General features: G+C 58.5%; 51 protein-coding genes and 1 other RNA gene (1 of these 52 only partly in view). 34 read left to right on the top strand and 18 right to left on the bottom strand.

Features of this window, described 5'->3' with window-relative positions:
- Positions 1-9 precede the first annotated feature (9 nt).
- From KT71_RS00525 to KT71_RS00515, 3 genes are all read left to right on the top strand, one after another.
- Complete coding sequence (locus KT71_RS00525) at positions 10-2,874, top strand: TonB-dependent receptor domain-containing protein (RefSeq protein ID WP_023660483.1); 2,865 nt, start codon at positions 10-12, stop codon at positions 2,872-2,874.
- A 503-nt stretch (positions 2,875-3,377) separates the two neighbouring features.
- Positions 3,378-5,210, top strand: coding sequence for a tetratricopeptide repeat protein (locus KT71_RS00520; protein ID WP_023660481.1), 1,833 nt, complete (start codon positions 3,378-3,380; stop codon positions 5,208-5,210).
- Between the two features lie 24 nt (positions 5,211-5,234).
- The gene (locus KT71_RS00515; protein WP_008293478.1) at positions 5,235-6,815 is read left to right on the top strand and encodes a tetratricopeptide repeat-containing sulfotransferase family protein; all 1,581 of its coding nucleotides are present in this window, start codon (positions 5,235-5,237) and stop codon (positions 6,813-6,815) included.
- Between the two features lie 15 nt (positions 6,816-6,830).
- Here the strand turns inward: KT71_RS00515 and KT71_RS00510 are convergent, their stop codons facing one another.
- The 3 genes from KT71_RS00510 to serA form a co-directional block, all read right to left on the bottom strand.
- Entirely contained in the window at positions 6,831-8,006 is a 1,176-nt protein-coding gene (locus KT71_RS00510) for an aspartyl/asparaginyl beta-hydroxylase domain-containing protein (protein WP_008293479.1), read from the bottom strand.
- A 2-nt stretch (positions 8,007-8,008) separates the two neighbouring features.
- Positions 8,009-9,298 (bottom strand): hypothetical protein, encoded by a 1,290-nt coding sequence (locus KT71_RS00505; RefSeq protein ID WP_008293480.1) that lies wholly within the window; start codon positions 9,296-9,298, stop codon positions 8,009-8,011.
- A gap of 107 nt (positions 9,299-9,405) precedes the next feature.
- The gene (serA, locus tag KT71_RS00500) at positions 9,406-10,635 is read right to left on the bottom strand and encodes a phosphoglycerate dehydrogenase (RefSeq protein ID WP_008293481.1); all 1,230 of its coding nucleotides are present in this window, start codon (positions 10,633-10,635) and stop codon (positions 9,406-9,408) included.
- Positions 10,636-10,804: 169 nt separating this feature from the next.
- Here serA and KT71_RS00495 point away from each other — a divergent pair, with 169 nt between their 5' ends.
- Positions 10,805-12,199, top strand: a complete 1,395-nt coding sequence (locus KT71_RS00495; RefSeq protein WP_023660479.1) for an FAD-binding oxidoreductase — start codon at positions 10,805-10,807, stop codon at positions 12,197-12,199.
- Here the strand turns inward: KT71_RS00495 and rpiA are convergent.
- Complete coding sequence (rpiA, locus tag KT71_RS00490; RefSeq protein ID WP_008293483.1) at positions 12,168-12,860, bottom strand: ribose-5-phosphate isomerase RpiA; 693 nt, start codon at positions 12,858-12,860, stop codon at positions 12,168-12,170. The two genes, KT71_RS00495 and rpiA, sit on opposite strands and share 32 nt — an antisense overlap.
- Before the next feature lie 210 nt (positions 12,861-13,070).
- Between rpiA and ilvA the strand changes: the two genes are divergently transcribed.
- Together ilvA and KT71_RS20685 are read left to right on the top strand one after the other, a co-directional pair.
- A complete protein-coding gene (gene ilvA, locus KT71_RS00485; RefSeq protein ID WP_008293484.1) occupies positions 13,071-14,606 on the top strand; it encodes a threonine ammonia-lyase, biosynthetic in 1,536 nt (511 codons plus the stop codon).
- A 214-nt stretch (positions 14,607-14,820) separates the two neighbouring features.
- A complete protein-coding gene (locus KT71_RS20685) occupies positions 14,821-14,967 on the top strand; it encodes a hypothetical protein (RefSeq protein ID WP_154662953.1) in 147 nt (48 codons plus the stop codon).
- 29 nt (positions 14,968-14,996) lie between these two features.
- Here KT71_RS20685 and KT71_RS00480 read toward each other — a convergent pair whose 3' ends face one another.
- From KT71_RS00480 to KT71_RS00470, 4 genes are all read right to left on the bottom strand, one after another.
- A complete protein-coding gene (locus KT71_RS00480) occupies positions 14,997-15,650 on the bottom strand; it encodes a 5-formyltetrahydrofolate cyclo-ligase (protein ID WP_008293485.1) in 654 nt (217 codons plus the stop codon).
- Positions 15,651-15,683: 33 nt separating this feature from the next.
- Positions 15,684-15,863, bottom strand: a non-coding RNA gene (gene ssrS / locus KT71_RS19945) — 6S RNA.
- A gap of 53 nt (positions 15,864-15,916) precedes the next feature.
- Entirely contained in the window at positions 15,917-16,276 is a 360-nt protein-coding gene (locus KT71_RS00475; RefSeq protein ID WP_008293486.1) for a cell division protein ZapA, read from the bottom strand.
- The gene (locus tag KT71_RS00470) at positions 16,273-16,482 is read right to left on the bottom strand and encodes a TIGR02449 family protein (protein WP_008293487.1); all 210 of its coding nucleotides are present in this window, start codon (positions 16,480-16,482) and stop codon (positions 16,273-16,275) included. The genes KT71_RS00475 and KT71_RS00470 overlap by 4 nt, the downstream gene beginning before the upstream one ends.
- A gap of 92 nt (positions 16,483-16,574) precedes the next feature.
- Between KT71_RS00470 and KT71_RS00465 the strand changes: the two genes are divergently transcribed.
- The 5 genes from KT71_RS00465 to gcvH all read left to right on the top strand — a co-directional run bounded on the left by KT71_RS00465 (position 16,575) and on the right by gcvH (position 21,501).
- Positions 16,575-17,180: a UPF0149 family protein gene (locus KT71_RS00465; RefSeq protein ID WP_040362074.1), complete on the top strand. Its 606-nt coding sequence runs from the start codon at positions 16,575-16,577 to the stop codon at positions 17,178-17,180.
- Between the two features lie 22 nt (positions 17,181-17,202).
- On the top strand, positions 17,203-18,561 hold the full coding sequence (gene pepP, locus KT71_RS00460; RefSeq protein ID WP_008293489.1) for a Xaa-Pro aminopeptidase: 1,359 nt from the start codon (positions 17,203-17,205) through the stop codon (positions 18,559-18,561).
- The gene (gene ubiH / locus KT71_RS00455) at positions 18,549-19,796 is read left to right on the top strand and encodes a 2-octaprenyl-6-methoxyphenyl hydroxylase (protein ID WP_008293490.1); all 1,248 of its coding nucleotides are present in this window, start codon (positions 18,549-18,551) and stop codon (positions 19,794-19,796) included. Before pepP ends, ubiH begins: the two co-directional genes overlap by 13 nt.
- The gene (locus tag KT71_RS00450; RefSeq protein WP_008293491.1) at positions 19,789-21,030 is read left to right on the top strand and encodes a UbiH/UbiF/VisC/COQ6 family ubiquinone biosynthesis hydroxylase; all 1,242 of its coding nucleotides are present in this window, start codon (positions 19,789-19,791) and stop codon (positions 21,028-21,030) included. The genes ubiH and KT71_RS00450 overlap by 8 nt, the downstream gene beginning before the upstream one ends.
- A 75-nt stretch (positions 21,031-21,105) precedes the next feature.
- Positions 21,106-21,501 carry a glycine cleavage system protein GcvH gene (gcvH, locus tag KT71_RS00445; RefSeq protein WP_008293492.1) on the top strand — a complete coding sequence of 132 codons (396 nt, stop codon included), beginning with the start codon at positions 21,106-21,108 and terminating at the stop codon, positions 21,499-21,501.
- 26 nt (positions 21,502-21,527) lie between these two features.
- Here the strand turns inward: gcvH and KT71_RS00440 are convergent, their stop codons facing one another.
- Positions 21,528-22,184 (bottom strand): histidinol-phosphatase, encoded by a 657-nt coding sequence (locus KT71_RS00440; RefSeq protein WP_008293493.1) that lies wholly within the window; start codon positions 22,182-22,184, stop codon positions 21,528-21,530.
- A 212-nt stretch (positions 22,185-22,396) separates the two neighbouring features.
- Between KT71_RS00440 and KT71_RS00435 the strand changes: the two genes are divergently transcribed.
- Positions 22,397-22,900: an RNA pyrophosphohydrolase gene (locus KT71_RS00435; RefSeq protein WP_008293494.1), complete on the top strand. Its 504-nt coding sequence runs from the start codon at positions 22,397-22,399 to the stop codon at positions 22,898-22,900.
- 2 nt (positions 22,901-22,902) lie between these two features.
- Complete coding sequence (gene ptsP / locus KT71_RS00430; RefSeq protein ID WP_008293495.1) at positions 22,903-25,173, top strand: phosphoenolpyruvate--protein phosphotransferase; 2,271 nt, start codon at positions 22,903-22,905, stop codon at positions 25,171-25,173.
- An 8-nt stretch (positions 25,174-25,181) separates the two neighbouring features.
- Here the strand turns inward: ptsP and KT71_RS00425 are convergent, their stop codons facing one another.
- Positions 25,182-25,958 (bottom strand): NRDE family protein, encoded by a 777-nt coding sequence (locus KT71_RS00425; protein ID WP_008293496.1) that lies wholly within the window; start codon positions 25,956-25,958, stop codon positions 25,182-25,184.
- A 210-nt stretch (positions 25,959-26,168) separates the two neighbouring features.
- On the opposite strand from KT71_RS00425, the gene lgt reads away from it, so the two are divergent.
- The 12 genes from lgt (at position 26,169) to KT71_RS00365 (ending at position 37,497) form a co-directional block, all read left to right on the top strand.
- Complete coding sequence (gene lgt, locus KT71_RS00420) at positions 26,169-26,972, top strand: prolipoprotein diacylglyceryl transferase (RefSeq protein WP_008293497.1); 804 nt, start codon at positions 26,169-26,171, stop codon at positions 26,970-26,972.
- A 10-nt stretch (positions 26,973-26,982) separates the two neighbouring features.
- On the top strand, positions 26,983-27,816 hold the full coding sequence (locus tag KT71_RS00415) for a thymidylate synthase (RefSeq protein ID WP_008293498.1): 834 nt from the start codon (positions 26,983-26,985) through the stop codon (positions 27,814-27,816).
- A complete protein-coding gene (locus KT71_RS00410) occupies positions 27,813-28,328 on the top strand; it encodes a dihydrofolate reductase (protein WP_008293499.1) in 516 nt (171 codons plus the stop codon). Before KT71_RS00415 ends, KT71_RS00410 begins: the two co-directional genes overlap by 4 nt.
- A 235-nt stretch (positions 28,329-28,563) precedes the next feature.
- The gene (locus KT71_RS00405; RefSeq protein ID WP_008293500.1) at positions 28,564-29,349 is read left to right on the top strand and encodes a DUF3450 domain-containing protein; all 786 of its coding nucleotides are present in this window, start codon (positions 28,564-28,566) and stop codon (positions 29,347-29,349) included.
- Entirely contained in the window at positions 29,349-30,773 is a 1,425-nt protein-coding gene (locus KT71_RS00400; protein WP_008293501.1) for a MotA/TolQ/ExbB proton channel family protein, read from the top strand. The genes KT71_RS00405 and KT71_RS00400 overlap by 1 nt, the downstream gene beginning before the upstream one ends.
- Before the next feature lie 17 nt (positions 30,774-30,790).
- Positions 30,791-31,309: a MotA/TolQ/ExbB proton channel family protein gene (locus KT71_RS00395; RefSeq protein WP_008293502.1), complete on the top strand. Its 519-nt coding sequence runs from the start codon at positions 30,791-30,793 to the stop codon at positions 31,307-31,309.
- A gap of 64 nt (positions 31,310-31,373) precedes the next feature.
- Positions 31,374-31,781, top strand: coding sequence for an ExbD/TolR family protein (locus KT71_RS00390; protein WP_008293503.1), 408 nt, complete (start codon positions 31,374-31,376; stop codon positions 31,779-31,781).
- Between the two features lies 1 nt (position 31,782).
- Positions 31,783-32,205 carry an ExbD/TolR family protein gene (locus tag KT71_RS00385; RefSeq protein ID WP_008293504.1) on the top strand — a complete coding sequence of 141 codons (423 nt, stop codon included), beginning with the start codon at positions 31,783-31,785 and terminating at the stop codon, positions 32,203-32,205.
- A gap of 5 nt (positions 32,206-32,210) precedes the next feature.
- On the top strand, positions 32,211-32,816 hold the full coding sequence (locus tag KT71_RS00380; protein ID WP_008293505.1) for an energy transducer TonB: 606 nt from the start codon (positions 32,211-32,213) through the stop codon (positions 32,814-32,816).
- 70 nt (positions 32,817-32,886) lie between these two features.
- Positions 32,887-34,239 (top strand): tetratricopeptide repeat protein, encoded by a 1,353-nt coding sequence (locus tag KT71_RS00375; protein WP_023660477.1) that lies wholly within the window; start codon positions 32,887-32,889, stop codon positions 34,237-34,239.
- A gap of 207 nt (positions 34,240-34,446) precedes the next feature.
- Positions 34,447-36,141: a class I adenylate-forming enzyme family protein gene (locus KT71_RS00370; protein ID WP_008293507.1), complete on the top strand. Its 1,695-nt coding sequence runs from the start codon at positions 34,447-34,449 to the stop codon at positions 36,139-36,141.
- Between the two features lie 120 nt (positions 36,142-36,261).
- Positions 36,262-37,497, top strand: coding sequence for an acetyl-CoA acetyltransferase (locus KT71_RS00365; RefSeq protein ID WP_008293508.1), 1,236 nt, complete (start codon positions 36,262-36,264; stop codon positions 37,495-37,497).
- A 21-nt stretch (positions 37,498-37,518) separates the two neighbouring features.
- Here KT71_RS00365 and KT71_RS00360 read toward each other — a convergent pair whose 3' ends face one another.
- The 7 genes from KT71_RS00360 to KT71_RS00330 all read right to left on the bottom strand — a co-directional run bounded on the left by KT71_RS00360 (position 37,519) and on the right by KT71_RS00330 (position 44,681).
- Positions 37,519-38,937, bottom strand: a complete 1,419-nt coding sequence (locus KT71_RS00360; RefSeq protein ID WP_023660476.1) for a M20/M25/M40 family metallo-hydrolase — start codon at positions 38,935-38,937, stop codon at positions 37,519-37,521.
- An 84-nt stretch (positions 38,938-39,021) separates the two neighbouring features.
- A complete protein-coding gene (locus KT71_RS00355) occupies positions 39,022-39,480 on the bottom strand; it encodes a PaaI family thioesterase (protein WP_008293510.1) in 459 nt (152 codons plus the stop codon).
- A gap of 108 nt (positions 39,481-39,588) precedes the next feature.
- A complete protein-coding gene (locus KT71_RS00350) occupies positions 39,589-39,795 on the bottom strand; it encodes a cold-shock protein (RefSeq protein ID WP_008293511.1) in 207 nt (68 codons plus the stop codon).
- Between the two features lie 397 nt (positions 39,796-40,192).
- On the bottom strand, positions 40,193-41,641 hold the full coding sequence (gene pyk / locus KT71_RS00345; protein WP_008293512.1) for a pyruvate kinase: 1,449 nt from the start codon (positions 41,639-41,641) through the stop codon (positions 40,193-40,195).
- Positions 41,638-42,012 (bottom strand): MmcQ/YjbR family DNA-binding protein, encoded by a 375-nt coding sequence (locus KT71_RS00340; RefSeq protein ID WP_008293513.1) that lies wholly within the window; start codon positions 42,010-42,012, stop codon positions 41,638-41,640. Before KT71_RS00340 ends, pyk begins: the two co-directional genes overlap by 4 nt.
- Before the next feature lie 107 nt (positions 42,013-42,119).
- The gene (gene glpQ / locus KT71_RS00335) at positions 42,120-43,181 is read right to left on the bottom strand and encodes a glycerophosphodiester phosphodiesterase (protein ID WP_274518431.1); all 1,062 of its coding nucleotides are present in this window, start codon (positions 43,179-43,181) and stop codon (positions 42,120-42,122) included.
- A 39-nt stretch (positions 43,182-43,220) separates the two neighbouring features.
- A complete protein-coding gene (locus KT71_RS00330; protein ID WP_008293515.1) occupies positions 43,221-44,681 on the bottom strand; it encodes a coniferyl aldehyde dehydrogenase in 1,461 nt (486 codons plus the stop codon).
- Between the two features lie 108 nt (positions 44,682-44,789).
- Here KT71_RS00330 and KT71_RS00325 point away from each other — a divergent pair, with 108 nt between their 5' ends.
- Together KT71_RS00325 and KT71_RS00320 are read left to right on the top strand one after the other, a co-directional pair.
- On the top strand, positions 44,790-45,152 hold the full coding sequence (locus KT71_RS00325; protein WP_008293516.1) for a hypothetical protein: 363 nt from the start codon (positions 44,790-44,792) through the stop codon (positions 45,150-45,152).
- A gap of 29 nt (positions 45,153-45,181) precedes the next feature.
- Positions 45,182-46,702, top strand: coding sequence for a S10 family peptidase (locus tag KT71_RS00320; protein WP_023660475.1), 1,521 nt, complete (start codon positions 45,182-45,184; stop codon positions 46,700-46,702).
- 16 nt (positions 46,703-46,718) lie between these two features.
- Here the strand turns inward: KT71_RS00320 and KT71_RS00315 are convergent, their stop codons facing one another.
- Complete coding sequence (locus KT71_RS00315) at positions 46,719-47,363, bottom strand: TetR/AcrR family transcriptional regulator (RefSeq protein WP_008293518.1); 645 nt, start codon at positions 47,361-47,363, stop codon at positions 46,719-46,721.
- A 121-nt stretch (positions 47,364-47,484) separates the two neighbouring features.
- Here KT71_RS00315 and KT71_RS00310 point away from each other — a divergent pair, with 121 nt between their 5' ends.
- From KT71_RS00310 to KT71_RS00280, 7 genes are all read left to right on the top strand, one after another.
- Positions 47,485-48,930: a sodium:solute symporter family transporter gene (locus KT71_RS00310; protein ID WP_008293519.1), complete on the top strand. Its 1,446-nt coding sequence runs from the start codon at positions 47,485-47,487 to the stop codon at positions 48,928-48,930.
- A gap of 171 nt (positions 48,931-49,101) precedes the next feature.
- Positions 49,102-51,378, top strand: coding sequence for a TonB-dependent receptor (locus tag KT71_RS00305; RefSeq protein WP_008293520.1), 2,277 nt, complete (start codon positions 49,102-49,104; stop codon positions 51,376-51,378).
- Between the two features lie 57 nt (positions 51,379-51,435).
- Positions 51,436-53,001 (top strand): class I adenylate-forming enzyme family protein, encoded by a 1,566-nt coding sequence (locus KT71_RS00300; RefSeq protein WP_008293521.1) that lies wholly within the window; start codon positions 51,436-51,438, stop codon positions 52,999-53,001.
- Positions 52,994-53,881, top strand: coding sequence for an alpha/beta fold hydrolase (locus KT71_RS00295; protein WP_008293522.1), 888 nt, complete (start codon positions 52,994-52,996; stop codon positions 53,879-53,881). The genes KT71_RS00300 and KT71_RS00295 overlap by 8 nt, the downstream gene beginning before the upstream one ends.
- Positions 53,882-53,961: 80 nt before the next feature.
- Positions 53,962-54,519, top strand: coding sequence for a UbiX family flavin prenyltransferase (locus KT71_RS00290; protein ID WP_023660474.1), 558 nt, complete (start codon positions 53,962-53,964; stop codon positions 54,517-54,519).
- 253 nt (positions 54,520-54,772) lie between these two features.
- Entirely contained in the window at positions 54,773-56,614 is a 1,842-nt protein-coding gene (locus KT71_RS00285; RefSeq protein ID WP_023660473.1) for a site-specific integrase, read from the top strand.
- Positions 56,615-57,185: 571 nt separating this feature from the next.
- Positions 57,186-57,671, top strand: partial view of a hypothetical protein gene (locus KT71_RS00280; RefSeq protein ID WP_152025151.1) — the 5' end (the start) only. 1,278 nt of this gene lie beyond the right edge of the window; 486 of the gene's 1,764 nt are visible here — the first part of the coding sequence; its start codon is at positions 57,186-57,188; its stop codon lies beyond the right edge, outside the window.

The raw sequence follows: 57,671 nt of genomic DNA, 5'->3' as shown, positions 1-57,671 counted from the left end.
GAATTAAATATGTTGCATAAAAAACCGCTAACGATGGCGGTCAGTGCCGCCGTCGGCGCAGCGTTCGCGATGGGAATGGCTCCGGTCAACGCCCAGGATGAGCAGCTGGTAGAAGAAGTTGTCGTAACCGGTTCGCGTATTCAGCGTGCCAACCTCGTCTCTTCAAGCCCAGTTACTCAGCTCGATGCGGAACAGCTTCGCTTCACCGGCCTGACTCGTGTCGAGGATGCCCTCGCCGCTATTCCAGCTATCTCTCTCGATCAGTCGTCTGGTCAGGCTATTGAAGCCGTGGGTACTGCTACCCTCCAGCTTCGTAACCTCGGTTCCCAGCGTACGCTGGTACTGATGAATGGACGTCGTTTGCCTGCTGGTTCACCTAACAGCGCGTCTAACGCTGCGGACATCAACCTGATCCCAGGTCAGTTGATTGAGCGCGTCGAAGTACTGACCGGTGGTGCATCATCCACCTACGGCGCCGACGCTGTAGCGGGTGTTGTTAACTTCATCATGATTGATGATTTCGAAGGTATTAAGCTTGACGTTCAGGCCGGTCAATTCCGCGCTGACAACGACGGCGGTCTGGTAGCCGGTGCTGCCGAGCGTGCGGGCCAGCCCTTCGCGACGGGCACTGCTACAGACGGTGACCAGTACGACATGACCATGATCATGGGTGGCAACTTCGACAACGGTCGTGGTAACGCTACTGCCTTCCTGACCTATCGTGATATCGAAGGTGTTACACAGGCGGCTCGTGACACTTCTGCCTGTCCTGTACGAAGCAGCGGCGAGTGTCTGGGTTCCGGTACCAACCAGTCCGGCTCCTGGATCATCGGTGGCACCAACTACCGCACCGAAGGAAACGAGTTCCTGGAAGGTCGTGGCCCCGGCTTTAACTTTGCCGCGCCGTCTTTCTTCCAGCGTCCTGATCGTCGTACCACCATGGGCACCTTTGCTCACTACGACATCAACGAGAACGTAGAGGCGTACACCGAGCTGATGTTCATGGACACCAAGTCCGACACGCAGTTTGGTCCCTCCGGTGTGTTCTTCCGAACGTTTGATGACCTGAACTGTGACAACCCGCTTCTGTCCGCACAGCAGTTGGGTGTTGCCGGATGTACATCACCTGATGATCGATTCAGCGCAACTCTCGGTCGTCGTAACGTAGAGGGTGGCCCACGTAAGGGTGCTCTGCGTCACACGACTTACCGCGGTGTGTTCGGTCTTCGTGGCGACATCAACGACTCCTGGCGTTACGACGTGTCGTATCAGTACGCTGAAGTGAACATGACCAACCGTAACACCAACTATGTTGACCTGATCCGTGTTGAAGAAGCACTGAACGCGGTTGTCAATGATGATGGCACCATCGGCTGTGAGTCTGGCAACAGCGAGTGTGTTCCCTACAATGTCTATCAGACAGGTGGCGTTACTGACGAGGCGACTGCTTACTTCTCTCAGGTAGTTTATGAGAACGGCCGCACCACTCAGGAAGTTCTGATGGGTTATGTCCAGGGCAGCCTCGGTGACTACGGTATTGCTTCTCCCTTCGCGGAAAGCGGTATTGAGATTGTTGCCGGTGCGGAATACCGCGAAGAGAGCCTGACCTATGGTTTGTCTGACAACGCTGCTCGTGGCGATGCCGGCGGATTCGGTGTACCTGTTCCCGTTGACGGTCGTTACGACGTAAACGAGATCTACTTCGAGGCCAGCGTTCCTGTCATCGAAGATGCGCCGCTTGTGCAGGCTTTGGTGCTGGATCTTGGTTTCCGCTACTCTGACTACAGCACGGGTAACACGACTGATACCTACAAGATTGCTGCCAGCTGGGATATCAACGACGACATCAAGGTTCGCGGTAGCTACCAGCGCGCCGTTCGTGCGCCGAACATTGTTGATCTGTTTGAGCCGGATAGTGCAGGTCTGTTCGCTATGGACCGTGACCCCTGTAATAAGGCCAACCCGGGCGACAACCTCAGCCTGAGCGGCTACACCTTTGAGCAGTGTGCTCGTTCCGGTGTATCTCGCGCAATCTGGGATCAAGGTGGTCCGGAAGATAGCCCTGCGGCGCAGTACAACTCTACCGGCGGTGGTTCTACGGAACTCGAGCCCGAAGAGGCTGATACTTACACCCTGGGTGCAATCTGGCAGCCTAGCTTCATCGAAGGCCTTCAGCTGAGCGTTGACTACTACGAAATCGAAATCACTGGCGCCATCCAGGGTATTCAGGAAGAGACGACTCTCCTCCAGTGTATCGAGACGGGTGATGCAGCGTTCTGTGACCAGGTTAATCGTGGTCAGCTCGACACCTTGTGGCTGGGTCAGGCAAGTCCGACTAACGGCATTAACGCCGCCAGCACCAACATCGGTTTCTTGCTGGTTGAAGGTGTCGACGTTGAGATCAACTACAACTTCGATATCGGCGACATGGGTACCGTTAACATCGCCAACATCGCGGGCTTTGTACTGGCCTACGATCAGGAAGAATATCCTGGTGCGGGCGTGGTTGGCTGTGAAGGCACCTACGGTGGTGCATGTCAGATCCCAACTCCCGATCTGAAGAATCGTTTCCAGGCTACCTGGGCGACTCCTTGGAACGTGAATGCGAACATTATCTGGCGTCATGTCGCTGGATCTACGCAGGAGTTCACCGACGTGCCTAACGATATCGACGATTTCAACTACTTCGATATCTCAGCAACCTGGGCTGTTACCGACACCGCGACTCTGCGCTTCGGTATCAACAACGTGCTGGACGAAGATCCTCCCTTCGTATACCAGGGTGTAACCGCTCGTGAGAACGGTAACACTTACCCCGGTATCTACGATCCCCTGGGCCAGTACTGGTTCCTGGGTGGTACGATCCAGTTCTGATCCCTTGGCGGGGTATATCCCCGCCTTGCAGAACCCAAGGGCCGACATTGTCGGCCCTTTTTTTTGCCTGAACGTTGGCCAACCTTTGACGTCAGGCTGGTCAGCTCAGTAGCCGCGATTTACTGCACTCGCTAAGTTGGGTGACGCTCGCTTCGCAAACCACGTCCACTGAGCTGACCGCAGTTGGCAAGGTCCGTGCGTAAGCCAGCGAGCGGCAATTTACGTAACGAGCGTCCCCCCCCACTAGCGAGAGAAGTAAGCCAACGAGGGGCAAGTTACGCAATGAGCGTCCCCCCAATCCAGCGAATGGAGTAAGTTGGCCTTCGTTGGCGACTATTACCATGGGTTTGGCTTTAAAATAGTCCGCTAGGACGCGCACAAATCCGCGAATCAGGCGCGACTTGCTACTCTCGCTTTGGCGGGTGACGCTCGCTCCGCAAGTCACGCCTTCTTCGCTGGCGTCGCGATGACCCATTAATGATCGAAAGGACCCTACAGCCCCTGTGAACCCGAATTACCGTCAGGCATTGCAACAGGCCCACCAGATGCTGCGAGCTGGCAAAGGGGCAGACTGTGCGAGGTTATGCCAGCAGCTCCTCCAGCAGATGCCCGGAGAGGCCAATGCCCTGCAGCTTCTGGCCCTGGGGCAGCAGCAGTCTGGTGATCTTGTGGGAGCCGACGGGAGTTTTCGGGCGGCGATTGCGGCATCCCCGGGACAGCCGCAGGCTATGTTGGCTTACGCAACATTTTTGCGGAACCAGGGACGTTTTGCCGAGGCTCAGGATCAGCTTCAACAGGCCCTGGCCGGCGCGCCAAATTCGCCGGAAGTCTGGCAGGCGCTGGCACGACTGCATTACCAGCAGGAGTCCTGGCAAGAGGCTCAGCGTTGCATCACCAAGGCAACGGAGCTTGCCCCCCAGGCGCCGCCTCTTTGGGAGCTTGCGGCGGCGATTGCCCAGAAGCAGGGCGACGTGGCGCAGGCCCTGGCGCTCTGCCGGCAGGGCATCGGGCACAACCCCAAGGCGTCCCGGCTTCATTACTCCCTCGCGCAGCTCCTGCGTCAGGAGTGTGACTTTGTGGAAGCTGCCGCGGCCTATGAGCAGGCGCTCAAGCTGGGCTTTGATCAACCGGATCTCTATCGCAACAGGGCTGAGGCATTGCTCGATGCCGGCGACATAGAGGCGGCCCTGGCCTGTGCCAATACGGGGGTGGAGCGCTTTCCGGGGCATCCCTTGCTCCAGCGCACCGCCGCGCAATTGAGTTTCAGTTCCGGTGCACAGCGCGATCATCTGGAGAAGCTGCGCGCGGCGGTGAAGCGGGAGCCTCGCAACCCGGCCCTGTGGCAGACCCTCGTGCAGCTCATGAAGCGTTTGGGCGAGGAGTCCAGGGTGGAAGAAACCCTCCGGGACGCCCAGCGTCTGGGCTGTCCCGAGACGCCCAGTCTGCAGGTGTTGGGCGCCCTGGATATGGCTCAGCGGGGCGAAAAGAGTGAGGCTCTGAACCGCTTGGAACAGATCAGCCTCGCCAATCCCGATGACAGCTATGTCCAACACTATTACGCAATGCAGCTACTGCGCTGCAAGGAAGCGGAACGCGCCGAGAGCCTGTGCGCACAGTGGTTGCTCAAAGCGCCCTTTGATCAGACTTTGCTGGCCTATCGTGGCACGGCCCTGCAGCTTCTGGGTGACCCCCGGGAAGACTGGCTCCTGGATTACCAACGCATGGTGGTGCCCGTAGAGGTGCCTGCGCCGCCGGAGTATGCGACGCGGGAGGCTTATTTTGCCGAGCTCACCCGAGTCCTTGAGGGATTGCATCACAGCAACGCCCAGCCTATCGAGCAAAGTGTTCGCGGCGGCACCCAGACCAACGGTTTTTTGTTCCGACTCAAGGAGTCTCTCCTCCGCGGTTTGGAGACCCAGTTGCAGCTCGCTATTGCCAGTGCGCTGCAAACCATGCCCACCGATGAAGATCACCCCTTCTGGTGTCGCAATACCCGCCCTCAGCGAGCCCGGGACCTACGTATGGCAGGTGCCTGGTCTGTGCGTCTCCGGGATCAGGGCTACCATGCCAACCATATTCATCCCGAAGGCTGGGTGAGTTCGGCGCTGTATATTTCTCTACCCGATGAGGTGCAGCAGGGTGAGGGCACCGAGGGGCATATTCAATTTGGCACACCCATGATCGAGCTGGGACTGGATCTTGCTCCCCGTCGCGTCGTCAAACCCGTGGTCGGCACCCTGGTGCTATTCCCATCCTATATGTGGCACGGCACCCTGCCTTTTCATTCCCATCAGCCGCGTATAACCGTGGCCTTCGATTTACTCCCCGGAGCCTGATGGGCTCCTTACCTGAGGATTGACATGAACACCACTTCCCAAAGCGAGGCGAGCTTGCAGGATCTGCTCAACGAAGGTTCGCAGTTTATCGAGGCTCGACAACTGGAAGACGCCGATGCTGTGGCCCAGGAGCTTTTGCGTCGCTTTCCTGAGCAGCTTGAAGTGCGTTATCTGGCGTCGGATGTTGAAAGTTTGCGGGGAGATGCAATCGCAGCTTTACGTCATCTTGATGCCCTCCCCGAGGACCTTGCCGATAGTCCGCGCATTTTGTTGCGCAAAGCGCAGCTCTGTCTCTTTGCGGGTCAGTCCCAGCGGGCTTTGAACTGTGCCCGGGCGGTGGATTTACTCGAAGCAAAGGAGCCGGAGCTGGCGGCCTTGTCCCAAACCTTTACGGAGCTTGGTCAGCTTAAGGAGGCGCGAAACTGTCTCCTCATCGCCCGGGACAAGAACCCTGATAGTCAGCAGTTACTGTATTTGCTCGCCGTTTCCGAGGCGCAGCTGGATTTAACGGACGAGTCCGAAAAGCATCTGGCGCAAGTCCTTGAGAAATCGCCAACGGATCCCGGAGCGCTACATTTGCGTTCGCAGTTGCGACGCTGGTCCGAAAACAACAATCACATTCAAGCCCTTCGAAATATTATTCGCAAATCCACGGAGCCACTCCTCACGGCCATTGCCTGCTACGCCATGGCTAAGGAGTTTGAGGACCTTGGTGATTACAAAGAGTCGTTTGCGGCCTATGACGCTGGCGCACAAACCTATCGCAAGCTGGTGAACTACGATGAGGCGGTGGAGTTGGGTGCACAGGAAGATATCCGCGATACCTTTGACGCATCGCGGCTTGCATCGTTGACGCGGGGTGCAGAAGAACCCGGACCGATTTTTGTCCTGGGCATGCCCCGCACGGGCTTACGCCTGGTCGAGCGTGTCCTCGCAAAGCACAGTGCGATCACGCCAGGGGGGGAGTTGGGGCATTTTCGGCGATTCCTCGGTGTCCTCGCCAAGGATGCGGCGCCCGCGGAGGTTTCGGACGCCGAGGCGACCCTGGCCGTCGATTTTGCCGAGCTGGGCCGGCGCTACAGCATGGCGGCCCGGGAACGCGTTGGTGATGGCCCGCGCTTTGTGGACTGCACATCCTTCAACTTTCTGTACTGCGGGCATATTCTCACCGCCCTGCCCGGCGCAAAAATCATTCATATGCATCGCGACCCCCTGGATACGCTTTACTCGGCGTACAAAACCCTGGTGTTTGGTGCACACAGTTATTCCTACAATCTTGATGAGCTGGTGAATTACTACCTCAGCTATCGGGCGCAGATGGAGCATTGGCACAGTCTGTTTCCCGGGAGCATTCTCGATGTGCGCTATGAGGAGCTGGTCACCGACAGCGAGGGATCGACGCGGCGCATGCTGGACTTTTGCGATCTGGCGTTTGAAGAGGGAATGCTCGATCCGGATGTGGCGTCCATAAACACCCTGTTGAGTGCTTCAAAAGTCCTGCCGCCCCTTCATCGCGACTCCCTGGGTGTGGCGGCGCGTGGCGGTGCCCGTTTTGATGATCTCCGTCAGCGATTGAAGAGCGCGGGAGGAGAGGTAAGCGACTAGCCGCCGCTTCTATTGCTATCCCCCGGCGCCCACCAGCCAGTCACGATGGGCACCGAGCAGCGCAGAAATCATGCTGCGCTCTGCGGCGCTCAGGAGCGGGTTCCAGATATCAAAGATCATGATGACCCGGGTCTCATCGGCGTCGTTCCAGGCTTCGTGCTCGATGGTGTCATCAAAGGCCCAGGCTTCGCCGATGCGCCATTCCCGTGTTTCATTTCCCACACGAAAGCCCGCAGGCCCGGGTAGTACCAGAGGCAGGTGCACCAGCAGACGGGTGTTGGTGGAACCCGTATGGGGCGGTATCTTCGTGTGCGGGGCGAGTGCCGAAAACAGCGCCGTCGGTGCAAAATCCGGCTGATCGGCGAGGGGGAGTTGTTCGAGCACGGCGGTGGTTTCCGGGCATCGGGCCATGGCTTCTTTCTGGGGCTGGCCGTCCTTCCATAGCCACAGCGAGCTCCAGTTGTCCGAGTGGTTCAGCGGCTTGAACTGATTTTCCGGCGTGCCCGGTGCGTACTGCACATAGGGCTTGAACCCGGGCAAGCCCTCTTCCATCAGTGCTTTGAGCTCACCCTGAATGGTCTGGGTGGCGGCCTCGAGAGTCTCAAACCAGGGAAAGTAACTGCGATCAAAAAACGGTATCGCGGGAAGGCGGGGGTAATGCACCTGCACGGGCTCTGCGTTGTACACCCGCTTTACGCCGGCCACCACATCCATACATTCTTCAAAGCGTGCCAGGGGCTCGCCTCGATGCTCCTGCATCAAGGGGCCCAGGGTATCGCGAAAATGTGCGGCCATCGCCGCGGCCTGCTCATTGACCACCGTTTGGGCGCGGGCAAGGGGCGGACGGAGGGAGTCGTGCAGTTCCGCGTCGCCCGGGGCGATACGCAATACGTCCTTATAGACCTCGGCTGCGGTTCTTAAATCACCCATCTGCTCAAGAATCGCGCCCTTGGACAGCATGGGCATAAACGCATAGGGGTCAATGGCCAGCGCGGCGTTCAGGGCTTTGATGGCGGAAGCGAGCTGCCCCAGATTGCGATGGGCAATAGCGACATTCATGTGGAAGTCCACGTGACCGCCCAGCTGAGGTGCCAGGCTTTGCAGGTACGCCAGGGCACCGCGGGCATCGCCCTGCCGCAGCAGTGTCTGGGACTCAACGATGACTTGTTTCAGCTCAGGACTCGCCGCCATGGTCAGTACCTTATCTTGTAGGTCCGCTGCATATTCTCCGCCATAACCACCTTGCCATCTTCAAGGCGGGGCCTGAAGCGTATGCTGCGCAGGTATTTGTAAGCGCGGTTTTTTGCGGACTTGGCGTCTTCACCGGTGGCGTCCGTGGCGATATCGATATTCACGGCCTCGCCGTGTCGCGAGACCGAGAAGTCGATAACCACCTCCGCCAGGGTTGTGGTCCCTACGGGCACAGCGCCGGGATTGAAGACCGTTTCTTCCGGCAGTTCCAGGGGTTCTCCAAAGGTTTTTTCGAACCAGATTTCGCTGCCGGGCTTACCTGCCATGATAGCCCAGGCTTCTTTGTAAATGCGTACTGCCGGCGCGTACCGGCGATGCCACTGATACCAATCTGCAATGGCGAGATGGGCGTTGGCCTTATCCTCCGGGCTGCTATCCGCTTGCGCCGCGACGACCGCCTTTTTCCGCTGGAGGGACTCCAGTCCGTAGCGGAAGTTGTTTTCCTGCAACCGCCAGAAGCGCAACTGCGCTTCGCTCGCGACGTCAAAGCCCGCCAGGGGGGCGGCGGAGGCACGGAAGCCCGTTTCCCGCTCTCCGGGGTAAACGGATACGAGATAGGACAGGGCAATTTTCCCGTCCAGGTAGCTGAGGAGTTCCGCGCTTGTTTCGCCCTGATCGGCCACGATTTCGTCGATGGCCTCATCGTAGAGATCATTGATGCCTACCAGTCTTGGGAAGCGCTGATAGTCGATATCGCCCAGGTAGACGCCGCGCATCCAGTCGGCGTAGCGCAGCGTGGCCTCACGGAGTTCGTCGTTGCCCGAGTGCTGCTGCCCGAAGCGCTTGACCCGGTAAAGATACGCCTGCTGATCATCCGCCGCTGCGTAGTTGCCATTGCGTACATGGATGGAAATGATCTGCTCGAGCATGGCGATCTGAGCCGGGGTATAGAGTCCGCCATTCACCCGCGCAAGATGGACGCCACGGCTGAAGGCTTTCAACGCCTCCCGCTCACGACCTTCCGCAAGATAGGCGGCACCCAGATTCTCCATGGTGGGGGCGAGGGTAGGGGACATGGGTCCGTTGTCCAGCTCCTGCTGTTCCAGAACTTCCAGTAGTTCTTTGGAAGGCGCCGGCGGATCCATGGGCTCGGCAATAAGAAACTTTGCCGCAGCGCGGGGATCGTCGTCCCGAAACATGCTCGCGCCGTAATAGGTAGGCGCAGGATATTGGGGGTTGAGGGAGGAGCAGCACTGGGTGCCATCACCGTCGACAAACTGCGCGACCGACAAGGGCGCAAAAGTAGTCAGAGCGGCGGTGATGCACGCCAGCCTGCATGCGGCAAAACAGTGTAGGAAGGCCCCACGACCCCCTTTAAAAACACTGTCCCTGCGGTTGTCTAAAACAGTACCCGACACCGTAATGTGGTTTCCAGCGCCGTCAATCTCTCGAGGGCGACTTCCGAGTATTCAGCATCGATGTCGATCACGACATAACCCACGTGTTCATTGGTCTGCAGGTATTGTGCAGCGATATTGACGCCAATATCTGAAAAAATGTTGTTAATGGCACCCATCACACCAGGAACGTTCCGATGAATATGGAGTAAACGGTGACTGCCATCATGTTCCGGCAACGCCACTTCAGGCATATTAACCGAACTGGTGGTCGTACCGTTGTCAGAATAGCGGGACAGTTTCTCGGCAACCTCGCCACCGATATTGGCCTGCGCTTCCATGGTACTGCCGCCCACGTGGGGGGTAAGGAAGGCATTGTCGTAGTTCCGAAGGGGCGACAGGAATTCATCGTCATTGGACCGGGGCTCCACGGGGAACACGTCGATCGCCGTGCCACTGATGTGACCGCTTTCCAATGCGGCGGCGAGAGCGTCGATATCCACGACGGTACCGCGCGACGCGTTGATGAGGATACTCCCCTCGGGCATCAGGGCGAGTTCCCGGGCGCCGATCATGTTTTCCGTGGAGCTTGTTTCAGGTACGTGAAGGCTCACCACGTCAGAGTTGGCGAGCAATGAATCCAGACCCAGTACCTGCTGTGCGTTGCCCAGAGGCAGGCGATTAACCACATCGTGGAATTGCACCCGCATCCCGAGACCCTCGGCAATAACCCCCAGCTGCATGCCGATATTGCCGTAGCCGATAATACCCAGGCGTTTGCCGCGTATTTCATAGGAGTTGGCGGCGGACTTCTGCCACTCTCCGCGATGGGCTGCGGCGTTCTTTGCCGGCAGGCCCCGCAGGAGGAGAATCGCCTCGGCAATCACCAGCTCGGCGACGCTGCGGGTGTTCGAGAAGGGCGCGTTAAAGACCACAATGCCCCGGCGCGTCGCGGCCTCAAGATCTACCTGGTTGGTACCGATGCAGAAGCAGCCGATGGCGATGAGCTTCGGTGCCGCATCCAGAATGTCTTCGCTCAGCTGGGTGCGGGAGCGGATACCCACAAAATGCGCATTGGCAATCGCTGCCTTCAGTTCCTCCGCAGGCAGGGACTTGCTGTGATGTTCGATATTGAAATAGCCCGCACGATTGAGGGTTTCAATGGCCGAGGGGTGCACGCCCTCCAACAACAGGATGCGGATTTTGCTTTTTTCAAGGGATTGCTGGGCCATGGCTGAAAAACTCTGTTCGAATCAATGTGCGGGGTATTTGAGGGCGATAAACCCCGTGTCCGGGGCGCGCGGCGGCGCATGGTAGCATACGCCGCGGCGGCGTTTTGGGTGCCCCAAACCCTTTAAAATTGCCACAAGTATTGATGTTCAAAGAGTGTCCGGAGAGCCCGTGTTAAGCCCAAGTCAACTTGATTCCCTGGCATCGCTGGTGGGTGCAAAAGCCCTGCGCACCGATGAGGAGTCCCGCCAGAACTACGGGCGGGACTGGACGCGCGTCTACGAGCCCAACCCCGCTGCGGTAGTCCTTCCATCATCCATCGAGGAGGTGCAGGCCGTGGTGCGTTGGGCCTGTGATGAGCAGGTGGCGCTGGTTCCGTCCGGCGGTCGCAGCGGTTTGTCGGCAGGGGCCGTAGCTGCCAACGGCGAACTGGTGATTGCCATGGATCGCATGAACGCCATATCCGACTTTGATGCCACGGATCGCACGGTGCGCTGTGAGGCGGGGGTCGTGACGGCGCAGCTCCAGGCGTTTGCCGAGGCCCAGGGTCTTTTTTATCCCGTGGATTTTGCGTCCAGCGGTTCCAGCCAGATTGGTGGCAACATCGCCACGAACGCCGGGGGCATCAAGGTGATTCGCTATGGCATGACCCGGGACTGGGTTGCGGGGCTCAAGGTGGTTACCGGCACCGGCGAACTCCTGGATTTAAATCGCGGCCTCATCAAAAACAATGCGGGCTACGATCTCAGGCATCTCATGATTGGCTCCGAGGGTACCCTCGGTCTCATCGTTGAGGCGACCATGCGTTTGGAGGCGCAGCCTGCGGAGCGCGCGGTGATGGTGCTGGGCACGCCCGACATGGCATCAATTATGGAGGTTTTGAGAGCCTTCCGGGATCGTGTGCGTCTTGAGGCTTTCGAGTTTTTCTCCGAGGAAGCCCTTGCAAAGGTGATTGAGCACCAGGGCCTGTCGCGACCTTTTGCCACGGCCACGGCGTACTACGCCCTGCTGGAATTCGAGAAGCCGGACGATGCCGCTGAGACCGCCGCCATGGAGTGCTTTGAGCACTGCGTCGAGAGCGGCTGGGTGGAGGATGGCGTTATGAGCCAGAGCCTCGCCCAGGCCACGTCCCTGTGGCGTTTACGGGAGGATATCTCCGAGACCATCGCCCGCTGGACGCCCTATAAAAATGACATTTCTACGACAGTGGCTCGAGTTCCGTCACTGCTTACAGAGGTTGAGGAGATAGTTAGCGCTAACTATCCTGGCTTTGAGATTATCTGGTTCGGCCACATCGGTGATGGCAATGTGCACCTGAATATTCTCAAGCCTGATGCCATGCCCATGGAGGAATTCCAGACTCGCTGTGGTGCCGTGAGTCAGGGGGTTTTTGAGTCTGTTGCCCGCCACGGCGGCAGTATTTCGGCGGAACATGGGGTGGGATTGTTGAAAAAACCTTATCTCGGTTTCAGTCGCGGTGAGGCGGAGATTCGGCTCATGGCGCAGCTCAAGCGCGTTTTTGACCCGGCGGGGATTATGAATCCAGGGAAGATGCTGGACGCCTGAGATCGCGCACGCCGTCTGCGGTTCCCAGGAGCAGGCGGTCGGCGGGGCGCAGGGCAAAGAGACCGTTGCAGACAACACCGACGATGCCGTTGATCCGGGCTTCCATGGCCAGGGGCTGGGCGATGGAAAAATTGTAAACATCCAGGATCACGTTGCCGTTGTCCGTCACCACCCCCTCGCGAAGGATGGGGTCGCCGCCCAGTTTAACGATCTCCCGGGCAACATGACTGCGGGCCATGGGAATCACCTCCACGGGAAGGGGGAATGCCCCCAGCACCGGCACCCATTTACTCTCATCGGCAATGCAGATGAACTCCTTGGCCACGGCGGCAACAATCTTCTCCCGGGTGAGGGCCGCACCGCCCCCTTTGATTAACTGAAGCGCTTCGTTGCACTCGTCGGCGCCATCCACATAGACCGATATTCGATCCACGGCATTGAGGTCATAGACGGGAATGTTGTGGGATTTGAGACGCTCGGCGCTGGCTTCGGAGCTGGCAACGGCGCCATCAAAGAGGTGAGCGACCTCTCCCAGCAAATCGATAAACATGTTTGCCGTTGAGCCTGTACCAATACCCAGCACCGTGCCGGACTCAAGACCGGGTTGCACAATATCCAGGGCAGCCCGGGCGACCTTGAGTTTGAGACTGTCCTGATCCATGGGCTTCTCCGGGTTGTTTGCATTGCGTGCGGGTTGAAGGTGGGTTGAAAGTGGGTTGCCTGCGAGAAGCAGTGTACCCGCGGTGGATGGCCGTCGGGAGGCCTTCGCGACGAATATTTGGGGCCGGGGGCTGCAAGACTGCCGAAAACCCCGGCTGCAAGTGAGCTGCTGCTGCATTACTATGCCCGTTCTATTTTTGATTGACCTCTTATGCCCGAGTCCTACATCAAGCGGATTCTTGACGCGCGCGTCTATGACGTGGCGCGGGAGACCCCCGTGGATCAGGCCCTTCTCCTGTCCAAACGCTTTAAAAACAGCGTGTGGCTCAAGCGCGAGGATCTCCAGCCGGTCTACTCCTTCAAGCTTCGCGGTGCCTATAACAAAATGCATCGCCTGAGCCCGGAGCAGCGGGAGCGGGGCGTGATAGCGGCCTCCGCGGGAAATCACGCTCAGGGTCTTGCCATGGCCGCCCAGCGCATGGGCGTGTCGGCGACCATTGTCATGCCGCGAACAACGCCGAGCATCAAGGTGGACGCGGTGCGCAGTCGCGGTGCTCACGTGGTCCTGCATGGGGATAATTTTGATGAGGCCTCCACCCATGCGCAAAAGCTGGTGAAGGAAAAAGATCTCACCTATGTGCACCCCTTTGACGATCCCGATGTCATTGCCGGCCAGGGCACCGTGGGCATGGAGATCGTGCGGCAGCATCAGGAGCCTCTGGATGCGGTGTTTGTGCCCGTGGGCGGCGGTGGTCTCCTGGCCGGCATGGCGGCCTACATCCGCTATGTCTGGCCCAAGACAAAAATCATTGGCGTCGAGCCTGAGGATGCCGCCTGTCTGAAAACTGCGCTGGAGCGTGGCCGGCGGGTGACCTTGCCCGAGGTGGGTCTGTTTGCCGATGGTTGTGCCGTGGCCCAGGTAGGCAAAGAGACCTTTCGGGTGATTCGTCACACCGTGGATGAAGTCATCACCGCCAGTACCGATGAAATGTGCGCGGCTATCAAGGACATTTTTGAGGACACCCGCGGCATCGCTGAGCCCGCGGGCGCCCTCGCCCTTGCGGGCCTCAAGAAGTATGTGGAGCGCGAGGGTATTGAGGGCCAGCAGTTGCTGGCAGTTCTCAGTGGCGCCAACACTAACTTTGATCGTTTGCGTTACATCTCCGAGCGCACGGAAATTGGTGAAAAGCGCGAGGCCGTTATCAGCGTGACAATTCCGGAAAAACCCGGCGCGTTCCGAAAGTTCTGCAACAGCATCGGTCGACGGAACATCACGGAATTCAATTACCGTTACAGCAGTGCCAAAGATGCACGGGTGTTTGTGGGTGTGACCGTGGAGCCCGGCGGTGAAGACCTCAAGGCGCTCATTGACCAGTTGGCCGGGGAGGGTTACGAGTGTGAAGACCTCACGGACAACGAAATGGCCAAGCTCCACATCCGCCATATGGTGGGCGGTCTCGCACCCGAGGGAGTGGGTGGTGAGCGGGTTTATCGCGTGGAATTCCCTGAGCGACCCGGGGCGCTATTGAAGTTCCTCTCGGGCCTGGGGCAGCGCTGGAACATCTCCCTGTTCCACTATCGCAATCACGGTGCGGCTTACGGAAGAATTCTCGTCGGTATGCAGGTGGGCCCGAAAGAACGCTCTGAGGCGCGCGCCTGCCTCGACGCCATCGGCTACCGCTATTGGGACGAAACAGACAATGCGGCCTACCGTTTATACCTCGGTTCGCCTGATAGCGGGCACTAATTCCCCAGGGCCCGTCTTTGCAGACGTCTTGCTCTGTCAAGTATTCCATGACATATTCGTGACTTAGTAACAAAAAAGTCACCAAACATTCCTGTTCGGTGCACGAACGCGCGATAGGTAATGCATCGTTGCAATGAGGTTTTGTAATGACTTCTTGCAAGGAAACAGCGCAACGTGAAGCGGCAGGAACGCAGTTAATAAAACGGAAACTATCGTGAAACAGCGACCTGATATGTTGTTAGTCCTCACCGCCGTCTTCGGGCTGGGTGTGGTGATCACCTTGATGCCGCCTGTATCCGCTAATTCCTCGGTGGCTGCGCCGCCGTCACCCTTGCAGGCAGGTGTGATTCTGGAGCGCTAGCTCCGCACGCTTGAGCAAACCGGCGCTGATTAATCCAGGCGCAGAATTCCACTTTCTGTAAGCACGGCGTCCAGGGGCTGATCCCACGCTTCCTTTAATTGCTCCAACGCATCATCGCGTTGGCAATCGTAGGCGAGCGCCACGCGTTTCGCCGATGATGCCTGCTTACTCCCGAAAAACCGATCGTAATAGCCGCCGCCCATCCCCAGGCGAAACCCCCTTGCCGTCCAGCCGACGGTGGGGAGTATGACCAGCTGCAGATCCCTTGGGGGAACGGGCGTCCCTGTGGGTTCGCCGATGCCGAAGCGATTGGGCCGGAGGGGCTCATCCGTGCGCCATTCACAAAACGCCATGGCCTCGGCGGTGATCACGGGTAGATAAAGATGCTTGCCTGATGACCGGGCGGCCCTGGCGATAACCGCGGGATCTAATTCGCCGTCGTTGGCGAGGTAAAGCGCTATATGGTCCGCGCTCCAAAAGCTGCTGTTGCGGAGATAGTGGGCGACACGCTCGCCGGCCTCCCGGGCGTAGGACGGGGCAATAGCGCGACGTTGTTGGCGAAGATGCGAGCGGCAGGCCTGGCGGGAGAGCGTTGGATTAGCTGCGGAATTGGTTCCGGACTTGGCTGCGGATTTGGCTGCGGACTTGTCTGGGGAATTAGCTGCTGGCTGAAACACTGGCATAAGGGCTGGCCTGCTTAAAAGCCCACAAAAAAATCGGTACCCGGAGCACCGCTGACGGTACGGCCCTTGAACCCGATAGATTCAAGGTGGTGGCTCCCGTGACGTATCAGGCTTCCCGGTCATGCCGGACTTGCACACCAACGTCATCGGTCACCCCCGGTTAACACTTTATCGGCTCGAGGACAGAATGTCTGGCAAATGCACCAGGGACCGGGAGCAAGTATAGCGTATTTGAAGAGCGCCTTACGCAGCGCTCCGGGGATTGATCAGCCTATTTCGAGCTGACGGAGTTGATGAAGGGCTTCATCAAGCTTGGCGTTGAGCCCGGCGATGCTCGCGGTATCGGCAGCGTCGACCTTCTTGTCGCCGGTTTTGTTACTTTCTGTGGCCTTGTCTTTATCCCCGGCGGCAACGCCATTGCGGGCCTGCAGCAGTTCGTGACTGATATTCAGTGCGGCCATTACGGCAATGCGCTCCAGACCGATAACTTTGCCCGTGGCGCGGATCGCCCGCATCTGCTCGTCCAGGTGACGTGCGGACAAGAGCAACTCAGCCTGCTGATCCTTGGGACAGGCGACCTGATACTCTTTTTCGAGGATGGTGACGGAAAAAGTACTGGCGCTCATGATGCCGCCTCCATGCTGCGCAGGCGTTGCAGGGTGGCCTCGACGCGGGCCCGGGCCAGGTCGTTCTTGGCAATGAGATCCCTGCGCTCCTGCTGGAAGTTCAGATTCTCCTGCTTGAGAGCCTGATTTTCCAGATTGAGCTGGGCGCACAGACCGATGAGTTGATCGATCTTGTCTTCCAGAGTTTTCAGAACATCATCAGACATGCAGACATGACTTGCGCGACGCCGAGGGTTGTCGGCACTATAGGGTCCGTATTCAGGCAGGTCAACGGCGCGGACGCGCTCTGGAAATCACATTGTCTATTTTCGATCCGCATCCGACTGATTCGATCGCGGGATTTTTTGATGAGCTCGCAAATTCTCTGTTGGAGCAGGGCGAAATGCTGTCTCCCGCAGAGCTGCACGGCTGTCTTTGCGGCCTCCTTGGCGGGGGCCTGCGCGGCGGTGAAGAAGCTCTGATGGCAGAGCTGGAACAGGCGCTGGATATCTCCCTCCATGGCTCCATGGCCGATGCGGTAGGGACCCTGCGCGCCCGGGCCGTGGAGAGCATCGGTGAGGGTTCCTTTGATTTCCAGCCATTGCTTCCCGACGAGGAGCTGGAGCTCTCCCAGCGCATCGAGGCCATGGCCCAATGGTGTCGCGGCTTCCTCAGCGGCTATGCCCAGGCCCGGGTAAAGTCCGAAGGCCAGGGCGATGCGGTGCTCCCCGACAGCGCCGAGGCCCTGCGGGATTTTGCCGCCATTTCCCAGGCTGCCATCGATGATGACGAGGAAGAGGACAGTAACGCGGCGGAAGAGGCTTATTACGAGCTGTACGAGTATCTGCGGGTGGCTGCCATGAACGTCATGCTCGATGCCGGTGTGGGCGGAGATGCCCCTGTCCCCCGCTCTAATGATGGCTGAATAAAGGGCGCATGAGAGACGAATGACGGAAGCCCAGTCGCTATCGGATCCAGAGCTTTCCGAGCGCGTTGCCAACGTTCCCCGCGGTGAATTCCGCCGGCGGCGACATCATCTCCTGGGAATGCTTGAGGACAACAGCATTGCCATCGTCACCGCCGCCTCCGTCGCAACCCGAAGTCGCGATACGGAGTTTCCCTTCCGCCAGGACAGCGACTTTCATTACCTCACGGGATTTCCCGAGCCCGATGCCGTCGCCGTTTTTCTCCCGGGTCGCGAGCACGGGGAGTATGTGCTTTTTTGCCATGAGAAAGATCCCGTGGAAGAACTCTGGCATGGGCAGCGGGTAGGGGCCGAAGAGGCCTGCGAACAGTTTGACGCAGACGATGCCTTTCCCCTGTCGGATATTGACGACATTCTGCCCGGCTTAATTGAGGGTCGCGATCGCGTCTACTACTCTATGGGCCGCAGTCGCGAATTCGATACCCGCGTGATGGCCTGGGTAAACAGCATTCGCAGCAAGGTGGCCGCCGGTGCTGCTCCTCCGGGGGAGTTCACGGATCTTGATCACCTGCTCCATGAGCAGCGCTTGTACAAGTCCGCAGCGGAAATCCGCCAGCTCCGCCAGGCCGCCGCTATCACGGCCCTGGGTCACCGTCGGGCCATGCGTCAATGTCGGGTGGGGATGCACGAGTTCGAGCTGGAGGCGGAGCTGCTTCATGAGTTCGCCCGTCATGGTGCCCGCCACGCCGCCTACCCCAGCATTGTTGCCGGTGGAAGCAATGCCTGCACCATGCACTACACCAGCAATCAGCAGAAGCTCCGGCGCGGCGACTTAGTCCTTATCGATGCGGGGTGCGAGTATCGCGGCTATGCCGCGGATGTCACCCGGACCTTCCCCGTAAGCGGGCGCTTTAGCCGGCGGCAGCGGGCCCTCTACGATCTGACCCTGGCTGCCCAGGAGGCGGCTTTTGCGGCCCTGGCTCCCGGTCGTGACTGGAACGCCGCACATTCTGCTACTGTCGATGTCATTACCAGCGGTCTTGTGGATCTGGGATTGCTCCGCGGCAAGGTGAGCCGGCTTATCGAAGAAGGGGCCTACCAGGATTTTTATATGCATCGCGTGGGGCATTGGCTGGGCCTGGATGTGCACGACGTGGGTGATTACCGCCCCGGCGGCGAGTGGCGACAGTTGGAGCCGGGCATGGCGCTTACCGTGGAACCGGGCATCTACGTCGCCCCCGATAATCACGATGTACCTGCAGCCTGGCGGGGTATCGGTATCCGGATAGAGGACGATGTGGTGATAACGGAAGCGGGTTACGAACTGCTCAGCAAGGGCTTGCCCCGGAGCTGTGACGAGATAGAGGAATGGATGGGGTGAGCGCGCAGGAAAACCATATTCTTATTGCCGGTGGTGGCATGGTGGGCCTGAGCCTGGCCCTGCTGCTTCACCGGCAGCTCCCCGGCGAACCGATCATCACCGTTGTCGAGGGTCGCGCATTGCCGGCGTCCGACGCAGCGCCTGCGGATTACCACCCCTCCTTTGACGCGCGCTCCACCGCGTTGAGTTACAGCACGGCGACGCTCTATCGGGAGCTGGGTCTCTGGCCATCGCTCCTCCCGGGCCTCGCTCCCATCAATGAGATTCACGTCTCCCGTCGCGGGCGTTTTGGCAGCAGTCTCCTCTCGGGCAAAGAGCAGGGGTGGGATGCCCTGGGCTGGGTAGTGGAAAACCCCTGCCTTGGGCGCACGCTCCTTGCCGCGGTTCAGGATTGTCCCCGGATTGTTATGCGTTGTCCCGATCAGGTGACGGACGCGGCGCCCGCGGGACCGGGCATGCGGGTAAGCCTCCGGGACGAAGAGTTGGACGCTGATTTACTGGTGATTGCTGACGGTGCCGAGTCGGGTTTACGGAGCAAGCTGGGCTTCCTGACCCAGCGCAAGAGCTACGGGCAGAGCGCCCTGATCGCCAATCTGGCCTTTGAAAAAGATCACGGGGGCTGCGCCTATGAGCGCTTTACGGCCACGGGTCCCCTGGCGCTGCTGCCGCTTCCTCCCTCGGATCAGGCCGCTCACCGCATGGCCCTGGTCTGGACCCTGGAGCCCGCGGAGGCCGCTGCTCTGGAAATCGCCGACGAGAGCAGCTTCTCCCGGGCACTGATCGAGGCCTTTGGCTATCGCCTGGGTCGGGTGGAGCGCGTGGGCGACCGGCACAGCTACCCCCTGGCGTTGACCGAGGCCCTGGAGCAGGTCCGCCGCGCTTGCGTGGTCTTGGGCAATGCAGCGCATGCCCTGCACCCGGTGGCAGGGCAGGGATTCAATCTGGCGCTTCGCGATGCGGCGGCTCTGAGCCAGACCCTGGCACGGGCAGTACCAGAGGGTAGGGCAGTGGGCGATACCAATCTACTTGCGGGCTATTCCCGGGATCGCCAGCGCGATCAGGCCCAGACCATCGCCGCAAGTGATGGGCTGCCCAATCTGTTTATGGTCAGCGACCCCCTGCTGTCCCTGGGGCGTGACCTGGCGCTGTCGGGTATGGATATGTTTCCCCTTCTTCGCCGCGAATTTGTGCAACAGGCTGCCGGTATGGCGGCGTTGGAGGCGCGTCATGGTTGATCCCCGGGAAGACACCGTCGACATTGCCATTGTCGGTGGTGGTATAGCGGGGCTCGCCGCCGCCGCAGCGCTGGCAGATTCCGGATGTTCCGTGGCGGTGCTCGAGGCTCGGGAGCTGCCCCGGCTGCCAACCCTGGAGGGCGCTGCCCCGGCTGACTACGATGCGCGGGTGAGTGCCCTCACACCGCGTTCCATCGATTTTTTGCAGGCGCTCGGTGCCTGGCCTGCCATCGAAGCGGCCCGCAGCTGCCCTTATCGTCATATGACCGTCTGGGACGCTGAAGGTACCGGACGTATCGAGTTCGATGCTCAGGAGGTGTCTGCCCCCTCCCTCGGTAGCATTGTCGAAAACCGCATCATCACTGCTGCCCTCGCCCAGCGGGTCCGCAGCCTTGGGGGTCTGCGCGTCATGGCGCCTGCCCGCCTCGCTACTATCGAGCGCAGCCCCGGCCCGGACACGGGGGACGAGGCCCGACGCAGCTTGCTGACGCTTGAGGACGGTACGCGCCTGCGCTGTGGACTGCTTATTGCGGCGGATGGTGCGCTCTCGCCTACGCGCCAGATGCTGGGCATGCCCACCCGGGAATGGGAGTACGGGCATCGCGCCATTGTGACGACCGTTGCCTTTGAGAAGGGCCATCAGGACACGGCCTGGCAGCGGTTTCTGCAGTCCGGGCCCCTGGCTCTGCTGCCTCTGGATAGCCCCGAGGACCGGCTCTGCTCCATCGTCTGGTCAATCGAGGAGCATCTGGCCGACGATATAATCGCGCTGGATGATGAAGCCTTCGGGGAGGCTTTGGGCCAGGCCAGTGAGCACGTGCTGGGAAAGGTGACTGCCTGCGCAGCGCGCAAGGCTTTCCCCTTGCGGCAGCGCCACGCCGTGGACTATGTGCTCCCCGGCGTCGCCCTGGTGGGAGATGCCGCGCATACCATCCATCCCCTCGCGGGGCAGGGCATCAACCTGGGTCTGGCCGATGTGCAGGTACTGGCCGAAGAATTGAATACCGCCCTGGGCCGGGGCCTGGATCCGGGGCGGGAGGACGTGCTCGCGCGCTATCAACGGCGCCGAAAGGGCGACAACCTGGCAATGATGGCAGCCATGGATGGGTTCAAGCGCCTCTTCGAGCAGGACACACCGCCCCTGCGCTGGTTGCGGAACACGGGCATGCGTGCCGTCGCCGCGATGCCGCGGGTCAAGCGGCAGATTATTCGTCAGGCCATGGGTGTCAGCTGAAGTTTTCCAGAGGAGCTGCGTTGAGTTTTACGGGACCGCAGCTAGAATACGTTTTTTCTATTCAGGGGTAGGTCAATGAGTCAGGTTCTTCCAGAGTTGCGGTTCGCCCGCAGTCACGAGTGGGCACGGGTGGAAGACGACGGCACCGTGACCGTCGGTATCAGCGATCACGCCCAGGAAGCTCTCGGGGACGTGGTTTTCGTAGAGCTCCCCGAAGAGGGCGCCGAACTTGCTGCCGGTGACGAAGCGGGTGTAGTGGAGTCCGTAAAAGCGGCTTCAGACATTTATGCGCCCATCACGGGCACCGTGGTCGCGGTCAACAGCGCCCTGGAAGATGCGCCGGAAACAGTGAACGGCGATGCTTACCACGATGGCTGGTTTTTTCGCCTCCAACCCCAGGATCTGGAAGAAGTGCAGACCCTGCTGATGGATGCGGAGGCCTACAAGTCCCACTGCGCTGACGAAGACTAGCGCTTCCTGAAGCCCCGGACGCTTCGTTACCGGCGGAGGCTGATCCGGGGCCAGCCGCGCTCTGCGGCAATGGCTGTCAGGGTGGGGTCTCCATCTACAACCACGGGGTTATCTATCACCTCGAGCAAAGGCAGATCGTTGTGGGAGTCGCTGTAGAAGCAGGCGCCTTCCAGCGTTTCCCCGTTCCTGTTTAACCACTCTTTGAGACGCTTCACCTTGCCCTCCCGGTAAGTGAGTGTCCCTGTGGGTCTGCCGGTGAGCAGACCCTTCTCAATCTCCACGGCACAGCCCAGCAACTCATCGACGCCCAGTTCTCTGGCGATGGGAGTGGTTACGAACTCATTGGTCGCGGTGATGATGAGGAGGCGATCGCCACGCTGCCGATGCTTTTTAAGGAGCGATGTCGCTGCAGGGAGCATGATGGGCCGGATACATTCCCGGATGAATTTTGTCTGCAGCTCTTTGAGGGCGTCGGGGCTGCGCCCCGCAAGGGGCGCCAGGGCGAAGGCCAGATAGGCCTCGATATCGAGTGCGCCGCGCTGGTAGTCCGCATAGAACTGCTCGTTGCCGGCTCGGAAGGTCTCGGCATCCACCAGACCCTCGGTGCACAGAAACTCCCCCCAGAGATGATCGCTGTCTCCGGCGATGAGCGTGTTGTCGAGATCAAAAATTGCGAGCGTCATGAGAGGTCCTATGATGGCTTGGGGTACAGCCCGGAATGCAGTTCTCAGCCTGCCCGGCACTGCACGGTATGCTGCGCCTGAAAAAGCGCTGAAAGGGTCTGATAAAAAGGCCCGGGCGCAAGGGTAGCTGACCACGCAAAAGCGTCGCAATTCTCAGTTGCACGTATTTGTGGAACAATCAGCGATTCCTTGTCACTCCGGACAGAGTACTCATGATCGATGCGCAGGGCTTTCGGCCCAATGTCGGTATCGTCATCACCAATGATGACGGACGACTTCTATGGGCGCGTCGAGTGGGCGGTCGCGACGCCTGGCAATTTCCCCAGGGCGGTGTCAACGATGGTGAAAAGCCGGAGGAGGCGCTTTATCGTGAGCTGGAAGAAGAGGTGGGTCTGGGCCCGGGGCATGTGGAACTCCTCGGCTGCACCCGGGGCTGGCTGCGCTATCGCCTCCCGAAGCAGTATCAACGAAAAGGCCAGCAGCCTCTTTGCATAGGTCAAAAACAGAAGTGGTATCTCCTTCGCATGCTTGCGCCGGATGAGGCGGTGAGTCTGGCGCACAATGCGAAACCGGAGTTCGACCACTGGCAGTGGGTATCCTACTGGTATCCCCTGAACCAGGTGGTCTATTTCAAGCGTGAGGTGTACCGCCGCGCCTTGAAGGAACTCGCCGTGCCTCTGCTGGGTCGCCTGGCATCCGGCAGGCAGGACTCCTGAACATGCTGGAAGTTCTGCGCAATATCGTCCTGGAGGTCAACGCTGCCGAGTCCCTCGATGAGGTGCTCGGCATCATCGTATCCCGGGTACGCATGGCCATGGGGACGGAGGTCTGCAGCGTTTATATCCGCGGACGCAACGAAAGCCGCTACGTGTTCCGGGCCACGGAAGGGCTCAATGCCTCCCAGGTGGGGCGCCTTTCCCTGGCGCCCGGTGAGGGTCTTGTGGGTCTGGTCGCCGAGCGGGGAGAGCCCGTCAACCTTGAAGATGCCGAGCTCCACCCGAATTTTCAGTTACTGCCCAACATCGGCGAAGAATCCTTCCACGCTTTTTTGGGCGTGCCCATCATTCATCAGCGTGAGGTTCTCGGTGTATTAGTGGTACAGCAGGCGCGCCGCCGCCGCTTTGATGAGGCGGAAGAAGCCTTTCTGGTCACCATGTCGGCGCAACTCTCCGGCGCCATCGCCCACGCCCGGGTTACGGGCGAAGTCCCCGATGAGAGCAGTCCCGAACGCGACAGCACCTACGCCCGCATCAGCGGTGTGCCCGGGGCGCCGGGCATCGCCATTGGCACGGCGGTTGTCATGTCCCCCGTGGCGGATCTCTACGCCGTGCCCCGCCAGTCCAGCGATGACCGCCGCGGAGAGCTTCGCGCTTTCAAGCAGGCCCTGTCCCAGGTGCGCATCGATATTGAGTCCGTGGCGGAAAACCTTCGCGATAAGCTGAGCCCGGAAGATCTCGCTCTCTTTGATGTGTACCTGGGCATTCTTGATGATTCGAGAATCGGTGGCGAAGTGGCGTCGCTCATCAAATCCGGCGTGTGGGCCCAGGGCGCATTGGCGCAGGTCATGATCGAGCACATCCGCCACTTTGAAGCCATGGAGCACAGCTATCTCCGTGAGCGTGCCGTGGATGTGAAGGATCTCGGTGAGCGGGTGCTGGGCTATCTCCAGGCCGATCAACGCGATAATCACGAGTTTCCCGAAAAAACCATTCTCGTGAGTGAAGAACTCACTGCGTCCATGCTTGGGGAGATTCCCCGGGACCGGCTGGTGGGACTGATCTCCGTGCGCGGCTCAAGCAACTCCCACGTGGCCATCCTCGCCCGGGCCATGGGCATCCCCACGGTGATGGGTGCCGTGGATCTACCCTATAAGCGTCTTCGCGATATGTCTGTTGTAGTGGATGGCTACAACGGCAACGTGCACCTCAATCCCACGGCGGCAGGTATTCGGCGTTTCCAGGTGATCGCCGACCAGGACGCCGAGCTCAACAAGGGGCTCGAGAGCCTCCGGGATTTACCCAGCATAACCCTCGATGAGCATCGCCTCCCTCTGTGGGTCAACACGGGGCTCATGGCTGATGTTGCGCGTTCCCTGGAGCGCGGTGCCGAGGGGGTGGGTCTGTATCGCACGGAGGTGCCCTTCCTCATGCGGGAGCGTTTTCCTTCTGAGGAAGAGCAGCGACAGATTTATCGGGAGCAGCTCGAGGCGTTTGCCCCCCGTCCGGTCACCATGCGGACCCTGGATGTGGGCGGCGACAAGGCACTGCCTTATTTTCCCATCGAGGAGGAAAACCCGTTTCTCGGCTGGCGCGGGATACGCGTTACCCTGGATCACCCGGAGATACTCCTCGCCCAGGTGCGAGCCATGCTCAAGGCGAATGAGGGGCTGGGCAACCTGCGCATCATGCTTCCCATGATCAGTAATATTCCCGAGCTGGAGGAGGCTCTGAGCCTTATTCACCGAAGTCACCGGGAGCTCGAGGAAGAGGGCCTGAGCGTTCCCATGCCGCCCATCGGGGTCATGGTTGAGGTGCCTTCGGCGGTCTACCAGGCGCGGGCGCTGGCGCGCCGCGTCGATTTTCTATCCGTGGGCAGTAACGATTTAACCCAGTACCTCCTGGCGGTGGATCGCAACAACGCGCGGGTGTCGGATCTCTATCATGCTTTCCATCCCGCGCTCCTCGAGGCGCTCATTTTGGTCGCCGAGGGTGCCCGCGCCGAGGGCAAACAGGTGAGTATCTGCGGTGAGCTTGCAGGCAATCCCCAGGCGGCGGTGCTTCTTCTGGCCATGGGTTACGACGTGCTGTCCATGAACGTCACCAGCCTGCCCCGGGTGAAGCATGCCGTGCGCTCCATTACCGCCAGCGACGCCCGGGCACTGCTTGCGGAGGTGCGGCAGATGGATAGCGGTCAGGCGGTGGAGGAGCGCCTCAGCGCGTTCTTCCGCGAGCGGGACCTCCAGCAGATGGTTCCGACCCCTATCGACTAGTTCCTCGGTCAGACCTGCAGCGCAAAAACCTCGGTGCCCTGGAGTTCCCCCCGGCTATCAAAGCGCTGCTCCTGAAACTCAAGTTTTCCGTTTGTGTGCTGCCGCAGGGTTGTGCAGCAGCGGGTGCCATAACGGGGTGTGACGATGAACTGGGCGGACAGCTGTCGCGCCATGGCGCCGGAGAGATGCTGTTTTTCCAGCGCCTCGGGGGCTGCGAGACTGCGATCATTGAGACAGGTTCTGAGCACCTCGTGGTCGGGGAGCTGCTTTGCTGCCATAGCATCCTGCAGACGATGACGGGCCCGCTGCACCTTTGGCCAGGGGACGTCCAGGGCCGCATTACTCAAGCCGTAAATGCCCGGTGCCAGGGGTTCGGGCGCTGAAGGCTCATCGCGGTTCCCGTGGAGGTACCAGAGACTGTCACGGTCACCGACCAGAAGATTAAAGCCCTGATAGTCGTTCCGGCGCCCGGCGACCTCGGCGAGGTAGTCACCGGGGGTCTGGGTAGCGGTGAGAAAATCCGTTGTCAGCTCCCCCCGGGTGCGAGGCGCGCCGCCGGCTTCTGCGGCGGGGTCGCGGATGTTAGTGATGGCGGCGAAGCGGCCCCCGCGACTGACGCCCAGCCAGGTGCCCCCCGCCTGAAGGTCTCTGCCGGCAAGAAGCTGTGGTGCATCTTCCCAGTAATGAGCGGCCGCGGCGGGGCGTTCATGGAACTCGTCGCGGTTGGCCGCCAGCAGCAGGGATGCGGTGGGGTGCTGTTGCCAGGCAAAAACGATCAGACACATGAAAAGCTCACTCGCATTATTTGTAGATCGTTCAACGCTGCCCGATAATGGGCGGCGCGCAGTTTTCCCCGGATACGGTATTTTCTCCCCGGAGTTGCTGCGAGCTGTTTGTACCGTTTTTTGCAGCTCCCTGCAGCTTTTTGAAACAGTGTATCGTGTGGGTGATCCTTAGCAGAAATCCTTCTCTGAGCCTTCTTAAGCGTCGTAACCATGCTGACCTATCCCGAAATTGACCCCGTCGCCGTCGCTCTGGGGCCCCTGCAGATTCATTGGTATGGCCTGACGTATCTCGCAGGACTGGCTTTCGCCTGGGGCCTGGCGGCCAAGCGCAGTCGCCGCGCGGATTCGCCCGTCTCCCGGGAGCAGGTGGATGATCTGCTGTTCTATGCCGCTCTGGGCGTGGTTCTCGGGGGACGTATGGGTTACGCGATTTTTTATGGGGGCGAGCGTCTGGCGCAGGATCCCAGCTGGCTACTCCGGGTATGGGAGGGGGGAATGTCCTTTCACGGCGGTATGCTGGGCGTAATCATTGCGACCTTCTGGTATGCCCGCCGACAGACTATCGCCTTTGGTCCTCTGCTGGATTTTGTGGCGCCTCTCGCGCCCTTGGGCCTTGCCCTGGGGCGTCTGGGTAATTTTATCGGGCAGGAGCTTTGGGGACGGGCCGCCGATGTTCCCTGGGCGATGGTGTTTCCCCGGGATCCCCTCCAGATTGCCCGTCACCCCTCGCAACTTTACCAATTTGCCCTGGAGGGCATTCTGCTCTTCGTAATTCTGTTCTGGTTCAGCAGCCGACCGCGACCCACCTGGGCGGTGTCCGGAGTGTTTGCCCTTGGCTATGGACTCCTGCGTTTTGCGGCGGAGTTTTTTCGCGAGCCCGATGCGCACCTGGGCATTCAGGCCTTCGGTTGGATGACCCGCGGGCAGATACTTTGTGTACCGATGATTCTGCTGGGACTTTACATGCTGTGGTTTGCTTTTCTGCGAACCGCCACGCCAGCGTCAAAACGATAGGGGAGCGTTCATGCGCCAGTACCACGACCTGCTGAGGGATATTCTTGAAAACGGCGTCCGCAAGGAGGATCGGACGGGCACCGGCACGCTGTCCGTCTTCGGACGGCAGTTCCGCCATAACCTGGCCGACGGTTTTCCCCTTCTCACCACCAAGAAGGTGCATTTGCGTAGCATCATCAACGAGCTCATCTGGTTTCTCAATGGCGATACCAACGTCGCCTGGCTGCAGGAACACGGTGTGAGTATCTGGAACGAATGGGCCACGGAGACCGGTGATCTGGGCCCCGTGTATGGCAAGCAGTGGCGCGCCTGGCCGACGCAGGATGGCGGCGAGGTCGATCAGATCGAATACGTCCTCGACTGTTTGCGCCATCGTCCGGACAGCCGGCGGATCCTGTTCCATGCCTGGAACGTCGAGTATCTCCCTGATGAGTCCCTGAGCCCCCAGGAAAATGCCCGGGCAGGGCGCATGGCCTTGCCCCCCTGCCACCTCCTGTATCAGTTCTACGTCGCCGAGGGAAAGCTCTCGGCACAGCTGTATATCCGTTCCAGCGACAGCTTTCTGGGCCTGCCCTTCAACATGGCGAGTCTGGCTGTGCTGGTGATGATGCTGGCCCAGCAGGCTGATCTCGAGCCCGGTGAAATTGTTGTGAGCACCGGCGACTCCCACCTGTATCTCAATCACATGGAGCAGGTGCAGGAGCAGCTGTCGCGGGAGCCCCGGCCCTTGCCCACTCTTGCCATCCTGCGTAAACCCGACAGCATCTACGATTACCGTTTTGAGGACTTCGAGTTGAGTGGCTACAATCCCCACCCCGCGATTCCTGCTCCGGTGGCGGTATGAGTGATCTTCCCATCGCCGTGATTGTGGCCGCAGCCGACAATGGGGTGATCGGCCGCAACAATGCGCTCCCCTGGGATGTTCCCGGGGATCTCGCCCATTTCAAGCGCACAACCATGGGAAAACCGATCCTTATGGGGCGCCTCACCTTCGAATCCATCGGCAGGCCGCTCCCCGGGCGCACGAACATCGTTATCAGCCGGGATCCCGGCTACGAAGCCGAGGGCGTGCGCAGCGTGGAGAGTCTCGATGACGCCATTGCGCTTGCAGAAAGTATCGCGCTCATCGATGGCAGCGACGAGCTCATGGTCATCGGTGGTGCCCAGATTTATGCGCTGGCGCTGCCCCGGGCAAGTCGTCTGTACCTCACCCGCGTGCACGCGGAGCCCGCCGGGGATGCTTTTTTGACCGGCATAGACTGGGGCGAGTGGGAGGAGGTGGCGCGGCAGGAGAACGCAGAGGAAGACGGGACCCCGGCGCACACGTTTCTTGAATACACGCGGCGTAAGCCGTGACTTTTGGCAAATTCCCGGGAAAGCGTTACCCGGGGTCAAAAAGGTGTTACCTAACTACACAGATTGGCAGTTACCCAAAAATGGCAACATCAGTTGTTTGAAATCAGCCATTTTATCTGCTTATATCTCCGGCCCGGTCTACGACTAATTCAGTTGGTCCAAGTCCGACATTTGGTCTCAACTGCAATCAAAAAGAACAGTTCACATTTCTCTCGACACAGGAAGCACAATTCCCATGACTAGCTATCGACTGAAGAATGTGCTGCTTGTCGCCGTAGCCTCACTGTCCGCCCTCGTGGGGCTGGCAGCGTCTGCGCAGACAAGCACACTCGACAACATACTCGAGGTCAGTGCCCAGAAAACCACGGCCGCCCGCGAGTCCCAGGCGAAGGTAGATCGTCTTGCAGACGAAACCCGCAATCTGCTCGACGACTACAAAACAGTCATGAAGCAGATCGACGGTCTGCGCGTCTACAACGCCCGTCTCCAACGGCAAATCGACAATCAGCTGCGCCGCATCGCTGACATCGACGATTCCATCGACCAGGTGACAATTATCCAGCGGCAAATGACTCCGCTGGTCATCCGCATGATCGATGGTCTGGAGCAGTTTGTTGAGATGGACGTGCCCTTCAACCTTGAAGAGCGCCGCCAGCGTATCGAATTCCTCAAGACCAATGTCGACCGTTCCGATCTGACCGTTGCTGAGAAGTTCCGCCAGGTGCTGGAGGCTTACAACATCGAGCTGCAGTACGGTCGCGGGTTCGAGACCTACAGCGACACCATTGATCTGGGCAATGGCGCCCGCGATGTGGACTTCCTGCGCATCGGCCGTATCGCTCTGGTTTATCAGTCATCGGACGGCGCTGAAGCCGGCGTGTGGAACAACAACACCCGCAGCTGGGAGCCCCTGGATTCGGGTGAATACTCTGCGGCGATCCGCAAGGGTGTTCGTATCGCCAAGAAGACCGCCACTATCGAACTTCTTAACATGCCCATCGCTGCACCGGAGGCGCAATAATGAAATCGCTTAACAATATGGTTTCCGCCCTCGTTCTGGGTGGTTTGGTCGCGATGAGCAGTTCCGTCATGGCGCAGGATGATGCTGCGGCACCGGCAGCGCCGGAGCCCGATCTCCGCGCTGAAGCCGCTGAGAACCTCAATGAGCTCCTCGAATTCGTCAAACAGGGCCAGGTGACCGAGGCTTCTGAGAACCGCCAGCGTGAGCAGCGTTTTGCTGCTGCCAAAGCGAATCAGGCACAGATGCTGAAGGACGCAGAAGCAGAGCGCGCCCGTGAAGAGCGTCGTTCCGCTGAGCTTGAAGATACCTTTGAAGCAAACGAGCTTCTTATTGCTGACAAGCAGGAGCAGCTCCGTGAGCGTCTGGGTGCCCTGACAGAACTGTTTGGCCACCTCACCGCCGCGTCCGGCGACCTCAAGTCGAACCTCGAGGTGTCTCTGGTTTCCGCACAGTATCCCGATCGCGGCCTGTTCCTTGAGGAACTTATCGACAAGATGAGCACCTCAGACCGTCTGCCGAACATCGAAGAAATCGAGCGTGTCTGGTACGAGATGCTTCGCGAGATCACCGAAACCGGCAAGGTGGTTTCCTTTAACACCGAAGTGGCCACAGCCTCCGGTGAGCGTGCTCCCCGCGACGTAGTGCGCATCGGCGCTTTCAACGTGATCGATACCGAGGGTAACTACCTGGCCTACGACAACGACCACCTCGCGGTACTGCCTCGTCAGCCTTCCGGCAACTACACGTCCTGGGCAGCGGAGCTTGCGAATGCCTCCAGCGGCATGCACCGCTTCGGTATCGACCCCACGGGTCCCACCGGTGGCTCCTTCCTCGCGGCGATCATTGACAGCCCCAATCTGGAAGAGCGCTGGCACCAGGGTGGTTATGTCGGCTATGCGATTACGGCGGTTGGTGCCTTCGCATTCCTTCTGGCGATCTTCCGGGTACTGGTTCTCACCGGTGTAAGCGCCAAAGTGAGCAAGCAGCTCAAGTCTGACAAGGCCAACGACAACAACCCTCTGGGTCGTGTGCTGAAGGTTCACGAAGACAACCCCAGCATGGATCTCGAGACCCTCGAGCTGAAGATGTCCGAAGCGGTTATGCGCGAGACACCGAAACTCGAATCCGGCCTCACCCTGCTCAAGATCATCGCCGCGGTCGCCCCGCTCATGGGTCTCCTCGGAACGGTGACCGGTATGATCATCACCTTCCAGGCCATCACCATCTTTGGTGCGGGCGATCCCAAGGCAATGGCCGGCGGTATCTCCGGTGCCTTGATCACCACGGTTCTTGGTCTGCTGGTTGCGATCCCGACGGTTCTGCTGCACACATTGGTTAATGGTCGCGCCCAGCGCATCATCCATGTGTTGACTGAGCAGGCGACGGGTATTGTTGCTGCGCACTCCGAAGCCAGCTCCAAGTAAGCGGGAGGCTGCTAAGCATGGGAGGCTTCCTGGAAACCATTCTCGCCTTTATGGATAAAGGCGGGAATGTGCTCTGGCTCATCGCGATCCTGGTCTTCGTTATGTGGACCCTGATCTTTGAGCGACTGTGGTTCTTCACCTTTGTATGGCGCAAAGAGGTCTTTGAGACCATCAATGCCTGGGAGTCGCGCTCTGAGCGCAAGTCCTGGAACGCCAAACAAATCCGGTCGCAGTTGCTGTCCGTCAGTCGCGAGGATATTCACGCCAACCTCAATGTGATCACCACGCTTGTTGCCCTGTGCCCCCTTCTCGGGCTGCTGGGCACGGTGACGGGGATGATCGAGGTGTTTAACGTGATGGCCGTGACCGGTGGTGGTGATGCCAAGTCCATGGCGGGCGGTGTCGAGCGGGCCACGATTCCCACTATGGCGGGTATGGTGGCCGCACTCTCGGGGCTATTTGCCAACACTTATATTCAGCGTATTGCCGATCGCGAGCAGGAATTGCTCGAGGACCAGCTGACGTCTGATCACTGATTCGCGAACCACTGATTCTCGGGTCACTGACCCGTAGCAACAGGTACGAACAGGTATTTAATACATGCGCAAACTTGTTAAAAAGCAGGAAGACGAAGGAGCTGAGATCGACCTCACGCCCATGTTGGACGTGGTGTTTATCATGCTCATCTTCTTTATCGTGGTCGCTTCGTTTATCAAGGAAGCGGGTATCGAGATCAATCGTCCCGATAACACCAACTCGGATCCTTCGGACGCCACGAGTATTCTCGTGCGCATTCAATCTGATGACCAAATCTGGATGGAAAACCGTCGGGTAGATGCGCGCGCCGTGCGGGCGAATATCCAGCGGCTACTGGCTGCGGATCCCGAGCAGGCCGTAAGCATCAAGGTCGACAAGGGCGCGAAAGCCAACACCGTCGTCGAAGTCGCCGATTCGGCGCGAGAGGCGGGGGCCGGAGCGATCAACTGGGCTAGCGGGGAGCGTAAGTAATATGAGCTTGCAAGAAAGCGCTGCCAAACGAAAAGCCGCGGACGGCGAAGCGGGTCAGATCGACCTGACCCCAATGCTCGACGTGGTTTTTATCATGTTGATCTTCTTTATCGTGACTTCTTCTTTTGTAAAAGAGCCGGGCATCGAGATTTTCAAGCCCCAGGCTGCTACGACCATTGCCTGTGACCGCGGCACGATCATTTTTGCGGTTGATGACAAGGGCGATATCTACTACAACAAGAACAAGGTGCCCATGGAGCGTGCCTCCCAATTGGTTGAGATCGCCAAGAAGGAAGCCCCCCAGGCAAACATGGTGATTCAGGTAGATCAGGACACGCCGGCCTACGTGGTCGAGGACCTGTACGACGCGGTCCGTGACCAGTTGACGTCGCCGCCCTGTATCTCAACGGATGACGAGGCGTAATCGTTATGGGAAATTCATTTGTTCGTGCGTTTATAGGTGCCATTGTCGCCATACCCGTGGCCTTTGGTCTCTTCTTTCTTATGCAGAGCCTCATTGACAAAGATTACGAACAGGAAGACACAAAAGGCCGCAAGATCGCCGATATCGTTGTTCCAGAGCGTGAAATTGAAGTCAACACCAAGGAACTAAAGCCCGAGAAGGTTGAAGACCCCGAGGAGCCACCCCCGGAACTGGAGCCCCTCGAGATCGACTTTGATACGGACATGGATGTCGCAAACATCGCACCAAATGCCGGTGTTGATGTCCAGATCAGCAGCAGCGGTATGTCCTCCGGTGACGGTGAATACCTTCCCATCGTAAAAGTGGCGCCGATCTATCCCCGGCGCGCACAGACGCGTGGTATCACGGGTTACTGCATTGTGGAGTACACGGTCACCAAGAGTGGATCGATTCGTGATCCCCTGCCGGTTGACTGCGCACCGTCCGGTGTTTTTGAGCGTGCATCGGTAAAAGCTGCCGAGAAGTTTAAGTACAAGCCTCGCGTGGTAGACGGCGAAGCAATTGAGGTGGCCGGGGTACAGAACAAGTTCACCTACGAACTTGAGCAGTAAGACTTGAGAGATTAAAAGGCGCTCCGGCACACCCGGAGCCCGGTTAGCGTAAACAAGCGAAGGCAAGGTTATGAATTTCACAAAACGCGCGATGAATGTTGGCGTCAGAAGTTTTCTGCTGGCACTGCCCGTAGTTGCCGCACAGATTGTGGTTTCCCAGACGGCCCTTGGGCCCGTTGTGAGCGGTATTGCCGAAGCCCAGGCGCAAGATGCGCAACCGAAGCAGGAGCAGGAAACTCGTCGTACGCCTGCCTTGAGAAACAAGGTCTACGAGAAGCTTGCGGAAGCGCAGGCCGCGGCCGAAGCCAAGGACCTGGCTACGGCCGCCAGCGTGCTGGACGCGATGTTGGCCGGTCGCCGCGACAATGAACTCAACAGCTACGAGCTGGCGAATGTCTACAACCTTTACGCCTTTATTCACTACTCCAACGAAGATTACACCTCGGCGCTCCAATCCTACGAGAACGTGATCAAGCAGCCGGACATCCCTCTGGCCATGGAGATCAATACCCGATTCACCGTAGCGCAGCTGTACTTTGTTCAGGAGCGTTGGGAACAGGGCATTGATGCACTGCAGAAGTGGTTCCAGATGACGGACACCCCCAACGCTACCGCCTATGTCTTGCTGGCTCAGGGTTACTACCAACTCAAGGACTACAACGAAGCGCTCAAGAACATCAATATCGCCATTGATGACTTTGATTCCAAGGGCAAGATTCCCAAGGAGCAGTGGTACAACCTCCAGCGTTTTCTCTACGCCGAGCTGAATATGGTTGATGAGGCGACGGGAACCCTCCGGCAACTCATTACTTTTTATCCCAAGAAGCAGTACTGGGTGCAGCTCAGCTTTATGTATTCCGAGCAAAACAAGGAAGCCCGTCAGCTGGGTGCCATGGAAACCGCCTACGTCCAGGACATGCTGGAAAAGGACGGCGAATATCGCAACATGGCGTCGCTATTCCTGAACGCCGAGGTGCCTTACAAAGCGGCGGTGGTATTAAAGGAAGGACTCGCCGAAGACATTGTTCAGGACAACTCCAAGAACTGGGAGTTGCTGGCCGGAGCCCTGCGTCAGGCGCAGGAAGTGGCCGATGCGATTCCCGCGATGGAAAAAGCGGCATCCATGTCTGATGATGGGGATCTGTATGCCCGTCTTGGCAACATCTATCTGGATGCAGACCAGAATGAAAAGGCCATAGAGGCGATCACCAAGGGTCTGGATCGCGGTGGTGTTAAGCGCCCCGACAACGCACGGCTGGTTCTGGGCATGGCCTACTTCAATACTGATCAATACGCCAAGGCACGGGACGCCTTCCGCGCGGCGGGTCGTGATGAGCGCTCCAAGAAGTACGCCGATCAGTGGATTAAGTACATGAACTCCGAACTGGAGCGTCAGAAGAGCCTGGCTGCTGACGCAGACTAAAGCATCGCGGCAGAGTTTTTAGAAACCCACCTTTCACGGTGGGTTTTTTGTTTCCAGCACCCAAAAACCCCACACAGACTTCCACAAAACGCCGTGACAGCGCGCGGCCGCCAGTTGTCAGGAAGCGCGCCCCCGAGTTCTTGCGGGGTTGCCGAGGCTCACCTAGACTGGGTCGCCCGATAACGCTAATAACTGCACGTGGGTCTTATGAGTGACAGCTTGAGTCGCGCCACGCCGCGCCGCTTCAAAGTTCCGGATAACCGCTTGCACAGGACCAAGCACTACCTCGATGCCGGTCTGTGGGGTACTCAGACCCTGCATGGACTTCTTGCAAACAACGCGCGTAGCCACCCGGATCGCGAAGCGGTGGTGGATCAGCCGGATAAAGCGTCGCTCATGGGGGTTTCTCCCCGACGTCTCACCCTTCGTCAACTCGATGAGGCGAGCTCCGCCTGTGCCCTGGCGTTACAGGCTCGCGGAATCACTCCCGGCGATGCGGTGATACTTCAACTCCCGAACACCTCAGAATTGATTGTGCTGTATTACGCCCTCAACAAGCTTGGCGCAGTGATATCGCCTATTGCCGTTCAGTACGCCGCCCATGAGATTTCGCATTTTGCCGCCGAGCTGCATCCCGCAGCGTTTATCACCGTGGGCGAGTTGCGCGGCGCTGATCTTGCGGCACAGGCGCGCGAGGTGCTGTCGGATACGCCTGTGATCGATGTTCTCGCGGATCTTGATGTGTTTGCCGGGGTGGGTGGGAGCAGTGAGTCAACGCCAGAGTGGGCCAATGATCCCAACGCTATCCTGACCATCGCCTGGACCTCAGGGACCACGGGCACGCCCAAGGGCGTTCCCCGCAGTCACAATATGTGGATCGCCCAGGGTAGGATCACCGCCCACGCCGCCGAGTATCGCGATGGCGAGCGCTTACTGTCGCCCTTTCCCATGATCAATATGGCGGCCCTGGGGGGATTCCTGTTCCCTTCGGCGCTGTGCAACTGCACCCTGGTGCTTCACCACCCCCTGGACATCCCCCTTTATCTGCAGCAGTTGCAGGAGGAGTCCATTAACTTCACCCTGGCGCCACCACCGCTGCTCAATCGCCTCGCGCAGCAAGCCGAGATGTGGAATCAGTTCGACTTTTCTGCCCTGCGGGTCATTGGTTCGGGCTCTGTGCCCCTGTCACCCGCTATGATTGAGGTCTTTGAGAGCGACTTCGGAAAGCCCATCATCAACTTTTACGGCTCCAACGAGGGGATCGGGCTTATCGCGACACCCGCTAATTCCCCTTCCCCAGCGGATCGCGCGCAGCTCTTTCCCCGGCTGGGGGCGCCGGGTATGAGCTTTGAAAGCTTTGCGCCCGATGCCATGCTCACACGTATCGATGATGTAGAGACCGGAGCGACCGTCACCGAAGCCGGGGTTCCCGGTGAACTGGTCGTTGATGGCCCCGGGGTATTTGACGGCTATCTGAATCACGATGGTGATGGGGTGTTTACCGCCGACGGGTTTTTTAGAAGTGGGGATCTCGTAGAGATCTGCCCTGACAAACCCAGTCACTACCGCATCGTTGGTCGTTGCAAAGATATTATTAATCGCGGTGGCACGAAGCTTTCGCCCAGCGAAATCGATAGTTTGCTGGAGAGCATGCCCGGCTTGGCAGAAGCCGCTGTTTGCGCCTACGCCGACGACGATCTGGGGGAGCGGATCTGCGCCTGCCTTGTAATCTTGGAGGATAGTGAGGCGCCTACCCTGGATGCCTTGCGGGATTTTCTCCGCGATAAGGGCCTGGCTCGCTTTAAACTGCCCGAGCGCCTGGAAGTGTTTTCCTCCCTGCCCCGCAACCCCCTGGGGAAGGTCCTGCGCAATGCCCTTCGCGAGCAGGTGGAAAAGCGCTAAAGACGATAGGCTGTTAACGGGCAGCCGGTCGGGTGGGGAGGGCAGCTACGGCAGCGCCGCCCTGCCTTGCAAACAACAAGACAGGAAGGTTCACGAGTTGATAATTTCAGGAGTAAGACCATGACTGCGGTGTACTTGTTAGGCGGCGCCCAAACGGATTTTGCGCGGAACTGGAACCGCGAAGGCCTGGATATCTACGCCATGTTCCGTGAAGTCATGGAGGCGGCGGTGAAGGATGCGGCCATTGATCCGGCGCGCATCGAAGTGGGACATGTGGGTAACTTCGTGGCCGATCTCTTCTGCGGCCAGGGACTGATGGGAGGCTTCTTTGCCCATGTGTTTCCCGAGTTAAACGGCATACCCACCTCGCGCCATGAGGCGGCCTGTGCCTCGGGCTCCATTGCCATGTTGTCCGCCATGCGTGACATAGAAGCGGGACACTATGACGTGGCCTGTGTTCTGGGTATCGAACTCATGCGTAACGTAGACGGAAAAACCGGTGCTGAACATCTGGGTGCTGCGGTGTGGCATGGCGAAGAGGCCACTGACTGCGATTATCCCTGGCCTTTTCTTTTTGATCGCATCAGCGAGGAGTACGAAAAGCGCCACGGACTCAAGCATGAACACCTGGCGCGCATCGCGGAGATCAATTTTGGAAACGCGCAGCGAAATCCAAACGCCCAATCCCGGGACTGGCAGTTCCCCTCGGGTTGTTTCGGTGAGGATGACAAGCTCAACCCCGTGATTGAAGGTCGGGTCCGTAAACTGGATTGCGGACAGATCACTGACGGCGCTGCCTGCGTGATTCTTGTGAGTGAACGTGTTGCCCGGGAGCATGCGCAGAAACAGGGCGTCGCCCTTGGGGATGTTCCCCGGATCAAGGGCTGGGGCCATCGCTCGGCACCCCTGCTGTTGGAGCAGAAGCTTGCCCTCAGTGAGGGGCAGCCTCTGCTGTTTCCCCACGCGGCAGATACCATCACGGACGCCCTGCGCCGTGCCAATGTCTCTCAGATCACAGCGCTGGACGGCCTCGAAACCCACGATTGTTTTACTATCACCGAGTACATGGCCTTGGATCATTGCGGGCTTACAGCACCCGGTGAGTCCTGGAAGGCGGTGGAAGACGGCACCATCGCGGCGGACGGCAGTTTTCCGGTCAATGCCAGCGGTGGGCTGATCGGACTGGGGCATCCCGTCGGGGCGACGGGGGTACGCATGGCCCTGGACTGCGCGCGGCAGGTAACGGGCAAAGCCGGCGCCGCTCAGATTGCCGGCGCCGAAAACATGATCACCTTTAACCTTGGCGGCAGTACCACCACCTGCGCGAGCCTGGTGGTGGGTGTAGGTGGGGTATGAGGCGGGGTAGGAGACTAAGGCCTATTTAAAGCTGAGCCCCGTGTCCGCTGCCAGCCAGGCAAACACGGCGAAAGCGGCGACGTTCTGATCCAGGTCGTGGGGATTTATCTTGTCCAGGGTGTCATCCGGGGTGTGATGGAGGTCGAAGTAGTCGCGGCCATCCTGATTCAGTCGAAGGGAGGGCATACCCGCCCGCACCAGGGGTGTCAGGTCAGGACCGGCGCCCGGCGAGTCGCTGCTCCCAGGCGCAACGCCGATGGGTGCCAATAGCTCCGCCATTTTGTCCACCAGGGGCTGGGCTTCTGCACTGACCCGGGAATTGAGCTGCCAGATTTTACCCGCACCAAAGTCGCTCTCGGTGCCTATGATCTGCTTGTCGAGATCCTTTTTGTGGCGTTCGAGGTAGGCAAAGCCCCCCAGCAAACCCACTTCCTCAGCGCCCCAGAAAATCAGACGAATGCTTCGCTTGGGACGCTTTCCGCTATCAAGGATAAGTTTGGCGGCGGCTGTTGCGATGCCAATGCCCGCACCATCGTCAATAGCGCCGGTGCCGAGATCCCAGCTATCGAGGTGGCCGCCGATAATCACGACCTCATCCGGGTGCTCCGTGCCGCGGATATCCACGATGACATTGCCCGTCTCGCTCTCGCCGGTGAATATCGGCTGAACGTTCAAGCGTACGCGCATGGTCTCGCCCCGGGCATGAATGCGTTCGAGCTGATCCGCGTCGGGGTTGGACAGCGCCGCAGCGGGAATCTTCCCGATCTCAGGATCGTACCGCATGGAGCCCGTGTGGGGCATGCGGTGGGAATCTGTGCCGATGGAGCGGATGAGAATTGCCACGGCACCCTTGCTGGCGGCAATGCTTGCGCCGGAGCGCCGGAGGCGGCCGTGAAAACCGTAGGACGATCCATCCTGGGTTTTCTGCATGGCATGGGAAACAAAGGCAATCTTGCCCTCGAGACTTCCCGGGGCCGCGGCCTCAAGGTCTGCGAGCGTAGCAAAAAACGCCACATCCGCTTCGATGCCCGAGTCCGGCGTGGCTACGGATCCGCCGAGCGTCGTAAAGGACAGGGGCTGCGGGTAGGGGTCGATGAGCTCTGCGCTCTCTGCGCCCCGCTCCCAGCCCTCGATGGTGAAAGGCTCAACACGTACGCCGTCAAAACCCAGAGATTCCAACTTGGCAACAGCCCAGTCACGGGCGCGGGCTTCCGCGGCGGTACCCGCGAGTCGGGGACCCACTTCCGTGGTGAGCGACTCGACGATTTCATAGGCCATGGACCCCTGCATTGCCGTGTCCCGCAGCATTTTTGCGTGTTCGATGCTGCCTTCACTAAGCATCAGCTCCTGGTCCTGGCCCCAGGCCGTGGGTGTGAGGGCCATGCCCGATAGCATCAGGCAGAGCGCTGCCTTGAATGAATGTACCGTTACTCTGTTCATGAATTGATTCCTGATTAGCTCAGCGTTCAGTGTGCCATAGCCGCTGCTGTGGGAAAAAAGCCCTGGGGTCTAAATGAAGGTGGCTTAAGTCGCTGCCTGGGCTCCGCGAATGCCGATACGTACGACGCCCGTGGCATGAACCCGGGGTTCGCCGTTTGGGTTGAACACCGTGGCCTCGGCAAAGAGGTTTTTACCGATGCGACTGGTGGCGCGGGCGGTGACATAAAAACCGTCTTTTTCCACGGGCAGCGTCAGATCGATCTGTAGATTGCGCGTGGCGAAGTAGCCCATCTCGGCAAAGGGCAATCCCGTGAGGCCCAAAACAATATCAATAACGCCGGAAGTCACCGCGCCGTTGACGAAGTCCTGACCAATGCCCCCCAGATGATAGGACTCGATGGTGCGGACATCACCCCGGGGCTTCTCCGGATCCGAGAGGTCTACAACCAGACCCAGGCGGCGGACAAACTCCATTTCGTTGAACAATGCTTCTACGCCCTGCCAGTTACCCTCCCTGACAAGCTCTCCCATTGATGTCGACATCGTTATCCCTGTGTGTTGTGCGTGCTTTGCGCCGCACCATTAAAAAAGCCCCGTTTCCGGGGCTTCTGATTCCGTCCCTGAGAACGGAATTGGATGTTCGTAGTACTGTCAGACAGCAACCACGTCCTCTGCTTGGGGGCCTTTTTGACCGTCCGTGACCGTGAATTCCACTTTCTGACCATCTGTCAGCGTTTTAAACCCATCGCCCTTGATAGCACTGAAGTGAACGAAAACGTCTGGGCCGCCTTCACGCTCGATGAAGCCAAAGCCTTTGGATTCGTTAAACCACTTTACGGTACCGGTTACTGTCGACATACTTTTTTACCTTTAATTTCGCCGCCGCCTTATTTGTCTGCCGCGCGTTTTACGCCTTGGAGATCACTGTGGGCTAAGCGGTTTCTAGAGTACTTACACCGGATAACGACGTTACCTACTCTCTCAACCTTAAGCGCTTGCAGATGGTGCGGGTCTGAATGACCCACAGCCAGATGCCGACAGAGGAATGTGTCCCCGGCCTGCAATGGTGTAGGAAATAGAGAAACGCAGAGCCTGCGAGGGCCGTCGGTAAGATTTCGTGTTCAACAACGTGTGTACTTTTCGTTCTTGTGTCGGTGTCCGGATAAACCTGCTGCTCAAGGCAGCCACTCAAGTGTAGCACTACCCGGTACTTTGCGCTCGCGGCAATATGACAGGAAAACTCCGGCAGTAACGCTTATTTTACGGGCAGTATTTTCATCATATTGGTGCCCCCCGCGGTACCCACAACCTCCCCCCGGGTCATGAGCAGGGCGTCTCCCTTGGAGAGAAGGTCGTTGTCGCGCAGATATTCAATGGCACGAAGCTCGATGTCCTCCTTTTCGAAGGAAACCGCATCAAAGTAAAGAGGAATGACGCCCCGGCACAGACTGAGCTTTGAGAGCGTGCTGGGTTTATCGGACAGGGCAAAGATAGGCAGGCCGGAGCTGAGGCGCGACATCAGTAACGGCGTTGTGCCCGATTCCGTCAGGCAGGCAATACCACGGACATTGCTGTAGTGGTTAGCGGCATAAATCGCCGACATGGCGATGGTTTCCTGGGCGCTTTCAAACTGGCGTTCCAGGCGGTAGCGGGAGGTCCGTGCCACCGGGTGTCGCTCCGCTCCGAGAGCCGCATCCGCCATGGCTTTTACCACTTCCACGGGGTATTCGCCCACGGCGGTCTCGGCCGAGAGCATCACCGCGTCGGTGCCGTCGAGCACCGCATTGGCGACATCAAAGACCTCGGCGCGGGTCGGCATGGAGCTGCTGATCATGGACTCCATCATCTGTGTGGCGGTGATCACCAAACGGTCCCGGCGTCGCGCCCGGGAGATGAGGTCCTTCTGGATACCAATAAGTTCCGCATCACCGACCTCAACACCCAGGTCCCCCCGGGCCACCATGACACCGTCCGATGCGCCAAGAATGCCGTTGAGGATATCCTCGTCGGCCACCACTTCAGCGCGCTCGATCTTTGCAATTACGGCGACGGACAGATTTTGCGCTGCCAGCAATGCCTTGGCGTGCTCGATGTCCTCGAGACTGGAAACAAAGGAGATGGCAACGTAATCCGGTCCGATGCGGCCGAGTCCAGCGATATCGTCGATATCCTTTTCCGTGAGAGCGGGCGCGGCGATGCCACCCCCCAGCCGGTTAATACCTTTTTTCGATCCCAGTTTTCCGCCCACGGTCACCGTGCAGTCCACAGCGGCCTCTTCCACGTCATCGACGCGCAGGCGGATACGGCCGTCGTCCAGCAAGAGAACGTCGCCCTGCTCCAGACTGTCGAGCATGGGCAGATAGCTGAAGCTGACGCCGCGCTGGTCACCATCATCTTCACCAAGATGACTGTCCAGGCGGAAGCGGTCACCCACGCTGAGTTTAATGCTCCCCGCGCTGAAGCTGCTGATGCGAATCTTCGGGCCCTGGAGATCTGCCAGTATGCCCACGTAACGGCCATGCACGGCGGACTGCTTGCGGATACGATCGGCGACCGCAGCGTGCTGGTCCACGCTGCCGTGGCTGAAGTTAAGACGGAACACGTCAACCCCCGCCTCCAGTAAGCGGCCTATGGCGTCGGCGCTTTCGCTGGCGGGGCCGATGGTGGCTACGATTTTGGTGCGTCGATTGACCTTGGTACTCACGTGATGTTCTGACCTGTTCTCATTTGTAGGGCTTTGCGTTGTTTGCTCGGCAGTCCCTGCACAACCAGCGCGTAGGAGCTGTCGATCATGCGCTCGATCTCGCTGCGGGGAATGCTGCCATCGAGAAGCACCGTGTTCCAGTGGCGCTTGTTCATGTGATAGCCCGGGAGCACGGCGTCAAAAATGTCCCGGAGCATCATCGCCTCGTCGGGATCGCACTTGAGGTTGGTGCGCGCCACCCCGTTTTCGGTGCCCAAGGTGGCAAACATTTTATCCATCACCTTGAAGACAGCGACGCCGGGACCAAAGGGATAATCTTCCCAGCACTCCGGACGGTCCAGCAAATAATGACGCGCTTCATCGTAGTTCAAAGCGCCCGCCCCCGACAGTTCAAAACTTCAGATTTCTGACAATTCTGCCGAGTGATCAGGCTGAGTCTCCCTTATCTTGTGGCGAGCTGAAAAATATTCCGAACAGCCTAGGGTGATGTCCGGGCGGAGAACTTCAGGCTGAGCGCACGACTGCGGTCGGGGAAATCGCTGAACACCCCGTCCACCTGCAAATCCTGAAAAAACAGGCGATGAAGCTCGGAAAAGCTCTCGATCCCCGGGGGCAACTGGTCCGCCCGGAAGGTGTAGGGGTGAACGAGCAGACCCCGCTCCTGCGCACGTTTCGCCAGATCCGTCAGTTGCGGCACTCCGCGATCGTCGACACCGGTATAAAGCTGCATGAGCCAGGGACCGATGCCATCCGCGTATTGGGCTACCGCATCGAGCCCCTCGTCGCTGCGCAGCTTGTCGAAATCGACGAGCCCAGTCTCATCCCAGGCGTTTTCAGCGATGAGCTGAATCAGCGGTAGTACCGTTTTGTGTTCATACTTCAGCTGACGCAGGGCCTCGGGCTCAAAGCTCTGGAGAAACACCAGGTCCCGGCGCTCTGCCCAGCCGCTATCCTGAAGAACCTTCAGGACCGCTGCAGGCAGGTCGTGGCCTTCGCGATGATGAAAGGCGCTGCCCTTCATTTCGACATAGATCCCCGCGCAGTGATCGCTGCTGCGGTTCAGTCCGTCAATGAGGGCAATTTCCTCGGCCAGGGTGGGCACCCCCGACAGGCCCTCCATGGCGGGAAAGCGCTCGGGGAACACCGCCTTACCGTCTGCGCCCCGTCGTTCATGGGCGCGAAGTTGGCGAATCTCCGCCAGGGTAAAGTCGATGGCATAAAAACGGCCATCTTCCCGGGCGCGATCCGGAAATACCGTGGCCACGTTGGTCGTGGAGTCCAGGTGAATATCGTGGAGCACGATGGGCACGCCGTCGGCGGTCAGCACCACATCCTGCTCGATAAAGTCCGCTTTCAGGGCATGGGCCATGGCCTTGGCGGGCAGGGTGTGCTCGGGAAGATAGGCACTGGCGCCGCGGTGGGCGATGATAATCGGGCGTTCAGTTGTCATTGAGCACCCTCCCAAGCCGATGACGGTTAGCAGACAAAGCGACCCCAGGAAACCGAGAGACCGCGGGCGGGTGTTTTCTGTGCGCCCCACGGTCAGGTCGAAAAGCCGCCCCTGGGTCCCTGCCGGTACTTAGTTTTTGACCTGCATCTTGATGGTCTTTTCCGTCGCTGAATTGTAGGGAGGCAGCATGCCTCCCAGCTTGCCGATATTGAAGCGCGACTGGCGGTAAACGGACTTGGCATGGCTGAAGGTTTTGAAGCCGTCATGGCCATGATAGGAGCCCATACCGCTGGGTCCGACGCCACCAAAGGGCAGCTCTTCCTGCATGATATGCATGATGACGTCATTCACCGTGACACCGCCGGAGGTGGTGCGCTTGAGTACCGCTTCTTCTTCGTCTTTGTTCTTGCCGAAGTAGTAAGCACCCAGGGGCCGTGGATGGGCGTTGACGTAGTCGATGGTCTCGGAGAACTCCTTGTAGGTGCGGATCGGCAGAAGCGGGCCGAAGATTTCTTCTTCCATCACTTTGCTGCCTTCCGGGGGATTTACCACCAGGGTCGGGGGAATCTTGAAGGTCCCGTTCTGGGTGGAAAAGTCCTCGTTGGCGGGGTTGATGGGCGTGGCGGTGACGCCGCGCTCTGCCGCATCCGCCAGATAGCTGTTCAGACGCTGAAAATGACGCTCGTTAACGATGGAAGTGTACTCGGGGTTATCGAGGAGCTTGGGATACATTTCCTCGGTCACGGCCTTGAGAGTCTCCACCACCTCGCTCAAACGCTCTTCGGGCACCATGAGGTAATCCGGTGCCAGACAGATCTGCCCGGCGTTCAGCGTTTTGCCCAGCATGATGCGCTGGGCGGCCATCTTGAGGTCTACGTCCCGGGAGATAATCACCGGTGACTTGCCTCCGAGCTCCAGGGTAACGGGAACCAGATTTCGGGCGGCGGCGGCCATGATGTGTCGGGCGATGCTGGTGGCGCCGGTGAAAATCATGTGGTCGAAGGGGAGTCCGGAGAATGCCTGACCGACTTCCGGGCCTCCGGTGAAAATCGCGACTTCTTTTTCGTCCCAGGCCTCGGCAACCATTTCCGCCATGACTTCCGAGGTGGCCGGGGTAAATTCTGAAGGCTTGATCATGGCCCGGTTGCCTGCCGCCAAAATGCCTGCCAGGGGGCCAAAGGTCAGGTTGACGGGAAAGTTCCAGGGAGAAATCACGCCGACAACGCCCAGGGGTTGATACTCAATGGAGGAGCGACCGCCCAGAAGATTGAGAGGAAACATCGTGGGGCGCTTTTCCGGGCGCATCCACTTCTCGAGGCGCTTCATGCAGTGCTTCATGGGTGTGATCGACGCGGCGACGTCGGTCAGGAGGGTCACTTCCCGGGGACGACAGCTGAAATCCGTATTCAGGGCGTCGATCATTTTGTCCTGATATTTAACGCACACATCGATACCGCGTTGGAGGCGATCGCGGCGAGTAGCGGCACTGACGCTACCCTCGGAAATGTAGTCGCTGCGCTGCGCCTCAAGGGTGCTCTGCATGAGCATTTCGGCATCGGCAACATTTGTCGCAGTTTGCGGTGCGTTCATGGTTATTCTCCATTAATCGTTATAAGTTGTAGTGCGCTAGTATAGTCGGATTGCGCGTTTTCTGACCAATTCCTTGCTATGCGCACAGCGCGATGCTAGAAAGCGCCGATGTCTGATCGTAGTCCCCAGGATACCCGCACGCCGTCGCCTCCTTTTGGCTATTCGAGGGTCTGTACCCTCAGTCCCGACGAGCAGCTGGCGGCCGTAGCGAAGTTTCACGCGCACCAGATACGCCCCAATCGCATCGCCTATCGTCTTGGTGTGGACATCGCCGTGGTGGAGGCACTCATCGCCGGGGAGCTCGAACCGGAGCGTTTTGCAGCTGCCGTGGCGTCCAACCGCAAGCAGCGCTATCGGGATCGCATGCGTGACTCCACAGAGCGGCGCGGCACGGGGCGCTACGAACTGCAGCAGCAGATAGAAAAGGATTTTCAGCACGAACTGGCCATCTCGGCGCCGCCGGGATCGTGAGCCCAAACCGATAACCCACGGAGAGATCTATGAATTTGTCGCGAGCAATGCTCCCTGTTCTGACCCTGACAGTTGCCCTGTGTGGCAGCTCATCGGGCTTCGCTGCCCATCACGAAGAGCCGGACAGCGACGGAGTGGACATACCGGCGCTCCTCCATGCAGAAAGCACCGGGTCCGTGCGCATTGATGGAAAGACCATTGAATACACCGCCACCGCCGGCACCCTCGAGATGAAGGATGACGACGGTAAGGCCATTGCTCACTTTGGCTATACCGCCTACGTCCGCAAAGGCGGTGATAAAAAGACGCGTCCCATCATGTTCGCCTATAACGGTGGCCCCGGTTCTGCATCCATGTGGCTTCACATGGGTATTCTCGGCCCCCAGCGCACCCAGGTAGACGATCTTGAATTCAACACCCGGGGGCCCTTCCTGCGCGTGAACAACGAGTTTTCTGTGCTCGACAAGGCGGATCTGGTCATGATTGATCCCGTGGGCACGGGGTTCTCTCGCCCCGTCGGCGACGCCAAGGGGGAAGACTTCTGGGGCGTGGATAACGACATCGAGTCCGTTTCCAATTTCATCGCCCGCTACGTATCCGATAACGGTCGATGGCAGTCACCGAAGTATCTTCTGGGTGAGAGCTACGGTGGCGTTCGCTCCGGCGGTGTGGCCTACACCCTGCTGACCCGTCACAGCATGGCACTGAACGGTGTCATTCTGGTGTCGCCTTATATGGATTTTATTGCGGGTAATGCCTACACGGAAAACGATCTGCCCTTCGTTAATTACTTCAGCACCTATGCCGCGGCCGCCTGGTTCCACGAGGCTATCGACGAGCGCCCGGACGACCTCATGGCGTTTATCGCTGAGGCGGATGAGTTTGCCCGCGGTGACTACGCCACGCTGCTCCTCAAGGGGCACAGCGCCACGGCGGAAGAGCGTAACGCTGTCCTGGCTGAGATGGAGCGTTTTACGGGCATCAGTGCCGAGTACTGGGATCGCGCGAATCTTCGTATCAATGAACAGCGCTTTGCCAAGGAGCTCCTCCGGGACCGGCGCAAGACCGTGGGCCGTATTGATGCCCGTTTTATGGGGGATGGCATCGAGCACAATGCCGAGAGCTTCCGCTACGACCCCTTCTTCCCCTCCGTGGGCCCCGCATTCCTGGCCACCTTTAACGACTACTACCGCGAGGTCCTGGGGGTGAAAACCGATCGACGCTATGTGGGGTCAGCCGGCCTCTATCGCGATTGGGATCAGGCGCACAAACGGCCCGGTGGGGGCGAGGCTCCCGTGCCCAATACTGCGGTGGATCTGGCCCATGCCATGACCCAGAACCCCCACATGCGGGTGCTGGTGCAGCAGGGTCTTTACGACCTGGCGACGCCTTACGGCGCCACCAAGTACTTCATGGATCACATCAATCTGCCTCCGGCGCTGCGCGAAAACCTCAGCCTGGAACTCTATGAGGCGGGCCACATGATGTATCTGCATCCCGCATCCATGAGCAAGTTCCGCAAGGATCTGGCAGCTTTCATTACCGAGTGATCAAGCCCGGGGCCGTTTAGCCCTCGCAGATTTTCCGAAATCCCGCGGCGGTGAAGGGAATCATGTGATCGTAGGCGGCCCGGAAGTCGGCGCTGTGGCACTGTCCCCGGGACAGCTTGTCGATACGGCCGGTATTGGCGAGGGTCAGTGTCAAAGCCCCGGACAGGTTGTGATAGCACCAGTAAATGTCCGCTTCACTGGCTTTGGGCAGGGCTTTTTTCAACGCTTTGATGAATTCCTGAACCAGCTCGTCAAACAGTGATGACATCATACGGGGCCCCCAGTAGGGGGAATTGTTGATGTAGGCGATGAGGGCGAGATAGTGGCGCCAGCCTTCGTCGCCGGTCTCCTGGGCGATCTCCAGAGGCCGGAGGAAAGCTTCGATAATCTGCTCCACACTGGGCCCCTTCGCGCCCGATGATTCCTGACAGGCATGGAGGGCTTCGAGGCGCGCGCCGTTGAGTAATTCAGCGCGGCGATTAAACACGGCCTGAAAAAGATCCAGTTTCTTTCCGAAGTGATAGTTCGCCAGGGCGACGTCCACACCGGCGCTTGTGGCGATGCGTCTCAGGGTTACGCCATCGTAGCCGTGTTCAGCAAACAGCTCTTCCGCGGCATCCAGAATCCGGTCTCGCTTTGGCACGTTTGTTTTCTTAGGCATGGAGACTCCCTGTACCCGGCGGTGGTCCGGGGAACGTTTATCCCGAACACCCGCCAGAGATTGCCTTGTATCTTCAACGCTTGTTGAATAGTCTGTCAGAAATCGCCGGGAAATAACAACAATGTCTGCCGAGTTCTTCAAGTATGCCCTAACTTTCGGATACGTCGGCGTGGTGTACTGGCTGTCCTACGTCGGTATGCGACGCACGCGCGACGTCGAGGGTTTTGCCATCGGCAACAAGGATATGAGTCCCTATCTGGTGGGCATCACCCTCGCGGCCTCCATATCATCCACGGCGACCTTTGTGATCAACCCCGGGTTTGTCTACGAGCACGGCCTCTCTGCCTACCTGCACTTTGGGGTTGCGGGCTCCCTGGGTATTCTCAGTGCGTTTTTGGTGTTGGCCCGCGGATTTCTCCGTCTGGGAGAGGCGGGCAGCGCCCTCACTATCCCCCAGTGGATTTACTACCGCTACAACCATCGCGGCTTCAGCCTGTTTTTTGCTTTCATCAATCTGCTGTCCATTACCTTTGTGGTGCTGATCCTCGTAGGCTGCAGCCTGCTGATGACGGGGCTGTTCCCCATGGAGCAGAAAACCGCCCTGGTGCTGGTGCTCCTGTTCGTCTTTTCCTATGTCCTCATGGGCGGCACCTACGCCCACGCCTACACCAATACGCTGCAGGGCATCATGATGCTGGCAGTCACCGTGGTGCTGTTCTTCCAGGGGTTCAAGTACTTCGCCGGTGATCCCGCCGGGGCTCTGCGCGCTGTGGGCGAAGACTACGCCCAGGCATTCAATCAGAGCAGCAGCCTGTATTTCAGCTTCTTTTCCGTATTTGTCAGCGGTTTTGTCGTGACCTTTGCACTTATGTTGCAGCCGCATATTCTGACCAAGGTGCTATATCTGCGTAGCGAAAAGGACGTGGGGAAGTTTATTGCGACGACGGCGGTGGTGGGCAGTCTCTTTACCCTCATGCTGATGCTGGGTTTCTACGCCCGTCTCGCCGGCCTCGAGATCGACGCGCAGGACACGGTGGTTCGCGAGTATCTGCTCCATGAGTTCGGCAGCTCCGCCTGGGGTGAATACGTGCTCGTGTTTATCTTCCTCACGCTCCTTGCTGCGGGAATGAGCACCCTGGACGGAATCCTCGTCGCACTATCGGCCATGGTGGTGAACGACATCGTGAAGCCCCTGGCCAGTGAGGCCAGCAACGGGCTCGTGCTCTCGCGCTGGGTGCTCATAGCCGTCGGTATCGTGGGTGTTGTCCTGGCCTGGAATCCGCCGCCCCTGATCGGACTGTTTGCGCAAAAGGGCGTCTACGGACTGGCGGCGGCATCCCTGGTGCCGGTGCTTTTCGGGGTCCTCGTGCGCCGGCATATTCCCCTCTGGGTTGTGGCGGGCGCCGCCGGCCTTGGACTGGGGCTCCACCTGTTTTTCAACCTGATTGTGGGGATTGCGAATCCTGCAATCTCCGCGACCTACGGCATTTTTGCGTCCCTGGTTTTTGGTTTGGGAGGGCTTGCGCTGACTCGCGGCGAAGCACGCCACGGTGAGGGCGAGGTGTAAAATTCACATCTTGACACTTCAACAACTGTTGAATACGCTAGGTGTTATTCAACGGATGTTGAATAAATCGTATCAGCTACGCAAAGCGATCAGGCAAGACGATCGTTGAAGAAAAACAATGTGCCGGGACACACGGCACTCATATAACTTATAACGTTACAGGTGTCCGCCATGCCGCATAAAACGACTGCTCGTAAACCCCTATTTGCTGCCACAACCGTTGCTTCCCTGCTGTTGTCGGCCGCTGCATCGCCTCTGGTATCCGCGCAATCCGAAGAGCCCAGCTTTGCTCTCGAAGAGGTTCTGGTGACGGCAAGACGCCGTGCGGAAAATCTTCAGGACGTGCCCATTGCGGTCACCTCCCTCAGCGGTGACGCTCTGCGCCTCGCAGGATCCCAGGACATCACCGAGCTGGCGCAGTCTGTACCCAGTGTCACCCTGGAGCCGTCCCGAGCCACCAATACAACGCTCACCGCCTTTATCCGGGGCGTAGGTCAGCAGGATCCCCTCGCCGGTTTCGAGCAGGGTGTTGCCCTCTATCTTGACGATGTTTACATGGCCAGGCCCCAGGGCGCTTTGCTGGACATCTACGATGTAGAGCGTATCGAGGTGCTCCGGGGGCCCCAGGGCACGCTCTACGGCCGTAATGCCGTGGGCGGGGCGATCAAATACGTCACCCGTCGTCTCTCCGATGAGTTCGAGGCCAGTGTACGTGCCTCCTATGGTACCTATAACCAGGCAGATCTCGTGGGAACCGTGTCCGTGCCCGTTACGGATACTTTCCGCGTGGGTGCAACGGTCGCTTCCTTCAATCGCGACGGCTTTGGTGACAATCTGTTTACCGGCGGCGAGCAATACGACAAGGATATTTTTGGTTACCGCCTGTCCGCAGAGTGGGAGCCCAATGAGAACTTCCTTATCCGCCTGGCCTACGACAACACGGATGATCAATCATCGGCCGTGGCGGGCTGGAGACCTTATCCCGGCGCTATTAGTGGCACCCCGTCTCCGAGCGATGTTTTTGACACCAACGCCGGTGCCAGCGTACTACCCACCACCGCAGGCATTAACGGTAACAACCAGGTAGAAGCCGAGGGCTGGTCCGCCTCCGTCGACTGGAATCTGAGCGATACCATCACCTTGCGCTCCATCACCGCTGGCCGGGAAGACTTTACGGAGTCGGTGATCGACTTTGACAGCCTCGCCTCGCCGGACTTTGACGCCCCGGTAATCTACGACAACGAGCAATTCAGCCAGGAGTTCCAGCTGCTGTGGAATACCGATCGCTGGAACCTCGTGCTGGGTTACTACTATCTGGATGCGGAAGCCGCCAACGATTTTGACGTTGTCCTCGGACTCCTCGCCCCCGGTGGTCTTACGGCCTATACCGGCGGCGTGGTCGAGACAGACTCCTGGTCCGTATTCGGCGATCTAACCTATGAGCTGACGGACCGCTGGTCTCTATCCGTGGGCGGGCGTTACACTGAGGATGAGCGCAGCGCGGATATCTTCCGCGGCACCTACCTGGGAACTGGCTCGCCGTTCTTCGGGAACGACAGCGCCATTTTGCTCGCGGCAACCAGCGATTATGAAGCCGAGCGAACCTACTACGACTTCTCTCCACGGGCCAATCTGAGCTACGCGCTCACCGACGATATTAAGATCTACGGTGGCTATAGCCAGGGCTGGAAAGCCGGTAGCTTCGATCCCCGGGGCGCCAACTTTGCGACCCCCGCGGTGGAGCAGGGTTTTGATCCCGAAGAGCTGGATTCCTGGGAAGTAGGCCTGAAATCCACCTGGTGGGATGGTCGGGCAATCACCAACGTCGCCCTGTTCTACAGCGACTACCAGGACATGCAGATCCCCGGTTCCGTCGGTGTGGACAGTGACGGTGATGGCGTCAACGACAGCTTCGTCGGTACCGTGACTAACGCCGGGCAATCAGAGATTTCCGGTATCGAGATCGAGGGCAACCTGCTCCTCACGGAGAACTTCAGCATGCAGTTCTCCGCCAGCTTCCTGGATGCCTCCTTCAAGGAATATCTTGTCGGTGACATTGATGTCTCTGATGATCGGGATATCCAGAACACGCCGGAAGAAATGGTGTTTATCGGGCTGAACTACAACACGGATCTGGCTGGCGGCAACCTGCTGATCAATACCAATTACTCCTACAAGGGTGATGTCCAGCAGTTTGAGATTGCCTCGGAGGATATTGATCAGGAGGCCTACGGTCTTCTTAACGCCAGCATCGTGTGGACCAGCGGCGACGATCACTGGCTCGTGGGCCTCTACGGCAAAAACCTCACGGACGAGGAATACCGCACCGCCGGTTATTGCTTTGGTACCAGCGGTTGCCCGTCTTCCCTGGGTCTGGAGAACAACACCACGGTTTTCTTCGGTCCCCCCACAACGGGCTATGTGACCGTCGAGTATCGCTTCCAGTAAACACTTGCCTGCGCTGCCCCTGGGGGTGGCGCGGGATTTTTTCTGGAGAATGTTGTGATGCGTGAATTTCCTGCGCCCTCTCCCTTGTTGCCCGAGATTCTTGCGCTCCATGGGCGTTGGCGATCCGAGCGAACAGCGGTTGTCAGCGGTGATGAGCGAAAATCCTGGCGCGAGTTTGTCGCCGACAATCACCGTTTTGCCCATGGGCTTCTAGGCGCTGGCGTGCAACCCGGCGATCGCGTCGGAGTCTTCATGGGCAATGCTTACTCCATGCTGACGGCTTTGTTTGGCACCTTGGCCTCGGGGGCTGTCTCCGTACCCCTGAACACCTCCGTAGCCGATGACGCTATTGTCGCTATGCTCGGCGATGCGGATATTCGCGCACTGATCGTCAGCGAGGAGCACCGCGCACGCTTTGACAGGCTTTTGCCCCGGCTGCCCGGCGACCTTGTCTGCATCACCGACGCAGTTACCACGGATGTTGATGCTCCGGTCTGGCAAACCATAGACCGTATCAGTGCGAAGCAGCCGGATACGCTGCCGGCCGTGCCCCTTGCTCACGATTCACCGCTGAACATCATCTATAGCTCGGGGACTACGGGGCTGCCCAAGGGAATCCTCCATTCCCACGGTGGTCGTCGGGACTGGGCCTATGACCTGTCCATCGCCCTTCGTTATCACGGTGGTGCGCGAACTCTGCTGACCATAGGTTTGTATTCCAACATCTCCTGGGTCGCGATGCTGTGTACCCTGTTGGCGGGTGGCACCCTGGTGGTACACCCTCGCTTTGATGCCGCGGCGTTTTTGAAAACAGTGGAATCCGAGGGGATCACCCACACGGCCATGGTGCCCATACAGTTCCAGCGAGTCCTGGAGGCACAGGTTGCCTCGCCCCATGATCTGTCGAGCATGCATGCGATGATGAGCTGTGGGTCGCCCCTTCATGAGGGTCTGAAGCGGGCGATTTTTGAAACCTTCCCGTGCGGCATTATCGAACTCTACGGTCTCACGGAGGGGATTATCACAACCCTGGACCCGGAAGATGCCGAGGGTCGCTGGTCTTCCGTGGGTAAGCCCCTGGTAGGCACAGACATTCTCATCGTCGGCGAAGATGACAAACCCTGTGCTGATGGTGAAGCCGGGGAGGTCGTTTCCCGGGGAAGGATTACCATGCCCGGCTACTGGCAGCGTGAGGATGCCAACGCCGACGCCCGCTACGTGGATGGGCATGGTCAGGTCTGGTTGCGGTCCGGCGATATCGGGCATCTCGATGCCCAGGGTTTTCTCTACATCGTGGACCGCAAGAAAGACATGATTCTCTCCGGCGGCCAGAATATTTACCCCCAGGATATCGAAGCGCTGTTGGTTACCCATGAAGGTATTGCGGACGTGGCGGTCATCGGCGCGAGCAGTGAGCGCTGGGGTGAAACGCCCATTGCCCTGGTGGTGGTGCGCGATGACAGCCTTACCATGGCCGCACTCCTCGAGTGGGCAAACCAGCGTCTGGGTAAGCAGCAACGCCTGGCCGACTGCATTGCCGTGGAGGAGTTGCCGCGCAATCCCAATGGCAAGATACTCAAGCGCGAATTACGGAAACACTATGGAGATAAGCGCTATGGCTGAAGATCGTACAAGAGCCCTTTATGAGGATGTCTGGTACGAGAGCGCCGATGGTCTGAGGCTCTATGCCCGGGACTACCCCGGGACCGAGGGCTCAAGTCTTGTGCCGGTGTTGTGTATGCACGGGCTTACCCGCAATTCTGCGGATTTTGAGTGGATTGCGGCACATCTGGCCAAAGACCGGCGGGTGATCAGCGTTGATCAGCGCGGTCGGGGTTTGTCCGATTACGACAGCAACCCCGCAAACTACACACCGGCCACCTATGTCGGCGACATGTTCATCCTCTTGGACAAGCTCAAGCTGGAAAAGGTGCTGGTGATCGGTACCTCCATGGGGGGGTTGATGGCCATGCTCATGGCCAACATGCAGCCCTCGCGCTTCGCGGGTATCGTGTTCAACGACATTGGTCCCGAGCTGGACCCTGTGGGTCTCGATCGCATTAAAAACTACGTGGGCAAACATCGCGAGATTCGCAGTTGGGACGATGCGGTAGCCCAGACCCGGGAGATTAACGAGGTGGCCTTTCCCCTTTATAGCGAGGAGGAGTGGCTGCGTTTTACCAAAGGCTTGTATCGGGAAGTCGACGGTGTACCGCAGATTGCTCATGATCCTGCGATTGCCCAGGCGGTGTTGGAAGCGGATGCCAATGCCGTCCCGCCGGATCTATGGCCTTTGTTTACCAATATGGCGTCCATGCCCATGCTTCTGATCCGCGGCGCGATGACGGATTTGCTGGCGCTTGACTGCGTGGAGAAGATGCAGACGATTGCTCCGGGCCTCGAGGTGGTTAATGTGCCGGATCGAGGTCATGCACCCATGCTGGATGAACCGGTTGCTGTGGCGGCCATTGACGACTTTTTTGCCGGGGTGGACCCCGCCTGACGCGAGGCTGAGCCGACAGCCGTCACTGTGCCTTGGGGGTTGGTCCTGCTAGAGTGCTGCCCCACAGAGTAGGAGCAGTCATGCGAAGAATTATCGTCGGTATCAGTGGAGCCTCGGGGATTGTTATGGGCCTGCGGGCTCTGCAAATGCTCAAGGAAGTCGGTGTTGAATCTCACCTGGTGATGAGTAAGTCCGCAGAGCTGACCCTGCATCACGAACTCGATATGAGTGCTGAAGAGCTCAAGTCCCACGCTGACGTGGTGTACCCGGTCAAAAATGTGGGTGCCGCTATCGCCAGCGGGTCTTTTATTACCGATGGCATGCTCATCGCTCCCTGCTCCGTGCGTACCATGTCGGAAATTGCCACGGGCGTTACCTCCACGCTGCTCACGCGGGCGGCTGATGTGGTACTTAAGGAGCGTCGCCGCCTGGTGCTCATGGTCCGCGAAACACCCCTGCACACGGGGCACCTGAGGACCATGACGGCCTTGTCGGAAATGGGCGCGGTGATTGCCCCGCCGGTGCCGGCGTTTTACACCGGCATCAAGAGTCTCGATGAATCGGTCACCCAGAGCGTCGGGCGCAGTCTGGATCTATTTGGCATCAGCGATACCGCCATCAGCCGTTGGCAGGGATGAGCCATTAATCTGTCGGATGCCAGGCCGGACTTTCGCCGTCACGGACTCCTGCTCTTTGCGGTAGTACTTCTGGACATGATCGGTTTCGGTATCTTATATGTACTGTAGTTATTGCACTAACTGACCGACCGGTTCATAATCTCTTGTAATGCCTAGGTCTTCAATATCTGAGAAAAAGCACGCTACTTGGGATGGGCTAACTATCTCATTTAAGGTTTTCGGGCGGGATCATTCCCGCAGATACGAGACCGTGGTGACGATCGATTTCGGTGAGTTGAGCCTAGCCCCCACGGGCTTTATCAGGACCGCGGTGGAGCACATTCCTTCTGGCCTCGCCAGCACTACCGTTCGGGGCTTCAGAAAAGCACTAGAGCTGCTCGACCTAGGGCAAAAAGATGATGTAACGCTGCGTTTGAAGGCGGTTCTTGAGAGCCCTCTGAGCATGCTAACCAGCCATGAGATACGAGAGTTCGCGGGCGTTGCGGAAAAGCGATTTAATGAAGCATGCGCGGAGAGATCCATTAAATCGACTACACATGTTGAGAGGTTTTTATGCCTTCTTCGTTATGCCCCGGGCCTTTTGAGTAATGGCGTAAAGGTCTCCCAGTTAGGCTATTTACGCGCGCGAAACCAACCGATTGCGCCAGACTCAGGCGGTACCCCTGGCATGAGTGATAAAGCTCCAGTACGGAGTGACCCTAGAAAGATTAGATACGAGAGCATCAGGCACGATAGTGAAAAGGAGCTTGAAGAAAAAGCGGTGGAACTGCTCGAAGAGAGCCGCAACGCAATTCTTGCGACCGCAAGAGAAATTCTTCACGCACAACAAGACCATAAGGCCACTCTTGATAATCTGGCACAAAAGCAAATGCCAAACGAAGAAGAGACGGTTAAATCTATTACGTCCTCTAAGAGCAAGCATTTTAAACTGAACATACCACCAGCGGTTTTTGCTGGCTCCGATGGTCTGGCAGTAACGCATTCCTTAGCCCGAATTTCACATCTTATTGGACTGTATAAAGAGTCCTTTTGGCTGGGCGTCAAAGACAGGCCTAGCACGTCAATTCCCACCAAAGGCAAGTTGCTTTGTCCACCACCGCTGGCTATGTATCTTTATCAGCACAAGAACAGTTCATTGTCAGCGCTGCTGTCAAACCATTTCATGACGCCGATTAGTATCTATGCTGCGGTAGTGATATTGACCGAACATACCGGCTGGAATCCATCGTCCGTATGGGAGCTTACTAGATCGCGGGTTATTGAAATGACTCGCGAAGGCGATGTGTATATGTACAAACTGCAGGGTCATAAAGGTAAGACAGACCAGATGTTGGTTGGCAGTGATGCAACAACGAGCATCGAGCGCACAAAAAACAAGCTAGCATTTCTAGCGATGTCGATGCTTCTGGAGAACTATGAGTCAATACGCTCGAATTGGGGCATAAAAGACGACGTACTTGCGGTATCGATTGGCTTTAGACATAAGCATCCTATAGGCATTGGGTTTAGTGCCCCGGGCTTCAGTGTTACGAAGATCTTTCGAATCATGTCGGGGGTAGAAGATTTCACTTTAAAAAATCTGCGTCCCTTAAAAGCGACTAGCGAGTTTTTACGGACGGGAAACATCTACATTGTTCAGGGCATGCTAGATCACGCCAATATTTCGCAAACCATGGCCTACATCGACGGGCATATTGTTGCACGCCTGGCTAAGGCAAATATGGCTCGTTTCATGCGTCACCTAGAAAGCACAATCGTCTTTTCAATCGGCAAAGATGTGATGCCCAATAAGGATGGCTATGACGAAGACCAAGTTCTCGAAAATCTTTTTCCTATTGGCGATTTCACAAATCCAAATCAATCGATAGTTGGCAAATGGGTTGCCTCTATCGACAATTCGGACGAAGAATCGCAGAAGATCGTGGTCAACGAACGAGTGATCAAATATGTCGCAGCTAAGCTGAACTACTACAAAAAATACAATCAAGCCCTTCAAGCTCGGAACCCAGAAGCATTCGTTTGTTACGAAGTACCGCAGATTGTTTTCTGCAAAGCGTTCCAGGAGTTTCTAAAACAGAAGGGCGTGGAGGTCTGACATGGAAAGAGCAATACCCTTAAGACCTAACGACCGCAATTCGACGTTTGAAGATGCTTGGGTAAGCAATGAAACGATAGTATCGCGCCCTGAAGACAATGGCTTTACGTACTTGCGACCTGTATCCAAAAATGGAGCAAGCAGCACAAAGAAACCAGTAACGATACCTGTTGAAAACCTAAGGCTCTTTGTACCCAGCAATGACTTGGGCCTATACCAAGGAATCGTGGACCTAAATAGGTTCCCTGACTTATGCCGGGCGAAGAAATACGCACTTGCCAGCCTTTTCTTGAATACTAAGCCGGACTCCGCGAGGTTCCGCGTAGGACATTTAGCCGCAGTTATAAGATCGATCTACGTTTGGTGTCTGAGGCAAGGCCTATACTCGCTGACAGATTTCAGTCATGAGCATGCGCAAAGACTGAGGTCAGAGTGCATCGCCACTGGTTCGATGCTGGCCTTGGGGGGCTATGCAGACGCTGTACGGGGCCTCTTACGCGCCGCCCTCCAAGACGTCGAGTTCGCCCAATCCTTAGTCCCAAATCCTGTAAACCGAAAAATTGACTGGCCCTTGGCGCGCAACGTGATGGGCGACGGTGTTAACGTCAATAGCGTGACAGCCAAGGCTAAAGAGCTTCTTGTTAGATGCGCTCGTAGTGAAATTTCAGATTCGGAGCGAAAAGATTTAGTAAAAACGATAGACGAAATACACGTATATCGCCAAGAACCGCTGTCGGAAAATACGTTGCGTCGCCATCTGGAAAACATTAATTGGTTAGCCCGATTGCCAGACGAAGCGAAAGGCTTGAGGTTCAGGCCATTCGAAAGTCCAAACAAACTTGCGTCAACGATTGGGCGGGTCAGCAGGAAAACGAAAGACATTACCATTGAGCAATCTGTTGAGATCATCGAGTACGTGATCTCAATGGTTTTCACCGTCGCCCCAAAAATAATCGCCGCACTGGAGGCAAATTCCGTCTCCCGCCAGGCTTACGATCAAATGTCCGATCAATCTCGCGCCAAACTTCTTCGCGACGTCGTCCTGCAAGTTGAATCG

This window comes from Congregibacter litoralis KT71 (genome assembly GCF_000153125.2).
GTDB classification, from domain to species: domain Bacteria; phylum Pseudomonadota; class Gammaproteobacteria; order Pseudomonadales; family Halieaceae; genus Congregibacter; species Congregibacter litoralis.
The sequence above is the reverse complement of the archived record's forward strand: the minus strand, read 5'-3'. Positions and strand labels throughout refer to the sequence as shown.

Excerpts from the sequence above, each read along its gene's own strand:
- KT71_RS00400 (WP_008293501.1), top strand. The coding sequence starts at position 29,349 with ATGAAATCGCTTAACAATATGGTTTCCGCCCTCGTTCTGGGTGGTTTG.
- KT71_RS00470 (WP_008293487.1), bottom strand. The coding sequence starts at position 16,482 with ATGTCTGATGATGTTCTGAAAACTCTGGAAGACAAGATCGATCAACTC.
- ilvA (WP_008293484.1), top strand. The coding sequence starts at position 13,071 with ATGCCCGAGTCCTACATCAAGCGGATTCTTGACGCGCGCGTCTATGAC.
- KT71_RS00295 (WP_008293522.1), top strand. The coding sequence starts at position 52,994 with ATGGCTGAAGATCGTACAAGAGCCCTTTATGAGGATGTCTGGTACGAG.
- KT71_RS00370 (WP_008293507.1), top strand. The coding sequence starts at position 34,447 with ATGAGTGACAGCTTGAGTCGCGCCACGCCGCGCCGCTTCAAAGTTCCG.
- KT71_RS00310 (WP_008293519.1), top strand. The coding sequence starts at position 47,485 with ATGTCTGCCGAGTTCTTCAAGTATGCCCTAACTTTCGGATACGTCGGC.
- KT71_RS00525 (WP_023660483.1), top strand. The coding sequence starts at position 10 with ATGTTGCATAAAAAACCGCTAACGATGGCGGTCAGTGCCGCCGTCGGC.
- gcvH (WP_008293492.1), top strand. The coding sequence starts at position 21,106 with ATGAGTCAGGTTCTTCCAGAGTTGCGGTTCGCCCGCAGTCACGAGTGG.
- KT71_RS00440 (WP_008293493.1), bottom strand. The coding sequence starts at position 22,184 with ATGACGCTCGCAATTTTTGATCTCGACAACACGCTCATCGCCGGAGAC.
- KT71_RS00415 (WP_008293498.1), top strand. The coding sequence starts at position 26,983 with ATGCGCCAGTACCACGACCTGCTGAGGGATATTCTTGAAAACGGCGTC.
- KT71_RS00350 (WP_008293511.1), bottom strand. The coding sequence starts at position 39,795 with ATGTCGACAGTAACCGGTACCGTAAAGTGGTTTAACGAATCCAAAGGC.
- KT71_RS00375 (WP_023660477.1), top strand. The coding sequence starts at position 32,887 with ATGAATTTCACAAAACGCGCGATGAATGTTGGCGTCAGAAGTTTTCTG.
- KT71_RS00330 (WP_008293515.1), bottom strand. The coding sequence starts at position 44,681 with ATGAACGCACCGCAAACTGCGACAAATGTTGCCGATGCCGAAATGCTC.
- KT71_RS00510 (WP_008293479.1), bottom strand. The coding sequence starts at position 8,006 with ATGGCGGCGAGTCCTGAGCTGAAACAAGTCATCGTTGAGTCCCAGACA.
- KT71_RS00300 (WP_008293521.1), top strand. The coding sequence starts at position 51,436 with ATGCGTGAATTTCCTGCGCCCTCTCCCTTGTTGCCCGAGATTCTTGCG.
- KT71_RS00360 (WP_023660476.1), bottom strand. The coding sequence starts at position 38,937 with ATGAACAGAGTAACGGTACATTCATTCAAGGCAGCGCTCTGCCTGATG.
- ubiH (WP_008293490.1), top strand. The coding sequence starts at position 18,549 with ATGGATGGGGTGAGCGCGCAGGAAAACCATATTCTTATTGCCGGTGGT.
- lgt (WP_008293497.1), top strand. The coding sequence starts at position 26,169 with ATGCTGACCTATCCCGAAATTGACCCCGTCGCCGTCGCTCTGGGGCCC.
- KT71_RS00480 (WP_008293485.1), bottom strand. The coding sequence starts at position 15,650 with ATGCCAGTGTTTCAGCCAGCAGCTAATTCCCCAGACAAGTCCGCAGCC.
- KT71_RS00405 (WP_008293500.1), top strand. The coding sequence starts at position 28,564 with ATGACTAGCTATCGACTGAAGAATGTGCTGCTTGTCGCCGTAGCCTCA.
- KT71_RS00325 (WP_008293516.1), top strand. The coding sequence starts at position 44,790 with ATGTCTGATCGTAGTCCCCAGGATACCCGCACGCCGTCGCCTCCTTTT.
- KT71_RS00515 (WP_008293478.1), top strand. The coding sequence starts at position 5,235 with ATGAACACCACTTCCCAAAGCGAGGCGAGCTTGCAGGATCTGCTCAAC.
- KT71_RS00475 (WP_008293486.1), bottom strand. The coding sequence starts at position 16,276 with ATGAGCGCCAGTACTTTTTCCGTCACCATCCTCGAAAAAGAGTATCAG.
- KT71_RS00410 (WP_008293499.1), top strand. The coding sequence starts at position 27,813 with ATGAGTGATCTTCCCATCGCCGTGATTGTGGCCGCAGCCGACAATGGG.
- KT71_RS00320 (WP_023660475.1), top strand. The coding sequence starts at position 45,182 with ATGAATTTGTCGCGAGCAATGCTCCCTGTTCTGACCCTGACAGTTGCC.
- KT71_RS00435 (WP_008293494.1), top strand. The coding sequence starts at position 22,397 with ATGATCGATGCGCAGGGCTTTCGGCCCAATGTCGGTATCGTCATCACC.
- KT71_RS00395 (WP_008293502.1), top strand. The coding sequence starts at position 30,791 with ATGGGAGGCTTCCTGGAAACCATTCTCGCCTTTATGGATAAAGGCGGG.
- KT71_RS00355 (WP_008293510.1), bottom strand. The coding sequence starts at position 39,480 with ATGTCGACATCAATGGGAGAGCTTGTCAGGGAGGGTAACTGGCAGGGC.
- KT71_RS00385 (WP_008293504.1), top strand. The coding sequence starts at position 31,783 with ATGAGCTTGCAAGAAAGCGCTGCCAAACGAAAAGCCGCGGACGGCGAA.
- KT71_RS00290 (WP_023660474.1), top strand. The coding sequence starts at position 53,962 with ATGCGAAGAATTATCGTCGGTATCAGTGGAGCCTCGGGGATTGTTATG.
- pepP (WP_008293489.1), top strand. The coding sequence starts at position 17,203 with ATGACGGAAGCCCAGTCGCTATCGGATCCAGAGCTTTCCGAGCGCGTT.
- serA (WP_008293481.1), bottom strand. The coding sequence starts at position 10,635 with ATGGCCCAGCAATCCCTTGAAAAAAGCAAAATCCGCATCCTGTTGTTG.
- ptsP (WP_008293495.1), top strand. The coding sequence starts at position 22,903 with ATGCTGGAAGTTCTGCGCAATATCGTCCTGGAGGTCAACGCTGCCGAG.
- KT71_RS00380 (WP_008293505.1), top strand. The coding sequence starts at position 32,211 with ATGGGAAATTCATTTGTTCGTGCGTTTATAGGTGCCATTGTCGCCATA.
- KT71_RS00315 (WP_008293518.1), bottom strand. The coding sequence starts at position 47,363 with ATGCCTAAGAAAACAAACGTGCCAAAGCGAGACCGGATTCTGGATGCC.
- KT71_RS00425 (WP_008293496.1), bottom strand. The coding sequence starts at position 25,958 with ATGTGTCTGATCGTTTTTGCCTGGCAACAGCACCCCACCGCATCCCTG.
- KT71_RS00305 (WP_008293520.1), top strand. The coding sequence starts at position 49,102 with ATGCCGCATAAAACGACTGCTCGTAAACCCCTATTTGCTGCCACAACC.
- KT71_RS00450 (WP_008293491.1), top strand. The coding sequence starts at position 19,789 with ATGGTTGATCCCCGGGAAGACACCGTCGACATTGCCATTGTCGGTGGT.
- KT71_RS00365 (WP_008293508.1), top strand. The coding sequence starts at position 36,262 with ATGACTGCGGTGTACTTGTTAGGCGGCGCCCAAACGGATTTTGCGCGG.
- rpiA (WP_008293483.1), bottom strand. The coding sequence starts at position 12,860 with ATGGATCAGGACAGTCTCAAACTCAAGGTCGCCCGGGCTGCCCTGGAT.
- KT71_RS00390 (WP_008293503.1), top strand. The coding sequence starts at position 31,374 with ATGCGCAAACTTGTTAAAAAGCAGGAAGACGAAGGAGCTGAGATCGAC.